Source organism: Granulicella sp. S156 (assembly GCF_009766105.1).
Taxonomy (GTDB): domain Bacteria; phylum Acidobacteriota; class Terriglobia; order Terriglobales; family Acidobacteriaceae; genus Granulicella.
This window is the reverse complement of sequence record NZ_LMUH01000022.1, coordinates 638082-694637: the sequence shown is the minus strand read 5'-3', so window position 1 is coordinate 694637 and position 56556 is coordinate 638082. Positions and strand designations below refer to the sequence as shown.

Genomic DNA, 56556 nt, shown 5'->3' with positions numbered 1-56556 from the left:
TCGATGCGCCACTCTGCATGCTGTGTGGGGACAGGTGGACTTGATTCTATTAAACCCTCCCTTCTCCTGTCGGGGGGGGACTCGGTTGGCTGTCGATACCGATCTTTTCAGGACTTCTTGTAGCGTGGCAATGTCTTTTGTCCTCCATGCGTTTGAGTATCTGAGCAAGACAGGCGAAATCGTTGCGATACTGCCTGCTGGTTGTTTGAGTGCGGATAAGGATCGCGAGGCCTGGGAACTGCTTCGTTTGCAGAGCACAGTCAAAGTTTTGAGCGATCATGACCACCGCACCTTCGACTCCTGCTCACCTAGAACGTTTGTGGTACGGATAAAGCGCGGTCGGGCTGAGAAAACACACCAGGTAAAGACTGGGGTGGGAGAGTCTGCAGGTAGGTATTTTCTCGCCAAGGTAAGCGTCATCATCCGTCGCGGAACCATCCAAATGCACTCGAGTAAAACAGGGAACACGCCGTTGGTTCACAGTACAGAACTCTTACTAAAGCGAGTAGATCTTAGTCGTAGAACCGCATTCGCAGGTTCGTCATCGGCCAAGAGTCCATTCGTAGCGATTTGCAGGGTTGGATCTCCACGGCAGGAGAAAGTCGCTCTACATCGTCGCGCGGGTTCCGTTATTGCGATTTCCGATTGCGTCATTGCTCTTGAGTGTGTAACCGCAGCGGACGCGCTATGGTTACACACTCAAATGCTCGATAGATGGGAAGCGTTTGAGGCGCTGTATCAGGGAACGGGTGCTAAATACACCACCGTAAGAAGAGTGGCGGATTTCCTTGCGGCACTCGGATGCGAAGTGGAGATCGGGAAGAATCGGCCTCCGTCGAAGAGACGCATTGAAAAGGAGTGATGAATGAGACTCGTTCTGCGGGCCTTAGGCATTCTTGAATGCTTCAGTGATGATCGCCTTCGGCGCCTTGCTGAGACCCCGAAGCCATTGCACTTTCTTTGTTGTCTGTAACGAAATGCGGGCTTATGGGATGTGATCTGTAACTCCCGAGTGACGAGCAATTCAAGCGTTGCCCCGAGCGCTTCTGTCGACTCGATCTTTGTAGGAATAAGCCTTGAAGCGGATGTAGGAAAGGATCACTCCAAGAGTGATGAGCTATGTCGATAGATAGGATTTCTTCACACTGCGGAGATACGTCCGGTGGTTAGGTTGTTTCGCCTCAGCCAAGGAAGGCAATTCAGTCGTTGCGGCTGCGCCTTCACTCCGGCCTGCGGCAGCGAGGTGTGGGGCTTTGGTTTGGGTGTTATTGGCAGGGTTGAAACCCTGCCCTTCCGGTTCTTGCCATGGCTGAATCGTTGCGTGGTGCGAGCGAGAGTTTGATGGTTTTATCGTCGTGCGGAGTGGCGAGAGCTACAGGCGTTCTTCGCGCACATGAGACATCGTGCAGGCGCGGAAAAAATGCAGGGATCTCTAGACGCTAAGCGCGCCACAAACATTTGCATCACGCTCTGCATCGAGGGATCTCTCCACTACGGCGCAAAAAGCGCGCCTCCGGTCGAGATGACAGTGTTGGGGTGGGGTGGATGAAAGACGAGGCCTGCGGCAGCGAGGTGTGGGGCTTTGGTTCGGTTGTTATTGGCAGGGTTGAAACGCCTGCCCTTCCGGTCCTTGCCATGGCGGAATAGTTGCCGGGGCTAGCGAGAGTTTGATGGCACGCCCTGAAGCCACGAATGTATGGGACGAAAAGGGGCAGGCTGTAGAGGTAGCGTAAGAATCTTCGGGGTGCTTCGACTGCGTAGCTCGCAAAGTGCGCGAGCTACTTCGCTCAGGATGACGAATTTGAGGTGCTGCTAAAGACGGACGGATTAGAGACTGGCTTCTCTAGCGAGGTGTGGGTCTTTGGTTCGGGTGTTATTGGCAGGGTTGAAACCTTACCCTTCTGGTCCTTGCCACAGCGGAGTGGTTGCACGGTGCGAGTGGGGATCTGATGACACGTCCTGGAGCCGACGATGTGAGGGCTAAGTGACGAGATGAGCGTTCTCAGTACTGACCGCTATTGGCAGCGCTCAGTTCAGAGCGAAGGCTGCTGACATATTGCCTGGGAGAGCGACCCCATTGCCGCCTGAAAGCTGCGCTGAAGGCGCTCTCTGATTGATATCCCACGGATGGCGCCAGGGAAGATATGGGTTCGCGTTTGTCCTGGAGGCGGTTCGCGGCCAGCGTCATTCGCCATCGCGTAATGTAGGCCATGGGAGACTCGCCTACAGTCCGCTTGAAAGTCTGTGCGAACGCCGTGCGAGACATGCCGGACGAGCGAGCGAGTTCTTCGATCGTCCAGGAGTGAGCGGGCCTTTCATGAATGCACGAGAGGGCCGTTCTCATGCGGGTGTCGGCAAGAGCAAAGAGCCAATTGGTGCCTCGTTGCGCGCCGTCGGCAATGTGCAGGCGAAGGGCCTCTACCAGCAAGGTATAGGCGACCTGTTGCGCGACCAGCGAACCTCCGGGCTGAAAGTCACGCATTTCGCGCAGTATGCGCTCGACGGCCCAGCGTACGGATTCGCGGTGAGCTTCATCACTCAGCATGACGATGGGCGGCAGGACGTCGAGCAGAAAACGAGCATCGCCTTCCAGAGAGAAGTGGCTTCCAAGCACGAAGAACTCGTCGCCCGGAGTGACCTGCAGCACCCCCTGATACCGTTCCAATGACGTGACAACCTCACGAGCGTCGAGAGGCGGAAGACTGAGATCGGTCGCGAGCACAAACGTGCGGCCATGCGGCAGAAGCAGGCAATCTCCGCCTCGCAATCGAACGGGTTCCTCAACGCCTTCTACGGACAGCCAGCACTCTCCCTTGACGACTGCGTAGCACTTGATGCCGCGGTGCGCTGGTATCTGAAACGACCACGCACCGCCGCCGGACAGCCCACCTGTCACGTAGCTGCGAGGTTTCAGGAGCGACAAAACATCAGAGAGCGGATCCATAGCCCGATTGTACGATCACGACGAAACTATGAACGAACCAGCATTGAGCGTGCATGTGCCGAACGTTAGAGTCGGTATTGAGATGGCCGAAGCATGGCTCTGGGGTGAAAAGAGATGAAGACGATTGTGATTGCTGGCGGTAACAGCGGGGTTGGACTGCAGGCGGCTCGCGAAATCCTTGCGGAGGGAAATCGCGTTATCCTCCTTGGCCGCGACAAGCGGAAAGGTGAGGACGCCATCGCATCCTTCGGCGCAGCGCGCGATCGGGCGACTTTCCTTTCGGTGGACTTATCTACTCATGATGGGGTGAGGGATGCGGCTCGAAGGGTCAACGCACTGACGGACCGGATCGACGGACTGGTACACTCAGCGGCTGTGTTCGCCACGAAAGACATTAGGACTGTAGACGGGCTCAACCTGTTCTTCGAATTGAGTTATCTGAGCCGCTATCACCTGACCCAGCTCCTGCTGCCGAAACTTCTTCTGTCCGACCGCCCCCGGGTCGTGATGCTCATCGCGACGTTCGAGGAAGTACCAAAGCTCGATCCGAAGCTGTTCCCACACTTCGAGGGGTTCACCTTCCTGACCGCGGTCCCCCAAGTCAACGGTGCAAGCATGTATTACGCGGACTACCTCATGAAGACCCACCCAAAGATTTTCGCTGGATGCGTCTCGCCGGGATTTGTTCGAACTGGTATCTTCCGCGAAGCCCCGTGGTTCTTTAAAGCATTCGTCGCGTTGACCGCTCCCTTTCGTGCCAATAGCGTCGAGACTGCGGCACATAACGTTGTGGAGGCGGTCCTCAGGGGCGAGGGAATGTCAGCCTTCAATTGGCCCAAACCGGGTGACTTTCAACACAAGTTCGCCATCAGCGTAGACTCGGCGATTCAGAACGCCGTCATCGGTTCATCACGCGACGTAACTGGAGCATGAATCCCACTTTTGATACCGAGCTGCATGTTTCTTTTCTGTATCGCCTCTTCTGATCTGGGCATATACATCTCCAGTCCAATTTCAACTGCATGTGCCTGAATCTCCTCTACGGTGGGACGGAAACTTTCGTCGTATTCCTGAAACGCTTTCCTGAAATCCCCGGGGTGCTTCTGGAGGGCATCGGCCAGGGCTGCAGCTCCAAGGATTGCCATGGAGCCTCCCATGCCTGCGGCAGGTGAGGGGCAGTAACCGGCATCGCCTACCAGGGCCACTCGACCCTTCGCCCACGATTCCATCCGAACCTGGCAAAGCTTATCGAAGTAGAAATCGTCGCAGTGGCTCATCTCGTCGAGGAGCTCGCGTGTTCTCCAGCCTTGCCCTTCGAAGTGCTCACAGATCATGCGCCTCTGCTCATCCTGCTTACGACGGTCGTAGTCTATTTCCTTTTCGGAGAAGAAACAGAACGCGATGTCCGTCTTGCCGTTGTAGGCGTTGAGCATCACTGTCTTGCCAGGCACGCTGAACATCTGCGAGGTGTCTTCTTCAAGTAGCAGCTTGTCGACGATGGTTAGCGAGAAGTAGTTCTGGAGAAATACCAAGCAGGAAGACTCTTCGCCGAAGCAGATTCTCCTTACGGCCGAGTGGGTGCCGTCGCAACCAAGCACGAGAGAAAAGGATCGCTTTCTTCCACTCGTGAAGGTGACGGCGATCTCTTCTGCGGATTCTTCCAAACCCGCGATGCTGTCTGCGAAGAGGAATTCCACGCTGTCCTTCACTTCATTGAAGAGCATGTCGAGAAGAACATCTCTTTCAATTTCATATTCCTCTTCCGGCTGCTCTTCTGCTTGCGCCGACACTAGCGACAACGGCGCTCCATCAGCATCAAGGAATGTCACAGGCCTGGGTGGCAAGCTTGCGGCAACGATGCGTTCTAGCAGGTTCATGCGCTTTACGACGTCGATGACGCTCTCCCCTATATTGACGGGGGTTCCACCCTTCCTCAAACCCGTGGCGATCTCGACGACCGTCACGGCGTAACCAAGCTTGTTCATCCACCAAGCCGTAGCAAGCCCGGCAAAACTTGCTCCTGAGATGAGAACACTCGAAACCTGCCCAGGTGCTACCGTCTCCGGCTCGTTCACGTTCTGCTGTGCTTCCAGACTCATGTGCTGACCTCTGGAAATTATACTAAGTATAAATATGGACGATGTAAACTATTTAGGGAGTGGCGAACATAGCGCAAAATCGACAGACACGGAAGCGCCTTGCCACGCGGCAGAAAATCTCCGATGTGGCCACACGTCTCTTCATCGAGCGCGGGTTCAATGAAGTAACGATGGACGAGATCGCCGAAGCAGCTGATGTCTCACGGATGACAGTTTTCAATCATTTCTCCCGTAAGGAGGACCTGTTCTTCGACCTCGACGAGGAAGGGCGCGAAGACGTGCTCGCTGCCCTGCGGGAGAGAAAACCTGGCACGCCCCCCGTGGAAGCCTTGCGGCTGTTTGCCCATTGGGCTGTCGCCAATCAGCGTCCTTACGTCCGCTTCCATGAAGCAGGCACCAACAAGTTCTTGGCTACGATTCAGGCAAGCGAAGCGCTCAAAGCCCGTGCCCGAGCCATCCGGGACGAGTTGACCGATACGTTGACGGTCGCACTGGCGAAATCTGTAGATCGCAGTCTGCCCGATCCAGTCGCGAGCCTTGCCGCGTCGCTGTTGGTCGCAACGTGGACCGTAGCCCTTATCGAAGCGCATCGAGCTTTTCAGCTAGATCAGGACCTTGGAAAAGCGAACGCTGCTCTTCTTGGACTCATCGATCGGGGAACGAAAGGAGTGCAGTCTGCCTTGGAAGGAACACCGTACATATAGAGCCCACTACGGCGCAAAATGCGCGCGTCGCACACCATCGAACAAAGAACGTTCGCCGGGGACCCCACACTCCGGCCGAGTACTCTGATAGGAAAGAAGAATGAGTACAGAAACCTCTTTCCAGGATTCCAGTATCAGCAGGCAACGGCCACATTTTGCCGTACTCGACGGCATGCGCGGCATAGCCGCAATCTGTGTGGTGATCTTTCACTTCTCAGAGATGGTGATCTGGGACTATAGCAAGCTCTGGATCGGTCACGGCTTTCTTGCTGTGGACTTCTTCTTTTGCCTCTCTGGTTTTGTGCTCGGCTACGCGTATGACGACCGTATAGCCAAGATGGGTCTCTGGAGCTTTCTGAAGGCACGCATTGTCAGGCTGCAGCCCATGGTGGTCTTCGGGAGCGTGCTTGGTCTTATAGCCTTTTACGCCAATCCTTTCGGGATCACGCCTGGCTACGGGCCAGCCAGGATGGTACTCATCTTCGCGGCTTCGGTTCTCTTGATTCCCTATGGTGCCATGCAAGAACGCGGCCGCAACCTGTTCAGCCTGAACGCACCTTCGTGGTCTTTGTTCTGGGAGTACGTCGCGAATCTTGTCTTCGGCGTAGTCCTCTACCGAGCCGGGCGAAAAGTGCTTGTGGCGCTCACACTCTTGTCGGCAGCATGGCTTTGCGGGACAGCTCACCGTGCAGGCAGTCTGTCGGGCGGTTGGAGCGCGCGCAATTTCTGGGACGGCGGGGCTCGCGTGGCGTTCTCGTTCTGCGCCGGATTGCTTGTCTATCGATCGAAGTGGCGCCCACGCACGGGTCTCGGATTCGTGGGCCTGGGTCTTTTGCTTTTTCTTGCGCTGGTGATGCCCTATGCCCGAGGCGCATGGGTTAGAGAAGCCGCTGTAGTGATCCTCTACTTTCCGCTGCTTGTGGCCATGGGCGCTGGCGCAGTGGTCGGACCGAAGATGGAACGGCTTTGCCGCTTCTCCGGCGAGCTTTCTTATCCGTTGTATATGACCCACTACGCTGTGATCTGGATCTGGGGCGATTTCGCTGGCAAGCACAACCTTGCCTCTCGCGGGTTCGGGACTGCAGTCGCTTTCGGTGTTCTCAGTATGATTGCTGTCGCCTGGACAACCTTGAAGCTGTATGACGAACCGCTTCGTTCCTACTTGCGGACTAGAGTTTGATGCGTGGGCGAGGACTGGAGGAGTCCAGACACACCAAGGGCCACCCTGGGGGCGGCCCGTCTGCGCGAACAACGGTAGGTTGACCTGGTTTGTTTAGTTGTTTTTGTGCCAGTCAGCATTGGTGCGATCGCGCAGGCCGATGAGTGAAGGAACGAGAACGGTGAGAGCAAGAACGGCAACTTCAGCGGCGAGATACATGATGAGTCTCCTTATTCGGTGAGGGTTTGGAGTTGGGGTGTTGTATTCCGGTTGCGATTACAGCGAGTGCCAGTTGGCATTGCTTCTTGCGCGAAGTCCGATGAAGGACGGAACGAATACGGTGAGGGCGAGGACGGTTGTGGTGATAGCGAAGTACATGGGTAGATCTCCTTTGTCGCGCACGGGGGCAGCGACCGCTTGTGGAAAAGCATTCAACTTTTCGGTGGTGGGTTAGTTAGCTTGATCGCTTGGCGTTGTTTGCCGCTTAGCGATCTCATCTCTGCTTACATAGACTCATACGAAGAGAGCTTTTCTATGGTTCCCTGAATTTGCAAAAAAACTTGCCGACTTCGTGGGCACGCGCACCGGCTCGCTCGCGGAGACGCAGATACGCTAGGGAGGACCTTCTTCATGCCGATATCTATCCAACCAGACGACGACCTCCAAGACCTCATGAAGGAGACATGGGCTGTACGCCGGAAGGTCGTTACGATTGGTGGAGAGATGAACACAGCGGGTTGGGAACTGGATTTCCATTCGCATGCGAAAGCACAGCTTTTGCTGTCGCTGTCAGGCATCGTGACCTGTGAGGTGGAGGGCGGGATTTGGATTGTCCCTCCGCAATCCGCAATCTTTATTCCCGGCGGGATGATGCACCGCCTTGCGATAGCAGGGAAGGTTCAATGCTACGTCACGCTTATCGAAGCCAAGGCGAGTCGGACACTGCCTTCCACGTGCAGCACGATCACCGTGAGTCCGCTCCTCCGCGCCTTGATTCTTCGATGCGCCGAGTTTCCAATGAACTACAAGCGGGGCGGTGTGGAATCCCGTGTCGCCGATCTGCTGCTGGATGAGATCGCCATTGCGCCGAGTGGCAATCTGCACCTGCCTATGCCGTCCGACTTCCGGCTGCGCACGATCTTTCAAAATATGATGGCGAATCCGGCTGACCGCGGAACCATTGAGTCGTGGGCCAGGCGTGTCGGCCTCAGTGAACGTACGCTCGCGCGGGTGATCACTGCAGAAACAGGGATGAGCTTCGGCCGTTGGAGGCAACAGCTGAGTATCCTTCTAGCACTGCAATGGATGGCAGGCGGAGCCACAGTGCAGCAGACGGCCTTCGATCTGGGCTATGAGAGCGTGGGCAGCTTTGTGACCATGTTCCGCAAAGCACTCGGGACCTCTCCCGCACACTATATGTCAGAGCATTCGGTTAAGCGTTGAGAGGCTTGTAGGCCGACTGACCACGTGGTTCCATGAACGCCTTTGAACCGCTCTCTTATTGGCAGGATTTGCGAACTATTTGTCTGGATTTCGCATTGTTGCTGAGCGCGATAGATCCTATCGTCGATTCATGACAGCAAATGAATGTAGCCCGAAGCAAAACCAAGAGACCAAAGTTGCCATCGTCGGAGGCGGCGTCGCTGGTCTGACATTGGCGATCTTTTTACAACGGTCTGGCGTAGCCTGCGTACTCTTAGAGCGACGCAATCGCGCTCACGTTGAAGCGCGGCAGCGCGCCGGCTTTATCGAGGCAGACGCGGTGGCGATGTACGAACGCTGGGGCGTGGCAGATAAGCTTCCCGAAGGACCGGTTGCCCGCGGATTCGAAATTCGCATCAATGGCTCAGGCCGCGTCTTCGAACGACCGGGCGAGGAGGGAAGCCAGGGCAGGTTTTGCACGCAGCAGCAGCTTGTCACCAATCTGTTGCGGGAACTGATCGACGAGATGCGCGGCGATGTCCGCTTCGAGGTCACGGATATAGCGATCCAGAATGACGAGGACGGTCGCCCGCGGGTCAGCTATTGCGATGCGAGCGGTCCGCGAGAGCTTGTCTGCGACTACATTGCTGGGTGCGACGGCGGCCACAGTGTCAGCCGTTCGTCGATCCCACACGGTGTTCTGACCAAGTACAACTATGAGTTCGGCTATGCGTGGTTGGCTGCGCTGGTCGAGGCACCGGTGACGGGATTGTCGGTCATGGGTGTCAGCGATCATGGCTTTGCAGCGCAGATACCACGCGGCCCAAGCAGGAGCCGGATTTATCTGCAATGCGCGGTCAGCGACGGGCTCGAGGATTGGCCTGAGGAGCGGATCTGGGATGAGATGAGGCTGCGGCTCTGCGATGACACGATCCAGAACGCTGTGATCCTTGACAAGGACGTTATTCCTCTGCGGTCCGTGGTGTATACGCCGGTGCAATACCGCAATCTGTTTCTTGCCGGCGATGCTGCGCACCTTGTGCCGCCCACCGGGGCCAAGGGGATGAATCTTGCGCTTCGTGACGTGGACGTTCTGGCCAAGGCTCTGGTGAGCGCGGCTCGCGACGGCGACAGGAACGCGCTGGAGAACTATTCCGATACGGTCCTGCCGCACATCTGGAAGGAACAGGAGTTCAGTGCTTCCATGACCGATACCTTTCACGATGCGGGCGATCCCAGTCAGCGCGGCACGTTTCGCCAGGGGATAGCCCGTGCGCGTCTTGATGCTTTCTTCGCTTCTTAGACTGTTTAGCCGTTTGGATCGGGGAATGATGTGCTGCGGCTGGCCTGGGGGACGAGAAGCATGGACATTGACCCGATTCTTCAGGACATGCTAGCGTCAGAGTATGGCGTTTCACGTGCTTTATTGTTGTCGCTGCGACCTCCCCTCCCTCGGGTGAGCCGCGACATTTTCAGATACTCCTGAAACGTCCCCTCCAGCGTTCATCCAACACTTCCATCGTTACCCCTGGATCCGTCAACAAGCTGCCATTCGTACATGGGTTTGTGGCTTGTTGCGACGGTTAAGCTCTGGAGAGATCTATGCAACTCGCAATCGAGGAACGCCTCGTGTCTGAGGCCAGCAGCACATTCATACCATCCGGCGCGGACTGGAAGACACCTGAGGAACTCGCCGGCATTGTCGCTCAGTTCGTGGCGTCGGATGGATGGATGGATCGGGTGCGGCTGCGCACCGAACAGCGCTGGTATGAGCGGCTGTATCACGGTCCCGACTGTGACATATGGGTGATCAGCTGGTTGCCAGGACAATCAACCGGCTTCCACGACCACGGTGAGTCTGCAGGAGCGTTTGTCCTGGCTTCCGGGACTCTTGAGGAGCATCGTGTGGGTGAGCGGACTCGCGTGATACGTCCTGGCGAGACGCGCGCCTTCGGTTCGGATTACGCGCACGACGTGCGTAACGTCTCCAACGCTCCGGCCATCAGTATTCATGCCTACTCGCCTCCGCTCGATGAGATGAACGAGTATGAGCTGGATGGGACTCGCCTGGTCCCGCGCGAACACGCGTCTGAGCGGGCTGAGACGCTTGATCAGGAGCGGCACGTGCAGACGCGGAAACCTGCAAACCGGGCCGGCGCCCTGAGCATTGAGCAGGTGCTTTCAGCGGCACGCGCCCGGCTGCGACGTCTATCTCCGGATGAGGCTCATGAGGCGGCGGCCAATACTGAAGCGGTACTGGTTGATATCCGTCCCGAAGGCCAGCGCGCGATCGAGGGAAGTATTCCGGGCGCGTTGGTTGTCGAACGTAACGTGCTCGAGTGGCGGTTCGACCCGGCATCGGACTCGCGGCTGCCGGTCGCGACCGATCATGACCTCCAGGTGATCGTGTTCTGCTCGGAAGGCTATACCTCAAGTCTCGCGGGCGCAGCGCTGCAGGATCTCGGGCTCTGGCGGGCGACGGACATTGTTGGTGGATTTCATGCGTGGCGTGCAGCGGGTTTGCCCGTTGTGCCGCCGAGCAACGCTTCGTAGGACCGGGCTGGGACAGGTCGGTCGTAATGGGCTTGACGGCCAAACTCTACATATGTAGAGTTTGGGGTATGCAGCTACGCCGAACGCCCCAGACCGTTCAAGTGCTTCGCGAGTTTCTGGACACTCCACTGGAGTGGCGGCATGGCTATGATCTCAGCCGTAGTTCCGGCCTCAAGTCCGGAACTCTCTACCCCATCCTGATCCGGCTTACCGAAAGGCACTTGCTTGAGACGAGATGGGAAGCTTCCGAAAGTGGGAAGCCGCCGCGGCATATGTACCGGCTTACACAGGCAGGCAAGCGTTTTGCCCGTGAGTGCGTGGCGGAAGTGCGAAACATAGCTATCCGAGAACCCGTCTTTGGGAGCCCGTCTTAGGAGTGTGAAACACCATGAGCCTTGTTCGGAGATCGGCAGGCAGGATCGCAGGCTTGGTCGTTCGATACGCTTCTCCTGGCTCGAAGGAGTGGGCGCAAGCGATCGAAAGCGAACTCCTCTATATCGAGAGTGACTGGCGAGCACTGGGATGGGCCCTCAGTGGAGTGCGAGTGCTGTTTGATATTCAGCCAGCTCCCTTGCGCACGATTGCGGATCTTGATGCTGAAGTCCAGAAGTATGCCGAGCGGCGGCGCCATGCTGTGAATAACGGTTGGCTTGGAACGAACGTGTATTTGTTCCCGCTTTTGATCGCTGTCCTGGAATCACTCATTGACGTTGCTCTTGGACTCCACCTCTTCAGCAATGCGGTTCAGTTGTTGGGCTCGTTCCTTCTGGCTCCAATGATGTACCGGCTTACCCGCGAGCCTAACGTCCCGGACAGGGATGATCCCACCGGACTGATCCGGTTCTATGTTGACGAGCTCTCCGCCTTCTCCAGCGCTTCTCTGACATTCTGCATGTTCGCTGTTGGCGACTTGCTGATGATTGTCGGTTTTGAGCTGAAGATAAGATCTGGATGGGGAAGAGTGGCGCCACTGCTCTGGCTTCCGGTGCTGGTGTTATTCCTTGCGAAGCGCCGTAGCAACCGCAGGCGGCTTGCTCAGGTGGAAGCGTTGCTCGACGCGAGGACTGATTAGTCCTCCTCAGTCGGCCTATGGGAAGCTCCTTAGGAGGACCAAGCACTCATGAAGTGTGCTTTCCCATCATCTTGATGAAGTAGAACGTCATACGCGTCTCGCCCGTATTCCTCACGCCATGCAGCACATTGGCTTCAGCAAACACCATGTCACCCGTCTTTACTTGGGTGGCGACGCCGTCGATGGAAAACTCTCCAGTCCCTTCGCCCACAATCATGATCTCTTCCTCAGGATGGCGATGCGGTGGATGGGGCTGCGCTCCCGGCTCCAGCGTCACTAACCCGGAGGCAAGCGCAGCGAGCTGCTCCGTCGGACCGTTGAAGTGCACGTAGGCTTTTGCTCCGGGCGCGGCTCCCTCCGGCTGTATGCCTTCAGCCTTCACTACACCGCTCCGCAGCAGAGCGCCACCGGTCCTGGTGTCCACATGAGTAATCTGTTGCACGGACTGCGCCAGGACTTCCGGAAACATAGTGGCTCCCGGCAACGCGACTGCTGAGATCAGAAATCCTCGTCTGTTCATCGTCCCTCTCTGCAGCAAGTTTATATCCCTACGCGATCCATCTTCCGTGATGACGGGAACAAGGATTTTGCTTCAAATTGGATGTGCGAAAGCCTGGCAGGACACTCTTTCGAAAGAAGCGGCAATCGGGCATTTGCGATTGGACTCCCTGCGGGTCAACTTCCGAGAAATGCGTTTTATCGGGTCTCCGTGGGAGGCCGTATGCCGGGACCATCCTTTGTCATGACGATGGGTTCGATGTTGCCGTTCTTGTCGAAAGCCATCTTGTCGATGGCCATGACGCGCTTGCTGATACCTGTGCTATCCAGCGGGTGGCGATGGTAGACGATGTACCAGTCATCGGTGTTCGGAATGCGCAGCACGGAGTGGTGGCCGGGGCCCTTGGCGATGGCGGGATCGGTTTGCAGAATCTTTCCTGCGCGGGTGAAGGGGCCGATGGGGCTGTTGCTTTTTGCGTAGGCAACGCCGTAATCAGATCCACCCCAGTCGCCCTCCGACCACATGAAGTAGTACGTGCCGTTGCGCTTGATCATGAAGGGGCCTTCGACGTAGTGCTCGGGCGTGATCTCTTTGTAGAGCTCTCCATCCGGCATGGGGATCACATGCTTCAGATCCTTCGACAGCCTGGCGACCACGCAATGGCCCTGACCACCGTAGTAGAGATAGATCGAGCCATCGTCATCCTGGTAGACCATGGGGTCGATGGGCTGCGCACCATGTTGAAAGTTGCCGATGAGGGGCTTGCCAATCGCATCGACGAAAGGTCCCCCGGGCTTGTCACTAATAGCAACGCCGATGCCCCCATCGAACGTGTCAGTCTTTTGAATATCGTTGGCCGCGAAGAAGAGATAGTACTTACCGTTGAGATAAATCGCAGACGGCGCCCAGATGGCATACGCAGCCCACGCGACATTCTTAACGCTGAGCACGGAGTTGTGCTTCGTCCAGTGAACGAGATCGGGAGATGAGAAGGCATCGAGGCCTGTCTGCAGCAGGTAGTCCTTATGGATGACATGCTGCTTACGCAGTTCGGTCTGCGGCGCGTTGAAGGTAGGCTGTCCGATCGCTGGATCATCGGCAGATACGCTGCTCGTGGGATAGATCCAGTATTGATGGTCGAAGACGCGTATCTCGGGATCGGCATAGTAACCCTGTGATGAGAGATTCGCTGTTGCCTGCGCATGCAGCGTCACTGTCGTGCATGAGATACCAACCGAGACTAAGAAGGCTAGAGCGCGAGAACGAAACATAACTAGATCCTATCGTTCGATGTCGAGGTCGATGTGGCGGATCGAATTCTTCTCATCAAAAGCGGATTTTGTTTTCGGCCGCGAAACGCGCTGCGTTGATGACGATTTGGTTCATTGGCTGAGGGTAGCAGAGCGATTTGCCTGGATCAGTACCGGCAAGTGGTCTTGTGGTCAGTGATCGGTCGGTGACGGGATGCGCGTTTGTCAGGAGTCACGGATCAACCGGCGCTTCCGAATAACTCGCACTGTTCGAGTTGTGGCGACCGCTGCAGCGGTTCTGAGGTTTGGCGAAGCGCGCGAGATGATATTCCTAGGGTGTGAAATCTCATCAGCTTCTGATCCATGCCCAACGATTACAGGCTCTCGCGCAAGCGGGGCTCGCGTACACAACCAGTCTGTACGACCGGGAACGATACGAGGAGATACGAGCGATCAGTGTCAGGCTGCTGGAAGAGCTTACGGAAGAACCACTGGAGAAGATCGTCCGCGTCTTCGCCTCCGAGGACGGGTACCAGACGCCCAAGGTTGACATCAGGGCTGTGATCGTTCGGGAAGGCCCGGAGATCCTGCTGGTCAGAGAGAAGCTGGATCACGGAAGATGGACTTTGCCGGGCGGGTGGGCTGATGTCGGCTACACGCCGTACGAGGTTGCCGCGAAAGAAGCGTATGAAGAAACCGGACTGATCGTTCAACCCTCGCGCCTGCTCGCTCTCTTCGATAAGCGGAAGCATCCGCATCCTCCTCAACCCTGGTACATCTACAAAGCTTTCATTCAATGTGAGGTCGTGGGTGGATCACTCATGCAGGATACGCAGGAAACGATAGGAGCACGCTGGTTTCGGAGGGACGAACTGCCGTCCATTGAGCTGTCGACCGATCGGACGACGGCATCGCAATTGGAGACCATCTTCAGACTCGTTTCCGGTCCTGGTTTACCAACGCTTTGCGACTGACCTCTTAACGCATTGATTCAAGAAACACGGTTTTTCCAGCATCCTCTTGAGGCCGGTTCTTCTTTCGGCTGCCAGCTAAAGCCCGATTCTTGCCTGCCTCTATTCCGCAGCCTAAAGGCGATTGCCTCCCTTACCCTCCGTCCCCTGACGCTAAAGCGTCAGGGGTGCGCTTCGCGCTGTGTTTATGGGGTCAGGGTAGATCGGGAAGACGAATTTGAGGCGGCAGGAAGCCCCGCTCACTTTATCAGTCGCGCTCCCAGAAGGGCGGGGGAGCGATTCCGAGCGAGCGCAAGTATACGTATCCCTGTCCTCGATGGTGAATCTCGTTGTCGATGGCATATTGGATGGTCGCGATTCCCGGGTTCTTCCATTGACCAAATGCAATGTCCTCTTCGTTGAAACGGTGCGGTGGAATCTTCGGGAACTTCTCATTTAGCTCCGTTGTCTGCTTATCCCAGAGGCTAAGAAGCTCGCTTTTCGTGGTGGGTTTCGTTCCCTTGAACTCATTCCACTCCTTCCACTCTCCCGTCGCTACGCCCTCCACAATCGGGACTGCCATGCGAATGAACTCCCATGCCATCTCTGCGAAAGGCCGCATGCCGCCTAGCGAAAACGCAAAGAGCTTGTCTTCGGGGAATGCCTCGATGACCCTGCGTGTCAGCCGTCTGTGACCTTGCCAGTTGCTGATAAGTGCGTCCGCTGTGAGTACGTTCACTTCAAGTATCTCGGTTGCCATCTCTATCCTCCATGTGGCCCTCTTGTGGGCTCAGATGGAGAATACGAGCCATTCCCGACAGAACTTGTCGTAAATTCAAAGAAGAATTGGAGTCTATATGTATGACCCCATCATGCGCGTTCTTACGATGCTCGAGATTCTGCAGGCGCGCGACCATGTAAGCGGAGCAGATCTGGCTGAGCGCCTGCAGGTTGACCTGCGCACGGTGCAGCGCTACATCGTGCGCCTGAAAGACCTGCATATCCCCATCGATGCTTCGCGGGGTGTAGGTGGGGCGTACCGGTTACGTTCAGGCTTTCGCCTGCCTCCACTGCTACTGACCAATGAGGAGGCGTTTGCCCTTTCGCTTGGTCTGCGGGCGCTGCGCCAGATCGGTCTTTCGGCCTTTGCTCCCGCCACGGACGGCGCGCTTGCCAAGCTGGAGCGCGTGTTGCCCGATGCACTGCGCGAGAGCATCCGCACTGTAGAGGACGTGGTGAGCATAGAGTCTGGCCCATGGGTGGTCTCGACGTCGGTGGAAAGCCTGATCCGAGCGGCGTCGGCCATTCGTACCGGTAAGCGAATTAGTTTCGACTATGAGTCGCATGACGGTACACCCTCCAGACGTCAGATCGAGCCCTACGGCGTGATGCATACCGACGGACGCTGGTACCTGATCGGTCATTGCTTGTCCCGCAAGGACATGCGCACGTTTCGTCTCGACCGCGTCAGCGAGCTTCGGATTTCCAGCGTCGGCTTCCGGCGGCCCGCGAGTTTCGACGCCCGCCGTTATCTGCAGGAGCGCATGCCTTTTGTGCAGTCGGCCTATCAGATCGATGCGTGGATCGACATGCCGCTCAAAGAGGCTGCAAATACGTTCGCTCCATGGAGAGTGGCTATCGAAGAAGATCAAGGAGGAACACGCCTGCGTTGCGGACGAGACCGGCTGGAATTGTTCGCAGCAATGCTGCTTAGCGCTGGGCGCAGGATTGTTGTGCACAGCCCGAGAGAGTTGCGTGAAACATTCCGGCAACTGTCTCAGCGAGCGGCGGAGGCTGCCGCAGAAGTATCGCTACGGCATGTGGGCGCGACAAAGCGGAGTAGAACTCCGAAGCGATCGCGTTCCTCCTGACGTGTATCCGGCGCGTATCAAGAAGCTGATCCATCGAAGTTTCCGATGCGACTTATCATAAGAATTCATTGGACGTGATCGCTCGCGCGAGCGAGTCTTGTTCTATGGGTCCTGAAGAAAGAGACGCCCCAAAGGGCGCAGGGAAGAATATGTCCAGCTCGACAATTACTCAGCAAGCCCCCCAGGCACAGCGCTCGGGCCGCGGCTATCGGATCGAATCGATTGATGTTCTTCGCGGTCTCTTGATGCTGCTGATGGCAATCGATCACACACGCGACTTTTTTTCGAGCGCGGCCATTGATCCCTCGGACCCGATCCATTCCTGGCCCGCGCTGTTTTTTACCCGGTGGATCACCCATCTTTGCGCGCCTGGGTTCATTCTGCTTGCCGGAGCCAGTGTTTATCTCCAGCGCCAGCGCAAGAGCGCTGCGACGCTCACCCGTGCTCTGATCCTGCGTGGACTGTGGTTGATCGTTTTTGAGATTGTAGTTGTGAGTTTTGGCTGGTCATTCGGTTTCGGGCTGCCGATTCTTCAGGTCATCTGGGTCATCGGTGTCAGTATGATCGTGCTGGCCGGGTTGCAATGGCTGCCTCTACCCGCTGTGGGCGCGTTTGGCGCGATCGTGATCTTTGGCCATGATCTTCTTGACCGCATTCATGCCAGGAATCTGGGGCATTGGTCAGACGCCTGGTACATTCTTCACGAGCGCGGAGTGTTGACCTTCCACGCGCATCCTGTCGCCGTGTATGGATACCCTGTGATTCCCTGGGTGGGAGTTATGGCGCTTGGGTACTGTTTTGGCTGGATCGTTGCGAAGAATCCAGAAGCAAGGCAGCGTATTTCAGTCATAACCGGAGCAATGAGCCTTGGACTCTTCGCACTCCTTCGCTTGACTCACGGGTATGGTGACCCCGGTCCAGGTTTCGAGCACCTCGGAACGCCGAGCCATACCGTGATGTCGTTCCTTTACGTACAGAAGTATCCACCCTCACTCCACTATCTATTGGCCACACTGGGAGTGGTGCTGCTGCTTTTCGCTCTGTTCGACAAAGTGGTTCTTGCTGGCCGGCTGGGCCGATTCCGTGCGTTCCTGGATGTCTACGGCCGGGTTCCGTTTTTCTTTTACATCACCCATATCTTTGTCATTCATGCTCTCGCACTCGGTGTGGCACGCGCCGCCAACCCGAACTGGCGTTTCTGGATTACACCCGATGTTGTCTTTACGCGTCACTTCAATGGTTGGGGCTACGGTTTGCCAATCGTCTATCTGATCTGGGTTTTGGTGGTGCTGGGGCTTTATCCCTTGTGCGCGTGGTTTAGCGATCTTAAGAATCGTCGCCGCGATTGGTGGCTTGCTTACCTTTAGGTACTTCGATAGATCAACGCTCTACTGCGATGATGACGATGTTGTCGAGGGTTTTGCGTCAGGGGGTACGGTGGCGATGGCGTCGAGCATGTCGCCGCTCAGGAGAATGGGTAACTCGGTATCGCCGTATGCCTGAAGGACGCGCTCTTTGTCCGGCTGCGGAAAGAGAGACGCATTGTGTGGAGGCGTGGCGGGCACCCATACCGAATCGCGCGCATTTGAAACTTTGAGAATGTAGTCACCCTCGGGGACGAATTCGAAGTGGAAGAGGCCGTCTTCGCGTGAGATGTCAGAGGAGGCGAGTTCCTTGTTGTCGTCGCGGGTGACGAGCGAGAGCGAAGCGGCGTTGACGACGTGGCCATCGCGTCCGGCGATAACGCGTCCGTTGAGTTTGTGCAGCTTGGAGAGGGGGATGGTCATGTCGGCGCCGGGAAGTTCCTGCCCAGCGCGGACTTTGATTGCAGCGGCATCGGCGATGCGTGCTGTGCCGGAGCCATAGAACGGAAGCGAAAAGCGGAACGTTTGCGTATTGAACACCATCGTTTCTCCGCCCGGCATTTGGGTCGAAGTGATCTTGCTATCCGTGAGCGAGAGGGTGGCATCGATCATGTACTCCCCGGAGAGCAACGAAGCCATGCGGAAGAAGCCGCGATCGTCGGTGGTGGTTTCATAACCAGGTGTAAAGTTGCCGCTACTAGTTAGCGCAACCCACTTGCCGTTGGCATCCTTATGCAATAGCTGAACAGAGAGTTCTGCTGCGGGGCTGCCATCGTCGTAGAGGATGGTGCCGCTGATTGCGGCGCCGCGGTCGAGGCGGACCTCGGCGTGCTCGGTCTGGTTGGCCTCGACGCGCACGCGGGGAAGAGCCTGCTCCACGAGAGCGCGCATGGCGGGTGTAGGGTCGTCGATCTCTTTCTGCGTGAACATGTCGCGCGGTTTTACGTAGCCTTGTTTTTGGACGACGACGTAATAGTCTCCTGGCTTTATTTTGGTGAGCGTGAAGCTGCCGTCCAGCGTGGTCTCCACAGTGCCTGACCCACCTGCGGGTGGTTTGAAGGCAGGCTTAGGTGAGGAGGCAGAGCCGGGGCTCGCCGCAGGTGTAGATGATGGTGGATCGGCGATGGGTTCCAGTGAGACTTTGGCGAAGCGCGCAGGCTGGTTCGTGTCCGCACAGAAGACGTGGCCGGTGACGCTGCCGGTCTGTTCAGGCGTGGTGGCGCTGTGGGTTTGGGCAGTTGCTGCTGTTGCCAGTAAGAGTGCCGTTACGCAAAGACCTTGACCCATGGGTTTCTCCTGCGAAGCCAGCGTGAGCTTGTGGAGATTGGACGCGGAGGTCGAGGATGGTGTCAACGGGAAAGGTGGAAATGCCTGGAGTTGGCTCGCGGTTGAGGACGGCGTTGTCGCTGTTGTTTTCCGAAGCAAGGTCCAGCGAGAAAGGGCTTTAGTCCGCAGCCGCTTGCTTATGCAAGCAAAGAACCCAAGGCTAAAGCCCAGTAAATATATTGCTCTGTAGCAGCGGCCTAAAGGCGGCTGCTACAGAGCAATGCAAGAACAAAAACAACTCAGGATCGCTGGAGTCGGTGTCCCTAGTAGGATTTTGTATCTTTGGTGGTCTGCATTTTTTTGCTATTGCCGTGCTCATCGAGACCGAACTCCAGCGCCATCTCGGCATAGGACCTTGATGTTGGGTAGGGACGTGCCTCGAGCTTCGAGGCACCTTCTTTTTTCGCCAGAATTTTTTCCAGAAGTCTTTGCTCAGCGATCCCGCCACCGACCGACACAACATTCACCCTCATCTCAGGGACCTCCTGCTCCTCGTGTTCGGGAATACCCAGAAGTTTGTGGATGTGCTGAACGTAGCGCAGCCGGGTGTCGAAGTCGACCATGGCCTCTACCGTTGGCTCTTTGCCACGGCTACCGGGGACTACGAGGGGACGGACTGCGTCCAGCCCTTCGCGGATTCTCTGGGCCGTAATATCCAGGGTGATCTCTGCGTTCTCCAGCGTCTTGCGTATCAGTTCTTTGGTCAGGCGGCCTTCGATAGTACGTCCTGGATTGCGCACCTTGCTTTCGGGAAAGCCGGCGTCCCGCGCAGCCTGCATCTTTCTCTTGCCGTCCAGCAGGCCTTCCACATAGAGCTCGTAGCGGCTTTTCTGCGGTGTTCCTGCGGGCTTCGGCGTCAGTGCTCTGTTCATCAACTCCTGAGTGAGGCGGCCTTCGATACGCTTCGCCGGATTGGTCGCGTCGCCCTTGGAGAATCCGGCGTCCAGTGCGGCCCGGAATCTCGACTTGCCATTCATCAGGCCGTCTACATAGAGCTCGTAACGGCTCTTGCTGGGTTGTTCGTCTTGCTTTACGTCTATTCCAGATTCGTCCCTCATGTGACGTCTTCCTCTGGGACTTACTTTATGTTCGATATTTAATCGTAAGCAAGCTTTTAAGGGTTAGAAAAGTAATCGTTCTTTGTGGCATGTGGGTGTGAGACCCAAATGTAGCCTCGGGTGTAGACCCAAAGCGCATCACATTGTGCAGCCGCGATATATCGCCCTTTCAGGGCTTGTACCTGTGGCCGTTTTAGCGCTTACGCTCCATTTAGCCTCTGTGCTCTATTGAGCTCCTGCGCTCCATTTTGTGTTGATGGCGTCGTCCATCAGAAGGCAGGCGGAATAGTCGCGGGGGGATTTGTCGGCTACGAGCGTCGCGCGAGTGCGACTTAGGGTTTTGTGGCGTCGGCCTGGATGTCGGTCATGTACTGGTCGAGGTTGCGGGTGGGGCCGAAGACGTGGGCCATGACAAAGCGGTAGATCGGGGGATGGATGAAGCCGGTTTCGGTGATTTTGAGAGTGGTTTCGTCGGGTGTCGCACCGGGACTGAGCTCATAGGTCCAGGTGCCGCCGTAGGTGTCCCCGGGCACTGTGAGCAGAACGTCGCGGCGGGTGAGAAAGTCGGTGCGTGTGGCGAGGAACGTCATGGTCTGGCCGTGGCCGAGATTTTCTATCCAATGGTCGCGGCCGGCGTCGGGTGGGAGGACTTTGACGGATTTGACGGAGTGCCGCCAGTGCGCGCCGTCGGCGACGTCTGTGATGAGCGCGAAGACCTTCTGGGGCGGCGCAGGCACCGCGCCGGTGACGGAGACGGTGTGGTCGATGGGCAAGCTGTTTCCGTCGACATACGCGATGACTCCGGCCAGGACGATCAACCCAATGAGCAGGAACAGGATGCGGCGAAGCGCTTTCATGAAGGCTCCTTAGGTGCGGTACGGATTGAGTGTTTTCCACCCTATCCTACGGCAACCGGGGATGCAAAGCCTTCAGAAATTGTTTCGTGGATCCGTCTCGGAATTCCTATTAAACCTACTCGATAGCTGGGACGTGCTCTCAGTGGGTGCAGGTGGATGGCTGAAACCATACGCGTTTTTCCTGGTGATCGTAGATCAACTTAAATCCGCCCATCACATCTGCTCCGAGCGTCATCGCGGGTGCATCCGCCATACCGAAGGTTTCGTAACTGGAGAGATCCATCACCCTGCCGCGAACGTTCCGAACTTCAAGTCCGGCGAAGGCTATCGTGCCAAGTGGACCTACTTTCGAAGGCATTGCCTTTGAGGTCGATCCATAGATCACGTCTGCAACCTTGAAATCCGCAGACGTGGGATCGATGCCCGCTGCGGCCGCAAACTTCGAGTTGATGCGCGTATCTCTGGAACCGGTATCCAACACCGCTAGCCCTTTCACGCCGTTTATCGTGACAGGCAATGTCAACTCTGTTCCTTCTTTCACCGGCCCTGCCTGTACGGGGAGTATGTTGCCACCCAGCAACTTGCGCATGTCGAGGGGTTTCGGAATCAACTGAACGGTGTGGCAGGGGAAATCAAAGATGGCAATGGCTCCATCCATGATGTCGTTGCCGGCGATGCCGGCCTGCTTGCCCTCGTCGTGTCTATTCGAAAGCTCGTCCGCGACGACATCGCGAAGGCTTCGGCCATCCAGGGTGATCGACTTCAATTTGTACGTTGACACAAGAGAATTTCCGGTCTGCCCTACCAACTCTTCCGATTTGCCGGGAGGGAAGTGCTGCTGCTCGGCAAACCAGTGATACACCGCGGTCCCATCCGCTCCGGTATCGAGTATGAAGGGGAATGCGCCGGATCCATTGACTGCAACAGGAACGGTAAGGTGGCCATCGCCAGCGGGAGAGAGCGGCACTTGTGCAGCCATCCTTGCACAGAAAAGCGCGCCGAGGATCAGTACGAACGTGGAACTTCTCATGGGTATCTCCTACTGATTGGAATGATAGCCAAGACCTGACACCTTTAGCGCGTGTGAGGCTCGCCCATTCCAGGCAATAGGTGGGCAGAGGATTACTTCGTGGCGCTGGGGTCTGATGCCCAGTAACTGCTGCGAGCGGATACCTGCAGGCCGGCTTGACTGGCGATGCGAAGCTGCAGGGAATGAAAGCCGGGCTGCTTCGAACTCGGACGGAAGCTGAGCGTGTAGCTACTGGCAAAGTGATTTGCGAGCAGTGTGAATTGTTGTTCTAGTTCTGCTTTTGAGGTGAATGGCAGGGATTCGCCACCGGAGAGTGTGGCGATCGTGGCAGAGGTGTCTGTGCGCATGGCCTTGATCGCCATACTAAGAGGCCCGCTGAGATTGATGGTATGGAGGAGCCACGGACCATTGGGACCCAGTTGGTAGAGCGGGTTTTCGTTGAGCGGTTTCGTGAACTGGTCTTTTAGCCAGGCCTTCTCCGGAAAAAAGGTAAGGCACTCGATGGTGATGTTGTTTTCGCCGAGACTGCGGATGATGTCTTCGGCGCGGGCGCGACTGCCGTCGTCGTGGGTCTGGCTGACGAGGATAAGAATGCGGCGCGTTTCAGGGGGTTGCTGCCGGAGAAGGTCGATGCCCTTGTTGACAGCGTCGAGGATAGCGGCGCCACTGTCTCCTGAATCGGGATGAGCGAACCCATCTTCGAGGTCGGCGATGTTTTTGGTGAAGTCCCAGAGGTATTCGGGCTGGCTGTCGAAGCTGACCATCGCGATATGGTGTGGGACGTCGCCCATCATGTAGGAGAGCATCGTGCCCAGTTTGGCGTAACTGGGGAACTGCCGTGCAGCCGCTCCGCCGGTCTGCAGGAGAACGACGACGGAGAGCGGCTGGTGTTCGGTGTCCTCGAGAGAGATATGCTGTGCAACGCCGTTGTCGGTGAGCTGGAAGTCAGAGGCGTGGAGGGTGTGGAGAAGCTGGCCTGATGCATCACGGACAAGCGCAGGCACGATGACCAGCGTTGAAGTGGTGGTGATGGAGGGCGAGGTTGGGGCGTTCGCGGGAGCTGGGTTTTGGGACAGGGCTGCGATGGGCAACGTGAGTGCCAGCAGGAGAACGCATGCTTCTCGGGCGGGAGGACGACGGGTGCTGAGATCGGTAGCGTTCTGCATGGCCTTCCATCGTAGGACGAATGGAAGCATGAAACGACTACCTGCTCTAATAACAAAGACGCGGCGAAGTTTGTACGGGTGGGAGTGGTCGGGCAGAGGATTACTTCGTGGCGCTGGGGTCTGTCGCCCAGTAACTGCTGCGAGCCGAGATCTTCAGGCCGGGTTGGCCGGCGATGCGAAGCTGCAGGGAATGAAAGCCGGGCTGCTTCGAACTCGGGCGGAAGCTGAGCGTGTAGCTACTCGCAAAGTGATTTGCGAGCAGAGCGAATTGCTGTTCGAGTTCGGCTTTTGATCCGAACGGCAGGGCTTCGCCACCCGAGAGTTTAGCGACGTTGGCAGAGGTGTCTGCGCGCATGGCCTTGAGTGCGATGCTAAGAGGTGCACCGAGATCGAAGGTTCCCATGATCGGCGGATGATCGGGCGACATTTGGTAGGGCGCGTTTTCGTGACGTGGCTGAGTGAACTGGTCTTTCAGCCAGGCTTTCTCCGGGGAGAAGGTGAGGCACTCGATGGTGATGTTGTTCTCGCCGAGGCTGCGGACGATGTCTTCAGCGCGGGCGCGGCTACCCTCGTCGTGGGTCTGGCTGACGAGGATGAGAATGCGGCGCGTTTCAGGAGGCTGCTGCTTTAGGAGATCTATGCCCTGGCTGACGGCGTCGAGGATCGCTGCACCATCGTCGCCGGGATCGGGCTGGGTGAAACCATCGTCGAGGTCAGCGACGTTTTTGGTGAAGTCCCAGAGGTATTCGGGCTGGCTGTCGAAGGTAACCATCGCGATGTGGTGTGGGGAGTCGTTCATCATGTAGGAGAGCATCGTGCCCAGTTTGGCGTAACTGGGGAACTGCCGTGCGGCAGCCCCGCCGGTCTGCAGGAGGACGACGACGGAGAGTGGCTGGTGCTCGGTTTCTTCGAGAGAGACGTGCTGCGCAACGCCGTTATCGGTGAGCAGGAAGTCGGAGGCGTGGAGGGTGTGGAGGAGCTGGCCGGATGAATCGCGGACAAGCGCAGGCACGATGACCAGGGTTGAGGTTGTGGTGATGGAGGGTGCGGTTGGGGCGTTGCTGGGAGTTGGGTTTTGGGACAGGGCTGCGGCGGGCAAGGCGAGTGCGAGCAGAACGCATGCTTCTCGGGCGAGAGGGAGACGGTCACGGAGCTCGGGAATGTTTTGCATGGCCTTCCATCGTAGGACGAATGGAAGTGCGAAACGACTGCCTGGCCTTTGATAAAGAGACGTTGCGGGACTTGCAGGGGCAGGAGCGGTCGCGCTACCGCTCCTGCCCACCTTAGGCGCAAAAAACGCGCCGAAGATGGGGCACCCAGTTGTGTTTCCCACCCGGTTGGGGGAGGGATTAGGCGATGGCGGCGCTGACTAAGGCTTTGGCTTCGGCTTGAATTTCTTTCAGGTGATCTGCTCCGTTGAAGCTTTCGGCGTAGATCTTGTAGACGTCTTCTGTGCCGGAGGGGCGGGCGGCGAACCAGCCGTTTTCGGTGGTGACCTTCAGGCCTCCGATGCTGGCTTTGTTGCCGGGGGCTTCGGTGAGGATCGCGGTGATGGGTTCGCCTGCCAGTGAGGTTGCCGTGACCTGGGAGGGAGAGAGCTTGCCCAGCTTGGCTTTTTCTTCCTTGGTGGCTGGCGCGTCGATGCGCTGGTAGACCGGCGCGCCGTACTTGGCGGTGAGTTCGTTGTAGTGCTGACCGGGATCTTTACCGGTGCGGGCGGTCATCTCGGCGGCCAGCAGGCCGAGGATGAGGCCATCTTTGTCGGTGGTCCAGACGGTGCCGTCGCGGCGCAAGAAGGTTGCGCCGGCGGATTCTTCGCCGACGAAGCCGAGCTGGCCTCCGATGAGGCCGTCGACGAACCACTTGAAGCCTACGGGGACTTCGAGCATCGGGCGGTTGAGGCCCTTGGCCACGCGGTCGATGATGCTCGACGAGACGAGTGTCTTGCCGATGCCGACCTGCGCCGACCACTGTGGCCGGTGCGTGAAGAGATATTGAATGCAGACGGCCAGATAGTGGTTGGGATTGAGCAGGCCTGAGGACCGCGTGACAATACCGTGGCGGTCGTGGTCGGTGTCGCAGGCCCACGCAAGGTCGAGCTTGTCATTGTCCGCGAGCAAATGGATTACGCTGGCCATCGCGTTGGGTGACGAGCAGTCCATGCGAATGCGACCGTCCCAGTCGAGTGTCATGAAGCGGAAGGTTGGATCGACGTAGGGGTTAAGAATTTCGAGAGGCAATTTATATTGCTCTGCGATGCGCGGCCAATAGTGGACGCCTGCGCCGCCGAGCGGGTCGACCGCTAGTTTGAGGGCTGTGCCATTCAGCGCTTCGAAGTCGATGACGTTGGCGAGGTCGTTGACGTAGGCGGTAATGAAGTCGTGGCGATGTGTCGTCTCTGCGGCGAGAGCCTTTGCCAACGAGAGGCGCCTGACGCCCTGCAGTTTGGCTGCGATGAGTTCATTGGCACGGTTCTCAATCCACTTGGTTGCGCTCGTGTCGGCGGGGCCGCCGTTGGGTGGGTTGTACTTGAAGCCGCCGTCCTCGGGTGGATTGTGGCTGGGCGTGATGACGATGCCGTCGGCGCGTTCTTTTGCTCCGCTGCCGTTGTATTCAAGGATCGCGTGCGAGAGCACGGGGGTTGGTGTGTAGCCGAGGTCCTTGTCGATCATCACGGTCACGCCGTTGGCGGCGAGCACCTCCAGCGCGGTTGTGAAGGCGGGCTCGGAGAGAGCGTGAGTGTCCTGTGCGAGGAAGAGCGGGCCGTTAGTTTTCTGCTCAGCGCGGAACTCGCAGATGGCCTGGGTGATGGCGAGGATGTGTCCGTAGTTGAAGCTGGAGTTCAGCGACGATCCGCGATGCCCACTGGTGCCGAAGCTGACGCGCTGTGCCGGGTTCTCTGGATCGGGATGGTTGGCGTAGAACGCTGTTACGAGGCGGGGCAGGTTGACGAGCTTATCGGGAGAGGAGAGGTGGCCTGGGGTGTTAAGCGGTGCTTCGGTGGACATGAGCAAAGGATAGAGGCAGCAAACAGGAAACAGCAAACAGGAAACAGAATGGACAGGAAAAGCCGGCTAATGCCGGCCTGTTTGCTGTTTCCTGTTAACTGTTTCCTGTCTATTGTGGTCCGTGGTATTCCTGCACGGGGTCGGCGCTGTGGACCCAGGCGGAGTAGATCAGGTCGCGGAGTTCGATGGCTCCGGCGGCGATGCGCTCTTCGGTGAAGGCTTTTGCTTCCGGTGTGCCGGCGTCGGTGAAGCCACCGGCCTTTTCGAGCTGGTAGGTCTTTTCTACGAGCGAGTTGGTGTGGCGCAGGTAGTCGAGATAGTTGGTCCACTCATCGTCGATCGTTTTGGGCTGCGTGGCGGCGACCAGCGGTGCGACGTCGGCGGGCTTGATGTTAGCGCTGACGTAGACGCTCTCGAAGAGCGAGTGAATCTTGTGGTCGGTGGTGTAGCCGTTGGGGTTGGGGCCGGTCCAGCCGTTGTACTGGATGGTGGTGTGCAGCGGCTGTGAGCCGTCGCCGACGTAGTGGCCGAGCCAGGCTGCGTTGAAGAGGATTGCAGTCTGCACCGGAGCGGTGTCTTTGTTTGCAGCGACCAGCTTGCGGTACTCGCGGAAGTCGACCTTCAGGCGCTGCCAGACCTCTTCGACCTGCCAGGGCTGCATGCCGACCTTCTCGGGTGTGAGTGGAAGATCGGGGTGCTTGAGCTGTGCGGCCGCGAGAACGCGGATGAAGTCGTAACGCGCCTTGGGGAAGGTGCCGACGAGATCGGCGTACTCCATGTCGATGAAGTGATCGGGTGCCTGGGTGGCGACGAGTTCAGGTTCGGCGTCGCGCTGACGCCAGCGATCAGGCTCGGGGCCGAGGTAGTCCATGGTGTCGAGAGCATTGCCGTTATGCAGGAAGGCAGGTACGTCGGCAGGCAGATATTGTGCGGCCAGACGATTGATCATGCGATGTCCATCCGAACCCCACGCCCACGCGGGTTGTGAGGCGAGGACGCTGATGAGGGCTGACGCGACGGCGGCGCGGGTGAAGGTGGAGAGCTTTTGCATAATGGGCAGTATACGGATTGAAGGTAGGTAGATGGAGTTGCGTTGCCTACTGACGGACCCGCGGCAACACGAAATGCGGGGGTCCTTCAGCTACGCTTCAGGATGACGACGAAAAACAGACAACAGCGAAAACAAACAACAGCGAAAACAGACAACGACGAAAACAGACAAAGGCAAGAACAAAAGCTAGACCAGTACCGGCTCCTTGGCTAGGACGGGGCTGCCGAAGACGCGGCGGTAGCGGGCGATCTCTTCGATGGGGCCGGTGGCCTTGCTGGCGTTGTCGGAGAGCTTGACCGTGGGGCGGCCGTCGGCGCTGGTGACTTTGCAGACCAGGCTGATGGGCTCGAAGGTGTCTTCGCCGCGGGGGTGGCAGTTGCGAAAATCGTTGGTCAGCAGCGTGCCCCAGCCGGCGCTGAAGCGAATGCGGCCATTGAAGTAGTTGTGCAGGCCGATGATGGTGTCGACGTCAAGACCGTCGCTGGCGATGAAACGTTTGGTGCGCGGGTCCTGGCCGCGTTGCACCAGCCATGCGATGTACTCGTCGCCGGCGATAAAGGGGTCCTTGGAATCGGCGCGTTCACCGGTCCAGCGAGTCGCCCAATCGGGTGCGCCCTGGAGAAACTGCGTTGTGCCGAAGGTGTCGGGCAACGTGATGAGCAACTCGCCGCCATAGCTGCGCTGCCAGAGTTCGAGCACCTTGTACTGCGAGAGGCGCAGGTCTTCGTCGGAACCGCGCGAGGCGATAGCGGCCATGGCCATTGGAAGTTCATGCGCGTTGGTGCCGATGGCTTCGAGGTTGTGCTTGTAGGCGAGCGCTGTGTTCGAGGTGCCGCTAAGCCGGCTGCCCAGCGCGGAGGAGAGCGCTTCGACGGCGTACTCCTGCCAGAGAAAGCTGTGGCGGCGGCGGGTGCCGAAGTCGGAGAGACGCAGGCCTGCGACGGCGCGCAGTTTTTCGATCTTGTTCCAGAGGCGCGTCTTGGCGCGCGCGTAGAGCACATCGAGTTCCAGTTCGGAGAGATCCGCCAGGGCGGCGCGTGTCTTCATCTCGCTGACGATGGCGAGCGAGTAGACCTCCCACATGGTGACTTCGGTCCACAGGCCGGAGAAGCGGATGACAAGTTGGCCGTCCTGCTCGTGGATTTCGTAATCGCTGAGGCGGAAGTCGTTCTCGAGCCATTCGAGAAAGTCTGGCTGGAAGATCTGACGTACGCCGTAGAAGGTGTTGCCGGCCAGCCATACGAGTTCCGACCGGCGATAGCGGAGGCCGCGTACGTGCTCCAGTTGCTCGCGCAGAGCGACTGCGGAGATGCGGTCGGCCAGCCGGACTTTTACGGTGCGGTTGTAGATCTCGCTGGTCACGGGGATTGTGGGGAAGTTCTTCCAGATGAACTGCAGCATCAGCAGTTTGTAGAAGTCTGTATCGAGCAGCGAACGCACGATGGGATCGAGTTTCCAGTTGTGGTTGTGAGCGCGCTCGGCGAAGTTGACGTTCATGTCACCTCTAAGCGTAATCAGGTGTGAGCGGGAAACCAAATCGTCTTGAAGATTTATAAGCCGGCAATCTTGAGGGAGAGCCGCGCATTCTGTTGGGCTTTGCCGTAAAAGATGATTTTTCGCAAAAGAGGCTTGACGTGACAAGGAGACTTGTCGTAAAGTTTGCTTGTCATAAAGGAAAGGAAGCAAGACATGAAGAGTCCTGCAGCACGGAAGTACATGAGGCGGAATTTGATCGTGATGAGTGGTTACCTTGTTTTGTTTTCCGTCGTCGATTTTGTTGCCTATCGGATCCATCCCACAGGCATCGTGCTATGGGTGCTGGCGGCCCTCCCGGTGCTCCCGTTCCTCGGCGCTATATCCCTGACGGGCCAATATTTGCGGAACGAAAAGGATGAATACAAGCGTGATCTCGTTGTTCGCTGTCTTCTGTGGGGTACCGCAGGCATGGTGATCGCGAACCTGTTCTCTGGCTTTCTGCACATCTTCGGTTGGAAGGGCCAGTTCTTTCCGTTCAGCGAGCTCTTTGCGCTCTACGTTTTCGCGCTTGCCGCGAAGCTCTCGTATCGTGTTGCGAACCGGGTACCTGCCGATGAATAACCGTCTGCGCGTGCTGCGGGCCGAGCGCGCATGGTCGCAGGCAGATCTGGCGGACAAGCTGGAGGTCTCACGGCAGAGTGTGAACGCGATTGAGACGGGGAAGTATGATCCGTCGCTGCCGCTGGCGTTCAAATTGGCGCGGCTGTTTGGGCAGCGGATTGAAGAGATCTTCCAGGACGATGTGTGACAAATGTCAGGTTGCTTTGCTGACACGTTCCACTAACGATCAGGTTGTGAATCTATCACGCTAAGGAGTAGGGAAATGATGAGTCTCGATCGCAAGTGGTCGTCTGAGTTGCGCGTGGCCTATGCCGCTATTTTGTTCTTCATGATGGCCCAGTATGTGGTGAATGAAAGACCGTGGGACCATATCTTGCGTATCGCAGGAATACTCGCGTATATGGCGTCGATGTTCTTAGCTGCACACAAGCAACGCCGCGGTTTATAGCGAACTTTTTCCATCCTAGAAGGAAACCAATTTATGAAAATCCTCCGTCTTCTCGTTACGCTCGCCTTTGTTCTGGGTGGTATCGCTCTGCTGTGTGCGCCGTCTCATGGGCAGGCAACGAAACCGTTCACGCCAACACGCTTCACCATTACGGATGCCGGTACGGTGGGCAAGCCGGATGTTGTGCTGATCCCAGGGCTCGCAAGCTCAAAGGCTGTTTGGGATGGGGAGGCCAAGCTGCTGGCTCCTAACTACCGGCTGCACGTTGTGCAGATCGATGGCTTTGCCGGTGCTCCTGCCGGGCCGAATGCGACGGGTGCGTTCCTTGTACCGGTGGTTGAGGAGCTGCACGCTTATATTGTCGCGACGAAGATTCACCCGGCGGTGATGGGACATTCGTTGGGTGGGCTGCTGACGTTGATGCTGGCCGACAAGCATCCTGAGGATGTGAGCAAGCTGATTATTGTGGACTCGTTGCCCTTCTATGCGGTGGTATTCAACCCTGCGGCTACGGTAGAGACGGTTAAACCGCAGGCGGATGCGATACGGCAGCAGTTGATTGCCGCGCCGGCCGATCAGTTTGCGGCGATGCAGCCGACCATGGCGGCGGCGATGGTAAAGAATGCGGACGGACAGAAACTGGTTGTGGCAAGTTCGATCGCGAGCGACCGTACGGTGTTTGCCAACGCAATGTATGAGGATCTGCAGACCGACCTGCGCGGCGATATGGCGACGATCAAGACGCCGACGCTCATGCTCTATCCGTACGATGCCACGGCGCAGGGACCCGACCCGGCGAAGGTGGATACGATCTATACGACGGCGTATGCCCCGAAGCCGAATACGAAGCTGGTGCGGATCGACGACTCGCGGCACTTCATTATGTATGACCAGCCGGAGAAGCTGGATACGGCGGTGGAGGGGTTTCTGAAGTAGTGAAAGACCCGTGTCCCTTGGCTTCTTCGGTAGTACAAGCAGCCGTGAAATACAGGGGTTTCTTGATGCAGAGCGCGCCACAAACATTTGCATCACGCTCTGCATCGAGGGGTTTCTCCGCTCCCGTTGGTCGGTCGAAATGACAAGCTTTTGGGGGCTACGCCTCAGGATGACGGCGAAAAACGGGATCCGGACCTCGCCGGAAATTTACAGAATTGCCGCATTCTCACTGGCCGAAACACGATATTCTAATAGACGATATGTCTACGAAAAAAGAACTCCTCAATCAGCAGATCCAGCACATCGACATCAAGCAGCACAACGTTGTCGCGCTGGTCGATGCCATGGCGCACATGGCTTTCAGTTCGCGCGATCTGGCGCGTGCGGCGAACATCTATGAGATGATGCTGCGCGATACCGAGTGCGGCGTCATTCTTTGCCTCGCCGGTTCGATGGTCTCGGCGGGCCTGCAGAAGGTCATCGTCGATCTGGTGCGTCACAATATGGTCGATGCCATTGTCTCGACCGGTGCGAACATCGTCGACCAGGACTTCTTCGAGGCGCTCGGCTACAAGCACTACATTGCGGGCGATGAGTACAAGTACGGCGGGGGCGATGCCGAGTTGCGCGAGTTGATGATCGATCGCATCTACGACACGTTCATCGACGAAGAAGAGCTTCGTCTTTGCGACGAAGTCACCGAGAAGATTACCAACTCTTTGGAGACGCGTCCTTATTCCTCGCGTGAGTTCATCGCCGAGATGGGCCGCTACCTGAAGGAGAATGGCCGCACCCCGGAGAACGGCAATAACGATTCCGTCGTGCTGGCGGCGTATGAGAAGGACGTGCCGATCTTCTGTCCGGCGTTCTCGGATTGCTCGGCGGGCTTCGGGCTGGTGGCGCATCAGCATGCGCGCCGCGGCAAGCCGGTGGTTTCGATCGACTCGGCTAAGGACTTCTACGAGTTGACGCAGTTGAAGATCGCCAACCCGACGACGGGCCTGTTGATGCTCGGCGGCGGCGTACCGAAGAACTTTGCGCAGGACATTGTGGTGGCAGCGGACATTCTTGGCGTCGAGGCTTCGATGCACAAGTACGCGATCCAGATCACAGTGGCCGATGCGCGCGACGGTGCGCTCTCGGGTTCGACGCTGAAGGAAGCCAGCTCGTGGGGTAAGGTCGACCTGACCTATGAGCAGATGGTGTTCTCCGAGGCGACGATTGCGGTTCCGCTGATCACTGGTTATGCGTTCCACAAGAATGCGGCTGCTGCTCGTACGGGTAAGCGGTTCTCGCAGGTGCTGGAGCCGGTTACGGCGTAAGACAGAGGGCTCAGCGTTTAGAAGACGGCAGGGCCTTTGGGCTCTGCCGTTTTTGATTTTGTAAATGTATGGTGCTTGGTTTATTACCAGATGGGATTCGGGTTTATGTCTGTTTGGCTTTGATGCCGCTGCTGAATCGGGTTCTCCAAATAGATCCAGCAACTTTAAACCAGAACGGCAGGTTCACTACAAGAAAGGGGCACACAACAAAGGCGGATATTCCGATCAGCGTTCCCGTGGAGTGTTTCACCGCAAGATAAATTAGAAGGCCTACGAGCAAGAACGGAGTGGAGGATAAGATGCCCAGCCACAGCGTTTCTCTGGAGCGTCTCCTTCTTTCCCATTCTCCCAGGTGATCCCACTCCGTAGCGCCGGTGAGACATCTCTGGCCACAGAGGCATTCGTAGCGATTTGGCCCCATATCTCTCCAAACGTGGGCCCGACCGGAATGAAGGTGCTTTGTAATATCTCTTCCACAGTTATCACAAACGTAAATATCTGCCGAGTTCGGAAAAGCACTCGCAGGAAGTGTGGTGAGGGTTTTACCAGCCAGGTTCAGGGTCGTCATCATTTCCCAGTAGAGGCTAACAAACAGATTGTATGCCTAGAGCATTTCCCCTATTACTGTGAAATATATACGTGGAAACGGAAAGATGGGCAGGAGCGGTCGGGCGTTCGCCCGATGCCCACCTTAGCCGCGCAAAAGACGCGCGTCGAAGATGGGGCACCCGGATTGTTACCTCTTTGAAGGGACACCGGATTGTTACCTTTTTGCTACTTCAACAGCCCACGGTTGCGGAGTTCGCGGAGGACTTGTTCGATGGACCAGTCGAGGTTGTCGGTGCCTTCGACGATGAGGTTGGCGTGGGTTTGTGAGGGCAGGACGTAAAGCTCGGCCATCGGGCGGGCGGTGGCCTCGAACTGAGCTCGTACCGATTCTTCTGTACGGCCGCGCTCGCGCATGTCGCGGTAGATGCGGCGGTTGAGGCAGATCTCGTTTGGCGCATTGACGTAGACGCTGAAGTCGTAGAGAGGGATGAGATCCGGATAGTGCAACGCGAGAATGCCTTCGACGATAACAAACCGCGAGGGCGCGACGGAATCAAAAGTTCCTACAACGCGCGTGTGATGCGAGAAGTCGTAGATGGGCCGCTGGATGGTATGGCCTTCGGCCAGTCGGCGGAGATGCTCGATGAAGAGCTTGCTCTCCAGGGAGTCCGGGTGGTCGAAGTTTTGTTCGCTGCGCGACTCGGGAGGGAGATGCGAGAGGTCGCAGTAGTAGAGGTCGAGTGGGAAGATCGTTGCTTCGAGCTGGGAGGCGAGTTCGCGTGCGAGGGTGGTCTTGCCGGAGCCGGAGCAGCCGGCGATGCCGAGGATGATCGGTTTCTGGGGGAGGCTGAGCTGTCGGTGGGGTTCCTGTATGGTCATGCGATCTGTGCGGCGACCTGTGGGATCAGTGCCTTTACGAGTGCCGTGAACTGCTTTTCGACGCGTTTACCGATCTCCATGACCTCTTCGTGGTTGATGGCTTCGTCCAGGACACCTGCCGCCATGTTGGTGACCAGCGAGAGGCCGAGGACTTCGAGGCCCATGTGGCGGGCGACGATGACCTCATGCACGGTGCTCATACCGACAAGGTCTGCGCCGAGGGTGCGGAAGGCGCGAATCTCGGCGGGGGTCTCGTAGCTGGGGCCAAGCACTGCGAGGTAGACGCCCTCGGGCAGAGGGGTGTTCTGTTTGGCGGCTTCGGTGTGTGCGAGCTGGCGGAGCGCCGGCGAGTAGGCCGTGCTCATGTCGAAGAAGCGCTGGCCGGCGGAGGGGACGCGGGCGAAACGGGCATCGTTGGGGCCGAGTGCGGCGTTGGTGCCGGTGAGGTTGATGTGGTCGGAGATGCAGACGAGGCCGCCCTGGCCATAGCTCTTGTTGATGCCGCCTGCCGCGTTGGTGACGATGAGGCCGGTGCAGCCGAGCAGTCCAAGCACGCGGGTGGGGAAGGTGACTTCGGCCATCGAGTAGCCCTCATAGGCGTGGACGCGGCCCTGCATCACGGCGACGTTGACGCCGCCGATCGTTCCGAGAACGAGCTTGCCGGAGTGGCCCGCTACAGTGGAGAGCGGCCAGCCAGGGATGTCGGCGTAGGGGATGGTCGTTGCGCCTTCTACCTGGGAGGCGAAGTTGCCGAGGCCCGAGCCGAGGATGATGCCGAGGGTTGGCTTGGCCGCGTGCAGCGAGCGGATGTGGTCGGCAGCGGTGGAGCAACGGGTGTATTGGTCTATCAAGGTCATAAGCGTTCTAAACGAGGAGCAAGTATAGAGGTTGCGTCGCGAGAACCGTGAAGGACGCACACGATGAGGATGGGAGATCGGTTTCCAAAGTATCCGATCAGATAATCTGTGTTCGACCAGAACCTGAGTTCAGGTTCCTCTATCAGGTCTTCTCGTCGATGCCCCGCTGATGGCCATTGAGCAAGAAAGAGGAAGGTCTGTTCGAGTTCGTCGGCTAGTCTCAGCGCTGCGGGAGGATTCTCGGCGGCCAGATAACCGACCGCTTCTTCCAAATCGTAAACAGCGTCTTCGGTCAGGTCGAAGGGAAGAGCCATCTACCTTGACTTTCCGGCAGCAGCCTTACGGATTCGTTTCATCGCGGTTTCTCCGTCCACAACTCTGCCCGCAGCTACATCTTCAAGACCTTTGGCGATTTTGGCGCGCGCGTATTCCTTCCAGCGTTCTTCTTCCTGAAAGATACGCAGACTTGCCCGGACTACCTCAGAGGCTGAGCTGAAGCGACCGGTGGCGACGGTGTCGCCAACAAATTGTTCCAACTCGGGGGTTAGAGAGACGTTCATAGGTAGGGTCCTCCTAGCGATCAGGATAACAAAAAATGTCAAAGATTGACATTCACTTGATGAGCATGGAGACGATGCTGGCGGACATGAGATTTGCCATGGTTCCGGCGAGCATGGCGCGCAGGCCGAGTTTGGCGAGGTCGTTGCGGCGGTTGGGAACCAGGGCTCCGATGCCGCCGATCTGCATGCCGATGGAGCCGACGTTGGCGAAGCCGCAGAGCGCGAAGGTGGCGATGGAAAAGGTGCGGGGGGAGAGCGTGGCCTTGATCTTGCCCAGTTCGTTGAAGGCGAGAAACTCGTTGATGATGGTGCGGGTGCCGAGGAGGTTGCCGATGACGGGGGCCTCGTGCCAGGGGATGCCGATGAGCCAGGCTACGGGTGCTCCTACGACTCCGAGAACATTGTTGAGCGAGTGCGGGAAGGGGATGCCGTGGTTCGTACCCGGCAGATGCACCGTCCATGCAGCGTTCGATATGCCCAGCATGATGGCGTTGAAGAGGCCGACGAGGGCGACGAAGCTGATCAGCATGATGGCGACGTTGAAGGCCAGCTGGCCACCGTCGATGGTGCCACGGGCGATGGCGCCGATGAAGTTTTCGTCCTTGTGCTCCTCGCTGGGCGGCATGCTGACGGTGCCCCGGGTTGCGGGAACTTCGGTCTCCGGCACGAGCATCTTGGCGACGAGGATGGTGCCCGGGGCGGTCATGATGACGGCGGAGAGTAGATCCTTTGCATTGATTCCAAAAAGGATATAGGCGGCCATGATTCCGCCGGAGACGTGGGCCATGCCGGAGGTCATGATGGTCATGAGCTCGGAGCGCGTGGCGCCGCTGAGGAAGGGGCGAATGGTCAGTGGAGCTTCGGTCTGGCCCATGAAGATGCTGGCGGCGACGTTGGTGGACTCGGCGCCGGAGGTGCCCATGGTGAACTGCATGACCCAGGCGACGACCTTAATGATCTGCTGCATGAGGCCGATGTGGTAGAGGATGGCGAAGAAGGCGCTGACGAAGATGATGGTGGGGAGCACGGCGAAGGCGAAGACGCTGAGCGCGTTCTTGGGGGCGCCGAGAAAGCCGAAGACAAGCGAAGAGCCGTCGGCCGAGTGGCCGAGGAGGCCGGTGATGACGCCGGAGACGGAGCTGAGGATGTGTTGTCCGTAGGTCCACTTGATGACCAGGAAGGCGAAGATGATCTGGAGCCCAAGGCCCCAGCCTACCGTCCGCCAGCGGATGGCGCGGCGGTTGGTGGAGAAGGCATAGGCGAGTCCGAGAAAAACGATAAGTCCGAGAAGTCCGGTGAAACGACCCAAAGCGTGCTCCGATGATCAAACAGAATCTGTTGGATTGTGGAAGTGTAACGGGTCGGGCTGCACGGGGGCTATTTATTTTGGCGGCAGGCAGTGCCTCAGGTTGAAATTGCTTCGGTTGCTACCTTATCGAAGAAGACACAATGAGAGCGCCAGCAGTCCGTCATCTTAGTCGCCACATAAGCCCCACATCCATTGCACTGCAAGTTCGGGCCATCGCAGCCGTCCAGACCGCAGCAGCCGCTTAAACGCTTGTAGTCATCGGTTAGGTGAGTTTGGATTACATCTTCGGTGTTGGCGATATATTCGCCGCTCCGTTTGTGAAACCACGCACCATCATCCTGCATCAGTGTTCCGCGCAGAAGTAAATCTTCGCCCACGTTTTCATTGCGCTGAGAAAGGCTAACGAGCTTGAGTTCATTTGAAAGTCGGGTTGAACAGTGCCGACAAATCAAGTGCATGCCGTCATGCTACTACTCCAAACTGAGGCACTACCCGGCTGCAGGATTACAGCGCTGGCTCCTCACGCATTTCGTTTTCGAGCGCAGAGTTGGGTTTGCGTCGCGTGGCTCGGTCGCGCAGGCGAAGGAACGGACGCTCGACGGCGACGTGCAGCAGCAATGCCGCTAAGAGACATGTGACGGCATAGAGCAGCCATGACACTGGACCTTGCGGTGCTGTGATCCGAGGGAAGTGCTGCATCACGAGATTCCCGACGGCCTTGTGGGTGAGGTAGAGGCTGAAGGCGAGCGTGGCTATAGTTTCTGCGCCGGGAACTCTTACGCGAGCGAGGATGCCGTTCCTGCTGACGCTGGAAGCGGTGATGAGTCCGAGGCCAAGCGCGAGCAGCGGGAAGCCGAAGATCACGCCCCACATGGCGGAGCCGGTGTCGTTGCCAAGGTCATCGTTGCGAAACATCCAGATGACACTGCCGACGCAGACAATACCGGTGAGAAATAGTGTGTGTCCCCGCTGCATAAGGGTTTGCCACCAGGCTGGGCGGAAGGTGCGAACGATGGCGAGCGCGACTCCGGTGAGGAGGCCGTCGAGACGCGTATAGGTGGGGTAGTAGATGCCGGTCCAGACCTTGTCGGGATAGTGCGTGATGAGAAAGGCGCGGAGACCGATGCCGAAGAGGACGACGGAGGCGAGTACCGCTACGGTCTTGCGGGCCGAGGGACGACGCATCAACAGCGCGACGAGCAGCGGTAACACGAGGTAGAAATATTCTTCCACGCAGAGCGACCAGGCGTGCGAGAAGGCTCGCCGGTTAAAGCTAAAGCCGATGTTCATGGTGAACGTCAGGAACTTCCAGAGCGGCGCGAGGCGTGGAGCCTCTCGCCATCCGGGCACGAGAAAGTAAAGTGCAAGCACCACGAGATAGGCGGGCAGGATGCGGTAGGCGCGCCGACGGTAGAACTCCGGGATGGAGAACCGCTGCCGGGTTAAGTAGGGTTTGAGCGCCTGCTGGCCAATGAGAAATCCGCTGAGGACGAAGAAGAGGTCAACGCCCATCCAGCCGAAGGAAGTGACGATGCGGAGGCGCGAGGGCAGCTCGCCGAAGATCGTAAGGTGGTAGAGCATGACGATGGTGACGGCGAACGCACGGAGGGTGTCGAGGCCGAAGAGCCGGGTGGGAGCGGCGGTGAGTTTCATTTTGTGGGGAGTCGCGGAGTGCCGAGCAAGCTCAGATTACTACCCCGTGGCGGACAGATGATGCCTGTGAATATTTATTTTATTGTGGATTCCGCTCCGACAGATTGGGATTGGCGGAGACAGCGTATTACTGGATTACCATTTCGGCATGGCAGATAAATCGCCGCCGCCTGGTTCACCCAATCGTCTACCTTCTCGGACTTCTATCCTCGTGGCTGCGGCTCGTGCTTTCGGATCCCGCGACCCCGACGCGGGCGTAAGGAACCCAGACTTTCTTGCGGACACGTTGATAGGGCCAGATGAGTTAGCGCTCATCAACGACCACCCGCTCAGTACGGGATTGGCCCAGGACTACGCAGAAGCGAGCCAAAATCCGGCAATAGCCATCTTGGTGAGTTTGATGATTTTCCGAACTCGTTTCATCGATGAGGCCTTGAAGCGGGCAGTCGAAAGCGGGGCTGCCCAGATCGTGATTCTAGGGGCTGGATTCGATAGCCGCGCCTATCGCTTTCGGGATCTACTCCAACACTGCCGCGTCATGGAAGTGGATGCCGAACCCACCCAGGATTACAAGAAGCGCCGCATTCAGGCTGTCTTGGGCGAGGTTCTACCAAATTTGACCTACGTGAGCCTCGATTTCGCGAAAGATGGCATTCGTGACGCCCTGAAGGCGGGAGGCTTCCGTGAAGGAGAGAGGTCCTTTTATATCTGGGAGGGTGTGAGCATGTACCTGCCTGAGAAGAGTGTCCGGAAGATGCTGCAAATGGTCGCGTCGCATTCGGCTCCAGGCAGTTCGATCGTCCTCGATTATGCGAATAGCCTGGGAATCGAGATCATAAAGCAGAATTCGCAAGGATCTATGACCATGCCAGCCTCCTGGGGAGAACCATGGATTTTTGGAGTTCCGGGTTCCAACGGGGATGAGTTCTTTCAGGGACTGGGATTCGATCCTGTTGTGCCCCTTTCGATGAACAACCCAGAGGTCTTTAAGCGCTACGCGATCCGCAGCGATGGCACTACCTATGCTGCGCATGTTGTGGAAAAGATGAGGATCGAGGCGCTGGCACGAGCCCGGGCTGGCACCGCGTTGCCGCTATCCGCCGGCGTTTTGGAGGCCCAAAAGGCCATCGCAATTGCGGGTGGGATCTACTGGCTGGCTGAATTGACGGTCTCAGCCAGCCCGAATGATGGGCAATCCCAGAGAATGACCGATTAGGGAAAAAGCGGTCAGGCTTCCCCATTGGGGTGGGGATGATACACTGAAATGGATCGTAGAATCCGATCTGGTCTACTTGCTTGTTCTGGCCGTACTGCTTTACAGCAAACAACTCCAAATTGCGTTCAGCGGTACATCGTTTTACAAGGAACAAACCAAATGGAACAGGGAACAGTTAAATGGTTCAACGACGCTAAGGGTTTCGGCTTTCTGAGCCGCGCCAATGGCGACGACGTTTTCGTACATCACACCGCCATCCAGAGCAACGGCTTCCGTTCGCTTCAGGAAGGCCAGAGCGTTCAGTTCAATGTCGTGAAGGGCCCCAAGGGCTGGCAGGCAGAGAACGTTCAGGTTGTGTAAGAGTTTCGACGGAATAAGGCTAAGGGCGGTTCTTTAGGAACCGCCTTTTGCTTTTGGTCGTAGAGCGCGGCATAGCTATGTCACGTTGTTCAAACGCGGCATCTTATGTTGTGGCGGCAAGAGATATACAAACAATACCGATTCTCCCTGACGATCCTGTAGGGCTGCCTCTTTTACTCCAACCAGAAGTCTGCGGAGGGCGCATGGCAAATATCGTCGAAAACAAGTACTACCTTAAAACCGTTCATGAAGAGATTGACCTCTTCGACCGCAAGCTGGCGCACCTTTTGAACTTTGAGAGCTTCGACAACGAAGCCGACCGTGCTGCCGCAACGCGCAAGCTCACCCTGAAGCGCGATGCCCTGGTTCTGACTGCCAAGCGTCTTGCCGGTGACGGGATCGAGTTCAATCAGAACGATCTGCCCCGCTCCTTCCGTCCGAAAGACGCGCCTGTCGTCGAGGCTGAGGTGGTTGCGGAAACGGCACCGAAGAGTGCGGAACCCTTCGTTCCTGCTGGCGCTAACCGCAGCGCACGCCGGCAGAACTCGCCGTATGCCGGAACGTCGCTGGATTGGCAGTCGAGCGTGCAGCACTACATGCAGAAAAAAGCCAAGGCGTAGCTGACGTCAGCGTTGTGGTTCTAGCGGTACCCTCATTTTGTCATCTCGACTAAAGAGATGCGTTTGCATCCAGAGACCCCTGTGTTTTGCCTGCGCTTGGCAACCGTGCCAGCGTGGACAAAATACAGGGGTCTCTCCACTGCGCATGACGATAAAGCCATCATGCTTCGGTCGAGATGACAGCATTTAGAGGGATGCGCGGCAAAAGGCTACAACTATAAAACTGCTTTTGTGATGATCTCGCGGATGAGCGGCTGCTTTTGAGGCGGCTCGTCGGCGATTTCTACGGTTGCTTCCAACATGCGATAGGGCTCGTCGAGCAGGGCGGATTCTTCGCTGAAGAGCGTAAAAATCGGCTGACCCTCTTCTAGTTTGTCGCCCAGTTTTGCGTGTGATTCGATGCCGGCGTGGGCGCTGACGGGGTCGCCGGGTTTGGCGCGACCTGCGCCGAGGCGTTGCACGGCCCAGCCGACTTCCTTGCAGTCCATGCCAGCGAGATAGCCTGCGCGTGAGGCTTTGAGGACGCGTGTCGCCTTTGGCTGATGAAAGGCCGCCGGGTCGTTAAAGATGCTCGTGTCGCCCTTGTGGGCGGCGACGATCTGCAGCCACGACTTGTAGGCCGCGCCGGAGCGCAGGATGTCGTCGGCGAGTTTGGCTCCGGCCTCGGGTGTGGCCGACTTGCCGGCGAGGTAGAGCATCCAGCCGGAGAGGATGTTGGAGAGTTCGATGAGGTCGGAGGACATCGGATGGCGTTTGCCCTGCAGGATGTCGACGCACTCCCAGACCTCGACCCAGTTGCCGGAGAAGCGGCCTAGAGGCTCGTCCATGGTGGTGAGCAGCGCGGCGGTGCGGGTGCCAGCGAGTTCGCCGGTGGAAACCATCAGCTCGGCGAGGAACTTCGACTTCTCGTAGGTCGGCATGAAGGCGCCGGAGCCGACCTTGACATCGAGGACCAGGGCGTTCAGGCTCTCGGCGAGTTTTTTGCTCATGATGCTGGCGGTGATGAGGAAGGGCGACTCGACGGTGCCGGTGTGGTCGCGCATGGCGTAGAGGATGCGGTCGGCGGGAACGAGGCGCGGTGTCTGGCCGACGAGCGAGGCGTGGCACTCGCGCAGGACCTCGGCGAAACGTGTGAGCGGGAGCTGGGTGTCGAAGTTGGGGATGGTTTCGAGTTTGTCGAGGGTGCCTCCGGTGTGGCCGAGCGAGCGGCCGGAGATCATCGGGACGGAGATGCTTGGCGACAACTCTAGCCCTGCTGCTGCGATGGTCGGCGCGATGAGCAGGGAGCTTTTGTCTCCGACGCCTCCGGTGGAGTGCTTATCGACGGTGAAGGTGTGGAGCGGAGCGGCGTCGAAGGTCTCGCCGGAGAAGCGCATGGCTGTGGTGAGGTTGGCGAGTTCCGCGGGCGAGAGTCCGCGCTGGAAGACGGCCATGAGGAACGCGGCGATCTGGGCGTCGGTGACCTTGTCGGTGGCGGAGAGTGTGGCGGGTTTTTCGCCGCGGACTTCGGCCAGCTTCTGCTCGCCGTTGAGAACGATTGCGCGGACGAAGTGTTCGATCTCGGCTTTTGTAAGCTCAGCGCCGTCGCGCTTTTTGATGAGGATGTCGAGGGGGTAGAGTGCGTGTTCAGACATGGGTGAAGCTCTCTTGTAGCGGGATATTCAGTCGTGGAGATATTGGATGGGTGCTGGTGCTGAAGAGGTTTCTATTCAGCTATGAGCCACGAGGTAATGAGCTTCGAGGTTATTGGGGTTCGAGATATTCGTGGCGAAAGGCGTGGGGCAATAGCTCGCCAAGTGTTGTCGCTTTCTGCTCGTTGTCTTCGCCGGGGTAGAGGATGAGCGTCGAGTCGTCGCCGAACTCGGTAAGGGTCTGGCGGCAGGCGCCGCAGGGCATGGAGGCTGCGTGGTTGAGATTGGCGACGGCGACGGCACGCAGGCGGATCTCAGGGCCGTGTTCGGCGACGGCGCGGGCGATGGCACCCTGTTCAGCGCAGCTGGTCAGGCGATAGGAACAGTTTTCGACGTTGCAGCCGGTGACGATGCTGCCGTCGGTAAGCAGCAGTGCTGCACCTACGCGGAAGTGACTGTAGGGCGAGTAGGAGTGCTCGGCTGCGGCTGTTGCGAGCGCGCGAAGCTGCTCCTGCTCTGCGCTGGTGAGGGTGGCGGATTGGAAGGCTGTCTGCGGCATGGTGAGTCGTTTAGGGTAGTCGCTTGCCTGCGCGATGGCAAGCGCACGATGACCGGACGGCTACACCGGATGATTCAGATGGGAGCGCAGCTCTTCGGGGTGGTAGCAGTGAGCCAGGGCTGTCTCTCGGGAGATGCGTCCTGTGCGAACCAACTCGGCCAGCGATTGGTCCATGGTGGTCATGCCGTCGCTGCGTCCTGTCGATATGTGAGAACGAATCTGGTGATCCTGCCCTGTCCGGATGAGATTGCGGATAGCAGGTGTGCCGATCATGACTTCCACCGCAGGATAGCGCCCCACGGAGCCGATCCCGGGGATAAGCTGTTGCGCGATGACTGCCAGCAGCGCGAGCGATAGCTGCTGGCGAATCTGAGACTGATTGCTGGCGGGAAAGCTGTCCAGGATGCGTGACATTGTTTGAGCCGCGTCGTTGGTGTGCAAAGAGGACAGGACCAGGTGTCCGGTCTCGGCTGCTGTGAGCGCGGCGGCCATGGTCTCGCTGTCGCGCATCTCGCCGATGAGGATCACATCGGGATTCTGGCGCAGGACAGAGCGAACGGCCTGGGCGAAGTCCGGCGTGTCGTGGCCGACTTCGATCTGCTCCACGATGGAGTTGCGGTTTGCGTGCTGGTACTCGACAGGGTCTTCGATGGTAATGATGTGGTCTCGCCTGCGGGCGTTGATCAAGTCGATGAGCGCCGCCATGGTCGAGGTCTTGCCGGATCCGGTTGGTCCGGTGAGGAGGATCAGGCCTTGTCGACGTTCCGTTAATCGCGCTAGCACAGGAGGCAGATGCAGGGACTCGACGGTGGGAACCTGAGAGGGCAACAGCCGGATGCTGGCTGCGAGCGTGCCGCGCTGATAGTGAAAGTTGGCTCGGAACCTCCCGGTCGATCCACGAACGAAGCAGAAGTCGAGGGCTCGCTTGCTCTCGAGCTCCTTTGCCTGCTCATTCGTCAGGAGTGGGACCAACATGCCGCGAATGTCTTCCGGTGTTTGAATTTTGCCGGCGCCGGCTGCCAGGGATCCGTTAATGCGCAGTGTGATGGCAGATCCAGCTACAAGGAGAATGTCGGAGGCGCCTTGCTCGGCGGCTTGTGCGAGGAGGGAATCGAGCGAGGCCGTTTTGCCGGTCTTTGCGCCGGGCACGGTGCTGTTCAATTCATAGACAAGCTGGGACAAATCGTTTTCGTACGCAGGCATCGAATCTCCAGGTGCTTTGAGGGGCAATGGGGACTGTAGGGCGTCCCACACGTTATTTATGCTTAGACGGGCAGGATCGAATGATGGCTTCTAATTGTTGCGATTCCTGCCATGTCAGTGATTCCTAAGCTGTTTTTTCCAGCAATGACCGGCAGAATTGCATCTCATCCCCAGCAGCCGCGATGATGGTTGCGGAAAGCTGACGGAGAAGACGCACGTGGTTGAACGCAAGCGCGGCGAGGCTGTGAAGTCGAGCAAAACAAAGCGTTCCGTGCGAGCGGTGGGTGGCTCTGCGGATACGACAGGGCTTGAGCTGTTCCATCCTGTGACGGCGGAGTGGTTTCGTGAGGCGTTCAAAGATGTGACTCCGCCGCAGCGCGAGGGCTGGCCTGCGATTGCGCGTGGAGAGTCGACGCTGATTCTTGCTCCGACAGGCACGGGCAAGACGCTGACCGCGTTCCTCTGGTGTCTCGACAAGCTGATGTTGCGCGAGCCCGCAACGCAGCCTGGGTGCAGGGTGCTGTATGTCTCTCCGTTGAAAGCCTTGGCGGTGGATGTCGAGCGCAATCTGCGTGTGCCGATGGCGGGCATCGCGAGCGTGGCACAGCAGCAGGGCGTGGCGGTGCATCTGCCGGAGATCAGCGTGCGTACGGGCGACACTTCGCCGAAGGAGCGCGCGCGGTTCAAGCGGCATCCGGGCGAGATTCTCATCACGACGCCGGAGTCGTTGTATCTGCTGTTGACGTCGGATGCGGGCGAGGCGCTGCGTTCGGTCGAGACGATCATCATCGACGAGATTCATGCGCTTGTGCCGACAAAGCGCGGGGCGCATATGATGCTGTCGCTGGAGCGCCTGGAGGCCTTGTGCGGACGGACCCTTCAGCGCATTGGCCTGAGCGCGACACAGAGGCCGCTGGAAGAGGTTGCGCGTTTTCTGGGAGGAGCGGAAGGAAGAGCGAGTCAGCAGGTCAGCGAGTCAGCAAGTCAGCGAGTTAGAGAGTCAGCGGATCAGGTGGAGGGGTTGGGTAGGGAAGAACGTGAGCCTTTGGGCGTGCGGTATCGTCCTGTCACGATTGTGAATGCCGGGGCGAGGAAGAGGCTTGAGCTGACTGTCGAAGTGCCGGTTGAGGATATGGCGCGGCTGGGTGAGTCTTCTGATGGAACGACGGAGCAGGGACCGAAGCGTACGAGTATCTGGCAGTCGATTCAGCCACGGTTGTTGGAGATTGTGCGCGAGCGAACTTCGACGCTGATCTTTGTGAATGCGCGGCGTATCGCTGAGCGAATGGCGGGTGCGCTGAATGAGCTTGCGGGCGAGCCGATCGCGCGTGCGCATCATGGATCGCTTGCGGCGGCGCAGCGCAGCGAGATTGAAGAGTTGTTGAAGGCCGGGAAGATTAAGGCGCTGGTTTGCACCTCGTCGCTGGAGCTCGGTATCGACATGGGTGCGGTCGATCTGGTGGTGCAGATTGAATCGCCGCCAAGTGTGTCGAGCGGCATGCAGCGTATCGGACGCGCAGGACATCAGGTGGGTGCGCCGTCAGTGGGGATTATCTTTCCGAAGTATCGCGCGGACCTTGTGGCCTGCGCTGCGGTGACGCAGGCGATGCACGAAGGGCATGTGGAGTCGACGCGTTTCCTGCGCAATCCGCTCGATGTGCTGGCGCAACAGATGGTTGCGATCGTTGCCCATCCTCCGCTGCCGGTCGAGGAAGCGGAGTTGCGGCGAAGGCGCGAGAGGAGTGAAGAGGAGGAGGCTCCGGGCATCTCTTATGGCGCTCTGCTGGAGCTTGTTCGCAGCGCAGCGCCGTTCGCGGGGTTGAGCACGGCCGCCTTTGAGGGCGTGCTCGATATGCTGGCGGGCTTTTATCCTTCGGATGAGTTTGCAGAGCTGCGTCCACGCATCACGTGGGATCGCACGCGTAACTGGCTGACACCACGGCAGGGTGTGAAACGCATCGCGATCCTGAACGGCGGCACGATTCCGGATCGTGGATTGTATGGCGTGTTTCTGAGCGGCAATCATACGAAGCCCGTACGTGTGGGTGAACTGGATGAAGAGATGGTCTATGAGGCGCGGACGGGAGAGACGTTTCTGCTTGGCGCGTCGACGTGGCGTATCGACGAGATCACGCATGACCGCGTGCTGGTGAGTCCTGCGCCGGGCGAGCCGGGCAAGATGCCGTTCTGGCATGGCGATAAGGCAGGAAGGCCGATTGAGTTTGGCCGCCGCATTGGCGCGCTGATGCGCGAGTTGCGTGAGCTTCCGCGCGGTGCGGCGGTTACGAAGCTGACACGCGAGCACGATCTCGACCCGCAGGCCGCGGAGAATGTGCTGCGCTATCTTACCGATCAGGAGCTCGCGACGAAGGAGGTTCCTGACGATCGCATGCTGGTGATCGAACGGGTGCGGGATGAAGCTGGGGTGTGGCGTGTGTGTTGTCTGACGCCACTGGGTAGCAGAGTCCATGCGCCCTGGGCGATGGCAGCGACGGCGAAGCTCAAGGCCTCGGGACGCGATGTAGAAGCGATGTGGAGTGAGGACGGATTTGTACTGCGCTTTCCCGAGACGGATGAGCCGCCGGATATCGAGGCTCTCTTGCTGGGGCCGGAGGAGGCGGCCCAGTTGGTGATGCAGCAGCTTGGATCAACGGCGCTGTTCGCGGCGAAGTTTCGTGAGGCGGCATCGCGTGCCCTGTTGTTGCCGCGTCGCCGTGCGGATGGAAGGACGCCGCTCTGGCAGCAGCGAAAGCGTGCGTATGACCTGCTGGCTGTGGCGTCGCGTTATCCAGGTTTTCCGATATTGCTGGAGGCCTATCGCGAGTGCCTGCGTGATGTCTTCGACATGCCTGCGCTGATGGAGACGCTGCGGGCTGTCGAGAGTCGAGCCCTGCGTGTGCATGTGGTTGACTCGCAGACGCCGTCGCCGTTTGCGAAGGCGCTGCTGTTCAACTACATCATCACGTATATCTACGATGGCGATGCGCCGCTGGCCGAGCGCAGGGCGCAGGCGTTGAGTATCGACCAGGACCAATTGCGCGAGTTGATGGGAGATGCCGACCTGCGTGAGTTGCTCGACGTGAGCGCGATCGAAGAGACCGAAGAGCAGTTGCAGTGCGTCGTCGATCCTTACAAAGCGAGGTCGATGGATGGTGTGCACGATCTGCTGTTGCGGTTAGGTGACAGAACGCGTGCGGAGATCGCTGCGCGTTGTGTGAGCGAGGAGGTTGCAGACAGCGTCGACCGTTTGATTCAGTCGCAGCGTGTGCTGGAGCTGAAGATTGCGGGTGAGAAGCGCGTGATTGCTGTAGAAGATGCTGCACGCTTTCGCGATGCGCTGGGTGTGACTCTGCCTGCGGGATTGCCGCAGGCGTTTCTTTCGCCTGTGCCGGATGCGCTGCTGGATATCGTACGACGTTATGCGCGAACGCATGGGCCATTCACTACGGCTGATGTGGCGCAGCGATACAAGTTGTCCAACGAGAGTATTGAAGTAGTCCTGCAGCGGCTAGTCAATTTGGGCCGTGTGGCTGAAGGTGGATTCCGGCCCGGTGGTGTGCATCGTGAGTGGATCGATGTAGAGGTGCTGCGTGCTGTACGGCGCAAGTCGCTGGCGCGCCTGCGGAAAGAGATTGAACCGGTGGAGCAGCGCACGCTGGCGCGTTTGTTTACCCGTTGGCAGGGAGTGGTGCAACCGCGACGCGGGCTTGATGCACTGCTGGATACGATCGAAACTCTGCAAGGTGCGCCGCTGCCCGCAAGCCTGTTGGAGACTGAAATTCTGCCTGCGCGCATTGCAGGATACAAACCTGCCGATCTCGACACGCTGATTGCGGCGGGAGAGGTGGTGTGGGCCGGCTTCGAGCCGCTGGGGGAACGCGATGGGCGCGTGGGGCTGTATCTTGCGGAGAAGCTGCCGCTGTTGTGGCCTCCGAAGGCAGGAAACAGCAAACAGGAAAGAGGAAACAGCGAGACGGAACAGAAGATTGTGGCGTATCTGCAAGCGAATGGGGCGTCGTTTTTTCAGCCGCTGCATGAGGCTATAGGCGGTGGCTATCCGGGTGAGACGATTGAGGCGCTGTGGGCGCTGGTGTGGAAAGGGCTGCTGACCAATGACGCGGTTCATGCGCTGCGTGCTTATTGCGAGAAGCCTGCAGGCAGCGGGCGTGGTGCAAAGCCGTCGCGGCGGGTGCATCAGCAGACGGGGTTTCGCAGCCGGCGTACTACGCCTCCTACGGCGCAGGGACGTTGGAGTCTGAACGAAGTGGCGTTTGACGGCGACGCGCCTGCGCGTGCGACCGCATGGAGCCATGCGATGGCGCAGCAGTTGCTCGCACGCTATGGCGTGGTGTTTCGTGAGACGGCCCATGCGGAGAATCTTCCAGGGGGATTTTCCGCGGTGTACGACGTGCTGAAGGCGCTGGAGGAGAGTGGACGTGTGCGTCGTGGATACTTTGCAGCCGACCTCGGCGCGACGCAGTTCGCGATGCCCGCTGCGGTGGATCTGCTGCGGAGTCTTCGAACCAACGTGCAGGAGCAGGCGAGCGAGGTGGTGATGCTCGCCGCAACCGATCCTGCGAATCCGTATGGTGCGTTATTGCGCTGGCCTGCTGCTCCGGAAGAAGGTTCCTCGCTGACGCGGAGTGTGGGGGCGCGTGTGGTGCTGGTCGATGGTGCGCTGACTGCGTATCTGCGCCGCGGTAATACGAATGTGCAGGTGATGCTGCCGGAGGATGAACCTGCGTGTTCGCAGACGGCTCGTGCTCTCGCGGAGTTTTTTGTGGCGAATGCGCAACGCGAAGAGGGTGAGGATGAGGGGCACAGGCTTAAGGGGATGCTGATTACGGCAATCAATGGTGTGCCGGTGGCGGAGCATCCGTTGGCAAGGTTTTTGCTGGAGGCTGGGTTTCAGGCTGCGCCGGCGGGGTTCAATGTGCGACGGAGGCCGATAAGTGTGCAAGTGCCGTGATCGGGTGAAAAGTAAAAGCTGCGACAACCGCAACCGCTCTTCTACTCGATTTAGAGCATTTCCCGTGCAGGTTTAGAGCAGCGGGAGAAAGTGTTGTGTCGGTTGGAACATTGGAGATGTGGCATACATGGGCAGGAGCAGTCGGGCGTTCGCCCGATGCCCACCTAGGCGCAAAAAACGCGCCGAAGATGGGGCACCCGGATCGGTGGCTCTCTCTGTAAGAAGAAATGCTCTAGGTAACTGCTCTAAGCTGGGGAAAGCGCCTTCAGCTGGGGATAGCGCTTGTAGATTCGGCGCTGGTCGTCTGCGCTGAGTTGTTGCAGGGGGATGGGTTTGTCCTGCGGCCGCGTGCCTTTCTGATTGAGCACATTCATCAGGCTCCACTCGCGCTGCAGACCGTGCGGCTCTTCAGCCTTCAGGTCATATCGTGTGAAGTCGATAGCGAGCGGTGGGCTGTTCTTTGTCCAGTCATGCAGGAGCGCCAGGCGGAAGTTGCGGTTCATGAACCATTCGATCTCCAGGTTCTTCTCGGAGCCGGGTGCACCGGTTCCTTTGGCGTCGAAACGGTAGTTGAGCGATGCATTGTTGGGGGTGTGCTTGCGCCACTCCATACCGAATGCGCCTTCGGTGATGACCTGGGTGTCGGGCCATCTGTCGCGTACGTTCTGTAGCCAGTAGGTAAGGTCTTCGTCGTGGCCGATGGAGACCTCCCAGATCGCCGTGACCCATCCAAAGTTGTTGAGAGCGTGGCCGCGGTCGAAGTGCATCGCGGTGGTATCCATCATCTCTCTACGTCCGACATCCTTGCCGAGATTACCCACCGCTTCAATCGGCCCCACACCTAGACGGCTATTGAAGCCGCCTTGAAATCCGTCCCGCCGCGCGGAGAGAAAGTCGCAGGTCCAGCCATCGAGGCACACGCAGTCGATAAAATCCGCTGGGCCCTGGGCGGGCTTCAGGTAGTGTTCGCGGCTGGGGTAGTAGGGATAGCAGATGCCTCCGTCGCCATCGCCGTGATCGATTCCGTGCTGGCTCCAGATCTGTCCCTGGCAGACATGGATGCCTTCTTCTGTGGCGAGGAGGCGCTGATTCTCTGAATCCATGAAACCGGCGATGATGCACTCCGGGCGATAGCCGCCGCCAACCATGTTGGAGATCATTCCCAGCGCTTTGTGAATCGTCTGCTGGATGTGTTCGCGCGTGTCGTACATGGGCGCGAAGTAGCCACCTGGAATAAAGGTGATCTCGTCTCCGTAGCGATCATGGTACGAAGCCAGCAAACGCCGCGCTTCCTGGTACTCCTTACGGCTGTCGTTGAGAGCCAGCCAGCTAATCGCCCAGGTCATCTTGCCGTCCGGACACCCTCTTGCAAAGGCTTCGCGCCGTGAGCGGATGTGGTCTGGGCTATTGTCTCCGGACTCATCTTCACCAATGGATTGATTGGGTGTCACCTCAATTTGATTCACTCGTACGAGAGAGACGTGCGTTACAAATCTTCCGCGCAAGGGAGAAGAAGCCTCGGCAAGGGCCGGGGAGCTTACTCCCGATAGGGGCAGAGCGAAAGCTGCTGCCGCGCCCGCTGCCCCGCCAAGAAAATGCCGTCTGGTCCAATTTCTACTCATACACCTTCGTTCCTCTTCGCTTGGTTTTCATCCACGACTCTGGTGATTGTCCTTTTTCTCGGCAGGCGGATGTTCGCAGGGAGGAGGATCTCTAGTTGTGTCTCAACAACTGTCGCAAGAATCGACGGATACTGCAACGTCTCGTGACTATCATGAAGGCGTGAGGGTTCGATGGATATCAAACAACTGAGGTCATTTGTTGCAGTCGCGAACGTTTTGAATTTCAGCCGTGCCGCACGACAGCTCCACCTGTCGCAACCGGCGTTGAGCACTCAGATTCAGGCTCTCGAAAACCACCTCGGTGCCCGGCTATTGGAGCGGAACAGGCGGACGGTTCGGCTCACTGCAGCAGGTGCATCCTTGTTAGCCGATGCCGAATATCTCTTTCAGCAAATCGCTGATATCGAGTTGCGGGTTGCGCGAATCTCTTCCGGAGAGATTGGTCATCTGCGGATTGGCTTTGTGGCTTCAGCTACGCTCGAATTGATTCCCGCCATCGCCACGGCTTTCCAGAAGCAGTATCCAGGGGTAACTCTGGAGCTCCGTAATATTCCGACTGTTCAACAGGTAGACGCTCTTCGGGCAGGAGTCATCGATGCGGGCTTTGTTCGTATGCCGCTGAAGGAGGAGGGGCTTTCCCTCGATTTGGTTTATCGCGAACCGTTTGCAATCGTGGTCTCCAAAAGCCATCCGCTTGCGCGTCAAAAAAACCTGTCGGCTAAACAACTCTCTGATATGCCGTTTATTGCGTATGGACGACGGTGGGCGCCTTCCTTTTTTGACTACTGGACCGGACTCTGCCGTGACGCGGGTTTTTCACCAAACATCGTTCAGGAGACCGCAGAGATGGAAACGGCCCTTATGTTGGTGGCCGCTGGAATGGGAGTTGCGATTCTGCCCGAAGGAATCACCCGGCGAAACCGAAAGATTGTCGCAGTTACGGTTCTGAATCGGGAGAAGATTCGCTCGGAGATCGGCATTGCTACAGCCCAGAATAAACAGACACCGCTTCTCCAGCATCTGATCGCGACGGCGAAGAAGGTTGGGCAGCCATAGAGTAGTTCCCGAAGTGGTATGGAGATATGTTGTTTTGTTTTGCGGATTGTCATTCCGACCTTGTACGAGCAAAGAACGGGAGAAAGCAGGTTCCTCCCCTTCGGCTACGCTCAGGGCGGAATGACAACCAGAAAACAAAAGCAACGGCAATTACTTTTCTACACCATTCGGGATTTACCTTAAGCCACTGTAGTGAGCTGCTGCACCAGTTATTCGTTTTATCTATAAGAGCGTTCCAAACATACAGTAAGCACGTCTTCTCCTTCGGCAGTCTAATGGTTGTGTAAAGCTTTTGGGCCACATGATCCGACTAAAGGAGACGTCCGATGAAAACGATAGACGAAGTAGAAGAGCAGACGACTGGGGAAGGGGTTCCCTCCCACGAGCAGAAGACGCTGTCACGCCGCATGTTTGTCGAAGCGGCGGCCCTGGCTGGTGCAGGACTGGTGACGGCGACTGCGATGGCACAATCGCGGCAAGAGTCGCAGGCTGGAAGGCAAGGGGATAGCCCAAGCGATCCTGGCCCGGAGAACACTGTGTTGCTGCGGGAAAATCCCAGCGCGAACACGCCACCGTTCACGGATCATGGGAACCCAGCTCCTATCTGGTACTCCTTCGATCTGACGGCAAAGCGGATGCAAGGCGGCGGCTGGACGCATCAGGTCACGGAACGTGAGTTGCCGCAATCGAAAGAGATCGCCGGCGTCAACATGCGGCTGACCGCAGGGTCCTTCCGCGAGTTGCACTGGCACCTTGCCGATGAGTGGGCGATCATGCTGTCCGGTAAAGCACGTATCAGCATCATGCAGCCCGATGGCAAGATGTTCATCGACGACATTGGTGTAGGGGATCTGTGGTACTTCCCAGCGGGGTTCCCGCATTCGATTCAGGGTCTAGAAGGAGATGGCTGCGAGTTCCTGCTGGTCTTCAATCAAGGAAACTTTTCGGAGGACGATACCTTCCTGCTTTCAGAGTTCCTGGCTCACACGCCGCCAGAGGTCGTCCAGAAGAATATGGGATGGTCGAGGCAGGAGTGGGATCAGCTGCCTCCCACCGAGTTGTACATCTTCGCCTCTCAGCTTCCGGGGCCCCTCGAAGACGACAGGCGCTTTCTGGGCAAGTACCTTGAAACGAATAACAAGTACACCTTCAAGGCGTCGTCCATGGCACCGACGACGAAGACTGCTGGTGGCGAAGTTCGTATTATCGACTCCACTAATTTTCTCGTCGCGCAGAATATCGCTTCCGCCATCGTCACGATCAAGCCGGGTGGAATGCGGGAGATGCATTGGCACCCGAATGTGAGCGAGTGGCAATACTGGATCAAGGGCAAGGGCCGGATGACCGTGGTGCTGACCGGAGGCAAAGCCCGCACCATGGACTTCAACGCGAACGATGTTGGGTACGTGCCCGCCATGGCAGGTCATTACGTCGAGAACACCGGAACGGAAGACATCGTCTTCCTGGAGATGTTCAAGACCTCGCATTACCAGGACGTCTCGCTGAATCAATGGATCGCTCGGATGCCGGACAAGATGGCTCAGGCTCACCTGAAGCTTCCAGTCTCGACGATCCGTCGCGCACCGCAGGATAAGGAAATCCTGCTGCCTGAATAGCTGCAGGCAACTTCTGCACGGGTAGCCTATGCAGGCGCATAGGCTACCGTACCCCTCACAATAGTGACTCGGCCACAGTGACGTATGGACCGATGGTCAACAGGTTGAAATTCGAACACGACCCGCAGACCCGCCTGGCGATATTGTTTGGCCGGTACTCATTCCCCCTCCGCACGCCACCAAGTACTATGGAATCTCACTAAGACGGTTTACCTTCGCGCCGGGAAATACGACGTGTGTGAGGGGGCCTGGGTTTCCGATAACTGACGGTAATGTTTGGGAGCGAGGATATGGCAAAGTGGCTATTGGGCGGTGTCGCTGCAACCGTGGTTGCTCTTATGTTGATGGCGCTGCCAATTCGGGCGCAGTTGCCGACGATCTCGGACGTGAACCGAGGCGGCGACGCTCCGGCGGCAGGCCCGCTGCCGGACTGGGACGTGGCGGTGCTGAAACCGCATCCTGCCGAGGATCCCGGGATGTCCTGGCGGATGACCGCGGATGGTCTGAGTTTGGTGAACCTGCCGCTGGAGCAGATGATCTGCAGCGCGTGGGATCTGAAGCCGTATCAGGTATCCGGGTTAAACGGATGGATGAAAAGTAGCACGTTCGACCTGACCGCAAAGGTCAGCGGCAACGACGTAGCCGCCTACAAGAAGCTGAACGTCGCGCAGCGCCGGGAGATGCTGCAGAAGCTTCTGACCGAGCGCTTTCAATTGAAGGTCCACATGGAGACGAAGACGCTGCCGGTGTATGACCTGGTGGTCGATAAGAGCGGGTCAAAGCTGAAGGTGTCGACGGCCATCGAAGCGCCTTCGGCCGAAGAGTGGAAGGCGAATCCTGACAAGTACAAGAAGGGCTCCATGTCGATGGGCCCCGGGATGTTCGAGGGCTCGGGCGTGCCGGTACGGTCGTTGACGAGCCAATTGGGGAACGCGCTGGGCAAACCGGTGCACGACGCAACAGGGCTGACGGGTGTGTATGACATCACGCTCCACTTCCGCCCGGAAGAGGCAGCGGCCGGCAGCGACGACAACGCCGATGTGCCGTCGGTCTTCTCTGCGGTGCAGGAGCAGTTGGGGCTGAAGTTGGTTCCAGGCAAAGGGCCGGTGCAGACGCTAGTCGTGGATGCGGCGCAGAAACCGGAAGCGGACTAAGCGTGCAAAACTAACGGCAGGTCTTGGGCTGATGGTGCGGTTGACTGGCGAGCCCAAGCGACGCGGCGACGCTCCGGATACCGCTAAGAGAGCGATCTGAGATCTGGGCCACCCGTCTAGTTAGCCTACGTATTCTTTTCTGGAGACCGAGTCATGTCATGGTTGCGCAGAGATGTTCTGCTATCGCTCCCCTTGTCTGTTCTTGCATTCCCGCTTGAATCCGCGAAACTGCACGCCGAATCCTCTGGGGCATGGAGATTGACCGAGGATTCAGAGCCGTTGGTTCCCGATGCGAAACTGCGTCGACAGATTTTTCGCGCACTCGATGCGGCGCAAGACGCGGGCACCGGCGCAACGATTTCGCATTTCAAAGTTCGCGCAGCAACGGTGCTGGAAATAGCTGGTCAGGAGCAGGTTGTACTGGGAGGCAACACGGAATATGACCTGCCAGAGGCGATTCACGGCGAGACATCGCTACTCAACCATGTAACGGCGGATTACGGCGCAGAAGTTACGCGTCACGCGGTGCGTTTTATTGCCTTCTACGGCGACCACAGCGGCGGTGCTGGGAGTTGCGGAGATTGCCGAGACTTTCAAATGGCCTCAACTGATTGGGAACACCTGCTGATCGTGTCCGGCCAGTCGTTGGATCACACCGTGAAGGTTACGCGATTTTCGGATCAGATTGTGGGTGAACGAAGCTTTCCGGAGGTCAAGGCGGAGGAGATAGCGCTGGCGCCTGGGGCCCTCGAGAAACTTGTAAAGTCGGCACAGGAGGCCCGACTCGGCGGAGTTACATTGTTTACGACGTTTCGGCACACGGGGGCCGCTGGTCTTGCATATTCCGAAAAGATCTACCGCGCAGCGGGATGCGATGATGCGGCGTTCCATTATCGCTATCCGATTGGCGGGCTTCTGCAGCAGGCGCAAACTGAGCGCGACTATTTCCTGCGTGCGATTGTGGTGAGCGGCGAGCAAGGTCAATGGCCCGTGATCAATTATCGCGACCGACAATATGGATATGAGGCGAGCAGCTTTAATCATGAGGTGGGCCTGCCGCCAGTCAAGCTAATCCTGACAAATGGACAAGGCCAATACCGAATGACGACGTTTGAGGCGTCTCTGCCGCGTGCGTTCAGCACGGTGAACTTCAGACCGGAAGCTGTAAAAGAGTTTCTCCAGACTCATCGGGTAGACAGGTAGGAAGCAAACTCATTCGAGCATTTTTACCGTTGCTGTGATCCAGCAAAGATTGTGCAGTGTGGTTTTCCCTGGGAGAAAACCACGTAAAAGCCATTCACTCCGGCTTATAACCACAGCGAAAATGCTCTATTTCACTGGAGGCCCATCGAAGTGGAATACCTCGCGCAGAGGCGACCACTTCTCTCCTGGCAAAGCATCGGGCATCTGGGCCTGCATGGGGTCCATGATCTTCCACCAACGCTGGGTCTCGGGGTCCGCTGCCATCTTGCGCATGTCGGCTGCGTAGTCTGTGCCGTGGTACTCGAAGTAGGCGAACAGGACACCGTTGCGCAGAAAGATGCTGTAGTTGCGGATGCCGCAGTCGGCAATTCTTTCAAGGACACCTGGCCACACATCGGCGTGGTAACGGATGTACTCTGCTTCGTCTTCGGCGCGGAGTTGAATGACTTGAGCGTAACGCTGCAATGAAGGATCCCCCTGAGACATCGTGTGTCGAGCCAATATAACCCGGCAGCAAAGGCAGCCAGATAGCTAATCTATTTCAACCGTAGAGAATTACGGTCAATCGGCGTGGGCCGTGGACTCCACGAATGCGCGTCATCTCAATGTCGGATGTTGCAGATGGCCCGGAGATCGTGGTGATGGGTTTGGTGGTGCTGCCTGCGATGGCTGCGAGGGCTTCGGGTACAAGCTCGAAGACCTGGTTGCGACGTACGAGGCAGATGTGGTGGTCGGGAAGCAGCGTGATCACGCGGCGTCCCTGGGCGCCGCCATGGACGAGGAGGATGGTGCCGGTTGAGGCGACTGCGGCCTCGCAGGTTGTCACTACGGCCTCGACGCCTTCGATCTCGGTGGTTGGCAGATCGTTGTCTGCCTTGAAGCCGAAGCCTTCGGGGAGCCATGCAGAGGGAAAGGCGGGAGCGACGAGAGCACGGTGTTCGTCCGCGTGCTGCAGGGCCTGTGCAATGGCTTCTGGGATCTCGGCTTCAGAGTCGATCTGGATGATCTCGCTGTCGTAGTCGACGAGCCGGTCGATGAAGAGGTGGAGGCAGGCTTCGCGATCGAGGCGGCCCACGCGGTTGTAGGTGTGTGAGATGCGCGCGTGCGCGGCCACTGGATCGGATGGCGCCGTGTGCAGCGCAGAACGGATGCGCGCAAGGATCTCTTCGCGGGCGGTCATTGCGGCTCCTTGTCTTTCTGCGACGAGCGGGTCTTCCACCAGTCACGGAAGCTCTGTTTGGGAATGGGGCGGAGATCGCGCGAGCGTGTCCAGCCGCCAGCCATGCCGGGCAGGTTGGTCAGCTGGCCGTCGCGTTTGAAGATCGTCTGGCCTACGCGTGCCAGTCGCTGTGCG

52 protein-coding genes (1 of these 52 cut by a window edge) are annotated in these 56556 nt (G+C 58.1%); 25 read left to right on the top strand and 27 right to left on the bottom strand.

What is annotated here, in order from left to right; translation table 11 throughout:
- On the top strand, nt 1-862 hold the 3' portion of the coding sequence (locus GSQ91_RS26290; RefSeq protein WP_371417123.1) for a methyltransferase. Its footprint begins 290 nt before the window's first position; only the last 862 of its 1152 coding nucleotides appear in the window; its start codon lies off the left edge, out of view; the stop codon is at nt 860-862.
- A gap of 1140 nt (nt 863-2002) precedes the next feature.
- Here GSQ91_RS26290 and GSQ91_RS18615 read toward each other — a convergent pair.
- Nucleotides 2003-2944: an AraC family transcriptional regulator gene (locus GSQ91_RS18615; protein ID WP_158823235.1), complete on the bottom strand. Its 942-nt coding sequence runs from the start codon at nt 2942-2944 to the stop codon at nt 2003-2005.
- 114 nt (nt 2945-3058) lie between these two features.
- Here GSQ91_RS18615 and GSQ91_RS18610 point away from each other — a divergent pair, with 114 nt between their 5' ends.
- The gene (locus GSQ91_RS18610; RefSeq protein ID WP_158823234.1) at nt 3059-3877 is read left to right on the top strand and encodes an SDR family NAD(P)-dependent oxidoreductase; all 819 of its coding nucleotides are present in this window, start codon (nt 3059-3061) and stop codon (nt 3875-3877) included.
- On the opposite strand, the gene GSQ91_RS18605 is transcribed toward GSQ91_RS18610, so the two are convergent.
- A complete protein-coding gene (locus GSQ91_RS18605; protein ID WP_158823233.1) occupies nt 3832-5043 on the bottom strand; it encodes an FAD-dependent monooxygenase in 1212 nt (403 codons plus the stop codon). The two genes, GSQ91_RS18610 and GSQ91_RS18605, sit on opposite strands and share 46 nt — an antisense overlap.
- A 170-nt stretch (nt 5044-5213) precedes the next feature.
- Between GSQ91_RS18605 and GSQ91_RS18600 the strand changes: the two genes are divergently transcribed.
- From GSQ91_RS18600 to GSQ91_RS18570, 7 genes are all read left to right on the top strand, one after another.
- Nucleotides 5214-5747 carry a TetR family transcriptional regulator gene (locus tag GSQ91_RS18600; RefSeq protein ID WP_254064693.1) on the top strand — a complete coding sequence of 178 codons (534 nt, stop codon included), beginning with the start codon at nt 5214-5216 and terminating at the stop codon, nt 5745-5747.
- Between the two features lie 100 nt (nt 5748-5847).
- Nucleotides 5848-6927 (top strand): acyltransferase, encoded by a 1080-nt coding sequence (locus GSQ91_RS18595; protein ID WP_158823231.1) that lies wholly within the window; start codon nt 5848-5850, stop codon nt 6925-6927.
- A 609-nt stretch (nt 6928-7536) separates the two neighbouring features.
- The gene (locus GSQ91_RS18590; protein WP_174240704.1) at nt 7537-8349 is read left to right on the top strand and encodes a helix-turn-helix domain-containing protein; all 813 of its coding nucleotides are present in this window, start codon (nt 7537-7539) and stop codon (nt 8347-8349) included.
- A gap of 130 nt (nt 8350-8479) precedes the next feature.
- Complete coding sequence (locus GSQ91_RS18585; protein WP_158823230.1) at nt 8480-9631, top strand: 4-hydroxybenzoate 3-monooxygenase; 1152 nt, start codon at nt 8480-8482, stop codon at nt 9629-9631.
- A 299-nt stretch (nt 9632-9930) separates the two neighbouring features.
- Nucleotides 9931-10881: a rhodanese-like domain-containing protein gene (locus tag GSQ91_RS18580; RefSeq protein ID WP_158823229.1), complete on the top strand. Its 951-nt coding sequence runs from the start codon at nt 9931-9933 to the stop codon at nt 10879-10881.
- A gap of 26 nt (nt 10882-10907) precedes the next feature.
- A complete protein-coding gene (locus GSQ91_RS18575) occupies nt 10908-11255 on the top strand; it encodes a PadR family transcriptional regulator (RefSeq protein WP_371417122.1) in 348 nt (115 codons plus the stop codon).
- A gap of 14 nt (nt 11256-11269) precedes the next feature.
- On the top strand, nt 11270-11953 hold the full coding sequence (locus tag GSQ91_RS18570) for a hypothetical protein (RefSeq protein ID WP_158823227.1): 684 nt from the start codon (nt 11270-11272) through the stop codon (nt 11951-11953).
- Nucleotides 11954-11999: 46 nt separating this feature from the next.
- On the opposite strand, the gene GSQ91_RS18565 is transcribed toward GSQ91_RS18570, so the two are convergent.
- Together GSQ91_RS18565 and GSQ91_RS18560 are read right to left on the bottom strand one after the other, a co-directional pair.
- Complete coding sequence (locus tag GSQ91_RS18565) at nt 12000-12473, bottom strand: cupin domain-containing protein (protein ID WP_158823226.1); 474 nt, start codon at nt 12471-12473, stop codon at nt 12000-12002.
- Nucleotides 12474-12649: 176 nt separating this feature from the next.
- A complete protein-coding gene (locus GSQ91_RS18560) occupies nt 12650-13723 on the bottom strand; it encodes a glycoside hydrolase family 43 protein (protein WP_158823225.1) in 1074 nt (357 codons plus the stop codon).
- A 317-nt stretch (nt 13724-14040) separates the two neighbouring features.
- Here GSQ91_RS18560 and GSQ91_RS18555 point away from each other — a divergent pair, with 317 nt between their 5' ends.
- Nucleotides 14041-14676: an NUDIX hydrolase N-terminal domain-containing protein gene (locus GSQ91_RS18555; protein ID WP_174240703.1), complete on the top strand. Its 636-nt coding sequence runs from the start codon at nt 14041-14043 to the stop codon at nt 14674-14676.
- Between the two features lie 244 nt (nt 14677-14920).
- Here the strand turns inward: GSQ91_RS18555 and GSQ91_RS18550 are convergent, their stop codons facing one another.
- Entirely contained in the window at nt 14921-15412 is a 492-nt protein-coding gene (locus GSQ91_RS18550; protein WP_158823224.1) for a DinB family protein, read from the bottom strand.
- Nucleotides 15413-15509: 97 nt separating this feature from the next.
- On the opposite strand from GSQ91_RS18550, the gene GSQ91_RS18545 reads away from it, so the two are divergent.
- Together GSQ91_RS18545 and GSQ91_RS18540 are read left to right on the top strand one after the other, a co-directional pair.
- Entirely contained in the window at nt 15510-16523 is a 1014-nt protein-coding gene (locus tag GSQ91_RS18545; RefSeq protein WP_158823223.1) for a YafY family protein, read from the top strand.
- A 149-nt stretch (nt 16524-16672) separates the two neighbouring features.
- Entirely contained in the window at nt 16673-17890 is a 1218-nt protein-coding gene (locus GSQ91_RS18540; protein ID WP_158823222.1) for a DUF1624 domain-containing protein, read from the top strand.
- Nucleotides 17891-17911: 21 nt separating this feature from the next.
- Here the strand turns inward: GSQ91_RS18540 and GSQ91_RS18535 are convergent, their stop codons facing one another.
- The 9 genes from GSQ91_RS18535 to pncB all read right to left on the bottom strand — a co-directional run bounded on the left by GSQ91_RS18535 (nt 17912) and on the right by pncB (nt 28880).
- Complete coding sequence (locus GSQ91_RS18535; RefSeq protein WP_158823221.1) at nt 17912-19174, bottom strand: collagen binding domain-containing protein; 1263 nt, start codon at nt 19172-19174, stop codon at nt 17912-17914.
- A 302-nt stretch (nt 19175-19476) separates the two neighbouring features.
- Complete coding sequence (locus GSQ91_RS18530) at nt 19477-20271, bottom strand: hypothetical protein (protein ID WP_158823220.1); 795 nt, start codon at nt 20269-20271, stop codon at nt 19477-19479.
- Nucleotides 20272-20603: 332 nt separating this feature from the next.
- On the bottom strand, nt 20604-21128 hold the full coding sequence (locus GSQ91_RS18525; RefSeq protein WP_158823219.1) for an SRPBCC family protein: 525 nt from the start codon (nt 21126-21128) through the stop codon (nt 20604-20606).
- 139 nt (nt 21129-21267) lie between these two features.
- Nucleotides 21268-22158: a retroviral-like aspartic protease family protein gene (locus tag GSQ91_RS18520; protein ID WP_158823218.1), complete on the bottom strand. Its 891-nt coding sequence runs from the start codon at nt 22156-22158 to the stop codon at nt 21268-21270.
- A gap of 92 nt (nt 22159-22250) precedes the next feature.
- Nucleotides 22251-23324 carry a hypothetical protein gene (locus GSQ91_RS18515; RefSeq protein WP_158823217.1) on the bottom strand — a complete coding sequence of 358 codons (1074 nt, stop codon included), beginning with the start codon at nt 23322-23324 and terminating at the stop codon, nt 22251-22253.
- Nucleotides 23325-23424: 100 nt separating this feature from the next.
- The gene (locus GSQ91_RS18510; RefSeq protein ID WP_158823216.1) at nt 23425-24495 is read right to left on the bottom strand and encodes a VWA domain-containing protein; all 1071 of its coding nucleotides are present in this window, start codon (nt 24493-24495) and stop codon (nt 23425-23427) included.
- Between the two features lie 178 nt (nt 24496-24673).
- Nucleotides 24674-26332: a phosphoglucomutase (alpha-D-glucose-1,6-bisphosphate-dependent) gene (pgm, locus tag GSQ91_RS18505; protein ID WP_158823215.1), complete on the bottom strand. Its 1659-nt coding sequence runs from the start codon at nt 26330-26332 to the stop codon at nt 24674-24676.
- Between the two features lie 109 nt (nt 26333-26441).
- On the bottom strand, nt 26442-27383 hold the full coding sequence (locus GSQ91_RS18500; protein WP_158823214.1) for a S1/P1 nuclease: 942 nt from the start codon (nt 27381-27383) through the stop codon (nt 26442-26444).
- 186 nt (nt 27384-27569) lie between these two features.
- A complete protein-coding gene (pncB, locus tag GSQ91_RS18495; protein ID WP_158823213.1) occupies nt 27570-28880 on the bottom strand; it encodes a nicotinate phosphoribosyltransferase in 1311 nt (436 codons plus the stop codon).
- Between the two features lie 192 nt (nt 28881-29072).
- Here pncB and GSQ91_RS18490 point away from each other — a divergent pair, with 192 nt between their 5' ends.
- From GSQ91_RS18490 to GSQ91_RS18470, 5 genes are all read left to right on the top strand, one after another.
- On the top strand, nt 29073-29480 hold the full coding sequence (locus tag GSQ91_RS18490; protein ID WP_158823212.1) for a hypothetical protein: 408 nt from the start codon (nt 29073-29075) through the stop codon (nt 29478-29480).
- Nucleotides 29473-29667: a helix-turn-helix transcriptional regulator gene (locus GSQ91_RS18485; RefSeq protein ID WP_158823211.1), complete on the top strand. Its 195-nt coding sequence runs from the start codon at nt 29473-29475 to the stop codon at nt 29665-29667. The genes GSQ91_RS18490 and GSQ91_RS18485 overlap by 8 nt, the downstream gene beginning before the upstream one ends.
- 75 nt (nt 29668-29742) lie before the next feature.
- Nucleotides 29743-29928, top strand: coding sequence for a hypothetical protein (locus tag GSQ91_RS18480; RefSeq protein ID WP_158823210.1), 186 nt, complete (start codon nt 29743-29745; stop codon nt 29926-29928).
- A 33-nt stretch (nt 29929-29961) separates the two neighbouring features.
- A complete protein-coding gene (locus GSQ91_RS18475; protein ID WP_158823209.1) occupies nt 29962-30864 on the top strand; it encodes an alpha/beta fold hydrolase in 903 nt (300 codons plus the stop codon).
- A 260-nt stretch (nt 30865-31124) separates the two neighbouring features.
- Nucleotides 31125-32186, top strand: coding sequence for a deoxyhypusine synthase (locus tag GSQ91_RS18470; protein WP_158823208.1), 1062 nt, complete (start codon nt 31125-31127; stop codon nt 32184-32186).
- Nucleotides 32187-32960: 774 nt separating this feature from the next.
- Here the strand turns inward: GSQ91_RS18470 and udk are convergent.
- From udk to GSQ91_RS18435, 7 genes are all read right to left on the bottom strand, one after another.
- Complete coding sequence (gene udk, locus GSQ91_RS18465; protein ID WP_158823207.1) at nt 32961-33614, bottom strand: uridine kinase; 654 nt, start codon at nt 33612-33614, stop codon at nt 32961-32963.
- Complete coding sequence (locus GSQ91_RS18460; protein WP_158823206.1) at nt 33611-34471, bottom strand: purine-nucleoside phosphorylase; 861 nt, start codon at nt 34469-34471, stop codon at nt 33611-33613. Before GSQ91_RS18460 ends, udk begins: the two co-directional genes overlap by 4 nt.
- Nucleotides 34468-34785: a type II toxin-antitoxin system RelE/ParE family toxin gene (locus tag GSQ91_RS26285; protein ID WP_158823205.1), complete on the bottom strand. Its 318-nt coding sequence runs from the start codon at nt 34783-34785 to the stop codon at nt 34468-34470. Before GSQ91_RS26285 ends, GSQ91_RS18460 begins: the two co-directional genes overlap by 4 nt.
- Complete coding sequence (locus tag GSQ91_RS18450; RefSeq protein WP_158823204.1) at nt 34786-35031, bottom strand: type II toxin-antitoxin system ParD family antitoxin; 246 nt, start codon at nt 35029-35031, stop codon at nt 34786-34788.
- A 52-nt stretch (nt 35032-35083) separates the two neighbouring features.
- Nucleotides 35084-36340: a NupC/NupG family nucleoside CNT transporter gene (locus GSQ91_RS18445; RefSeq protein ID WP_158823203.1), complete on the bottom strand. Its 1257-nt coding sequence runs from the start codon at nt 36338-36340 to the stop codon at nt 35084-35086.
- A 95-nt stretch (nt 36341-36435) separates the two neighbouring features.
- Entirely contained in the window at nt 36436-36798 is a 363-nt protein-coding gene (locus tag GSQ91_RS18440; protein ID WP_158823202.1) for a hypothetical protein, read from the bottom strand.
- A gap of 46 nt (nt 36799-36844) precedes the next feature.
- A complete protein-coding gene (locus tag GSQ91_RS18435; protein ID WP_158823201.1) occupies nt 36845-37993 on the bottom strand; it encodes an acyltransferase in 1149 nt (382 codons plus the stop codon).
- Nucleotides 37994-38141: 148 nt separating this feature from the next.
- Between GSQ91_RS18435 and GSQ91_RS18430 the strand changes: the two genes are divergently transcribed.
- The 3 genes from GSQ91_RS18430 (at nt 38142) to GSQ91_RS18420 (ending at nt 40189) form a co-directional block, all read left to right on the top strand.
- Nucleotides 38142-39209 carry an SAM-dependent methyltransferase gene (locus GSQ91_RS18430; RefSeq protein WP_158823200.1) on the top strand — a complete coding sequence of 356 codons (1068 nt, stop codon included), beginning with the start codon at nt 38142-38144 and terminating at the stop codon, nt 39207-39209.
- A 159-nt stretch (nt 39210-39368) separates the two neighbouring features.
- Entirely contained in the window at nt 39369-39569 is a 201-nt protein-coding gene (locus GSQ91_RS18425) for a cold-shock protein (protein WP_014264310.1), read from the top strand.
- A 203-nt stretch (nt 39570-39772) separates the two neighbouring features.
- Entirely contained in the window at nt 39773-40189 is a 417-nt protein-coding gene (locus GSQ91_RS18420) for a hypothetical protein (RefSeq protein ID WP_158823199.1), read from the top strand.
- A 215-nt stretch (nt 40190-40404) separates the two neighbouring features.
- Here GSQ91_RS18420 and GSQ91_RS18415 read toward each other — a convergent pair whose 3' ends face one another.
- The 3 genes from GSQ91_RS18415 to GSQ91_RS18405 all read right to left on the bottom strand — a co-directional run bounded on the left by GSQ91_RS18415 (nt 40405) and on the right by GSQ91_RS18405 (nt 43582).
- Nucleotides 40405-41823: a thymidine phosphorylase gene (locus GSQ91_RS18415; protein ID WP_158823198.1), complete on the bottom strand. Its 1419-nt coding sequence runs from the start codon at nt 41821-41823 to the stop codon at nt 40405-40407.
- A 109-nt stretch (nt 41824-41932) separates the two neighbouring features.
- Nucleotides 41933-42379, bottom strand: coding sequence for a cytidine deaminase (locus GSQ91_RS18410; RefSeq protein WP_158823197.1), 447 nt, complete (start codon nt 42377-42379; stop codon nt 41933-41935).
- Between the two features lie 60 nt (nt 42380-42439).
- Entirely contained in the window at nt 42440-43582 is a 1143-nt protein-coding gene (locus GSQ91_RS18405) for a type IV pilus twitching motility protein PilT (protein ID WP_158823196.1), read from the bottom strand.
- 271 nt (nt 43583-43853) lie between these two features.
- Here GSQ91_RS18405 and GSQ91_RS18400 point away from each other — a divergent pair, with 271 nt between their 5' ends.
- Nucleotides 43854-48551 (top strand): DEAD/DEAH box helicase, encoded by a 4698-nt coding sequence (locus GSQ91_RS18400; RefSeq protein WP_254064705.1) that lies wholly within the window; start codon nt 43854-43856, stop codon nt 48549-48551.
- 245 nt (nt 48552-48796) lie between these two features.
- Here GSQ91_RS18400 and GSQ91_RS18395 read toward each other — a convergent pair whose 3' ends face one another.
- A complete protein-coding gene (locus tag GSQ91_RS18395) occupies nt 48797-50173 on the bottom strand; it encodes a DUF3863 domain-containing protein (RefSeq protein WP_158823195.1) in 1377 nt (458 codons plus the stop codon).
- A gap of 171 nt (nt 50174-50344) precedes the next feature.
- Between GSQ91_RS18395 and GSQ91_RS18390 the strand changes: the two genes are divergently transcribed.
- The 4 genes from GSQ91_RS18390 to GSQ91_RS18375 all read left to right on the top strand — a co-directional run bounded on the left by GSQ91_RS18390 (nt 50345) and on the right by GSQ91_RS18375 (nt 55202).
- The gene (locus tag GSQ91_RS18390) at nt 50345-51229 is read left to right on the top strand and encodes a LysR family transcriptional regulator (RefSeq protein ID WP_158823194.1); all 885 of its coding nucleotides are present in this window, start codon (nt 50345-50347) and stop codon (nt 51227-51229) included.
- 326 nt (nt 51230-51555) lie between these two features.
- The gene (locus tag GSQ91_RS18385; RefSeq protein WP_158823193.1) at nt 51556-52845 is read left to right on the top strand and encodes a cupin domain-containing protein; all 1290 of its coding nucleotides are present in this window, start codon (nt 51556-51558) and stop codon (nt 52843-52845) included.
- A gap of 290 nt (nt 52846-53135) precedes the next feature.
- On the top strand, nt 53136-53999 hold the full coding sequence (locus GSQ91_RS18380) for a TIGR03435 family protein (RefSeq protein ID WP_158823192.1): 864 nt from the start codon (nt 53136-53138) through the stop codon (nt 53997-53999).
- A gap of 153 nt (nt 54000-54152) precedes the next feature.
- Complete coding sequence (locus tag GSQ91_RS18375; protein WP_158823191.1) at nt 54153-55202, top strand: hypothetical protein; 1050 nt, start codon at nt 54153-54155, stop codon at nt 55200-55202.
- Nucleotides 55203-55328: 126 nt separating this feature from the next.
- On the opposite strand, the gene GSQ91_RS18370 is transcribed toward GSQ91_RS18375, so the two are convergent.
- Together GSQ91_RS18370 and GSQ91_RS18365 are read right to left on the bottom strand one after the other, a co-directional pair.
- A complete protein-coding gene (locus GSQ91_RS18370; RefSeq protein ID WP_158823286.1) occupies nt 55329-55667 on the bottom strand; it encodes an L-rhamnose mutarotase in 339 nt (112 codons plus the stop codon).
- A 76-nt stretch (nt 55668-55743) separates the two neighbouring features.
- Complete coding sequence (locus GSQ91_RS18365) at nt 55744-56382, bottom strand: LUD domain-containing protein (RefSeq protein WP_158823190.1); 639 nt, start codon at nt 56380-56382, stop codon at nt 55744-55746.
- Nucleotides 56383-56556 lie beyond the last annotated feature (174 nt).

Coding starts and splice junctions, on each gene's coding strand:
- GSQ91_RS18595 (WP_158823231.1), top strand. CDS start 5,848: ATGAGTACAGAAACCTCTTTCCAGGATTCCAGTATCAGCAGGCAACGG.
- GSQ91_RS18525 (WP_158823219.1), bottom strand. CDS start 21,128: ATGAAAGCGCTTCGCCGCATCCTGTTCCTGCTCATTGGGTTGATCGTC.
- GSQ91_RS18610 (WP_158823234.1), top strand. CDS start 3,059: ATGAAGACGATTGTGATTGCTGGCGGTAACAGCGGGGTTGGACTGCAG.
- GSQ91_RS18440 (WP_158823202.1), bottom strand. CDS start 36,798: ATGCACTTGATTTGTCGGCACTGTTCAACCCGACTTTCAAATGAACTC.
- GSQ91_RS18460 (WP_158823206.1), bottom strand. CDS start 34,471: ATGACCTTGATAGACCAATACACCCGTTGCTCCACCGCTGCCGACCAC.
- GSQ91_RS18395 (WP_158823195.1), bottom strand. CDS start 50,173: ATGAGTAGAAATTGGACCAGACGGCATTTTCTTGGCGGGGCAGCGGGC.
- GSQ91_RS18545 (WP_158823223.1), top strand. CDS start 15,510: ATGTATGACCCCATCATGCGCGTTCTTACGATGCTCGAGATTCTGCAG.
- GSQ91_RS18365 (WP_158823190.1), bottom strand. CDS start 56,382: ATGACCGCCCGCGAAGAGATCCTTGCGCGCATCCGTTCTGCGCTGCAC.
- GSQ91_RS18540 (WP_158823222.1), top strand. CDS start 16,673: ATGTCCAGCTCGACAATTACTCAGCAAGCCCCCCAGGCACAGCGCTCG.
- GSQ91_RS18435 (WP_158823201.1), bottom strand. CDS start 37,993: ATGAAACTCACCGCCGCTCCCACCCGGCTCTTCGGCCTCGACACCCTC.
- udk (WP_158823207.1), bottom strand. CDS start 33,614: ATGACCATACAGGAACCCCACCGACAGCTCAGCCTCCCCCAGAAACCG.
- GSQ91_RS18470 (WP_158823208.1), top strand. CDS start 31,125: ATGTCTACGAAAAAAGAACTCCTCAATCAGCAGATCCAGCACATCGAC.
- GSQ91_RS18410 (WP_158823197.1), bottom strand. CDS start 42,379: ATGCCGCAGACAGCCTTCCAATCCGCCACCCTCACCAGCGCAGAGCAG.
- GSQ91_RS18380 (WP_158823192.1), top strand. CDS start 53,136: ATGGCAAAGTGGCTATTGGGCGGTGTCGCTGCAACCGTGGTTGCTCTT.
- GSQ91_RS18415 (WP_158823198.1), bottom strand. CDS start 41,823: ATGTCTGAACACGCACTCTACCCCCTCGACATCCTCATCAAAAAGCGC.
- GSQ91_RS18585 (WP_158823230.1), top strand. CDS start 8,480: ATGACAGCAAATGAATGTAGCCCGAAGCAAAACCAAGAGACCAAAGTT.
- GSQ91_RS18420 (WP_158823199.1), top strand. CDS start 39,773: ATGGCAAATATCGTCGAAAACAAGTACTACCTTAAAACCGTTCATGAA.
- GSQ91_RS18600 (WP_254064693.1), top strand. CDS start 5,214: ATGGACGAGATCGCCGAAGCAGCTGATGTCTCACGGATGACAGTTTTC.
- GSQ91_RS18385 (WP_158823193.1), top strand. CDS start 51,556: ATGAAAACGATAGACGAAGTAGAAGAGCAGACGACTGGGGAAGGGGTT.
- GSQ91_RS18450 (WP_158823204.1), bottom strand. CDS start 35,031: ATGAACGTCTCTCTAACCCCCGAGTTGGAACAATTTGTTGGCGACACC.
- GSQ91_RS18590 (WP_174240704.1), top strand. CDS start 7,537: ATGCCGATATCTATCCAACCAGACGACGACCTCCAAGACCTCATGAAG.
- pgm (WP_158823215.1), bottom strand. CDS start 26,332: ATGTCCACCGAAGCACCGCTTAACACCCCAGGCCACCTCTCCTCTCCC.
- pncB (WP_158823213.1), bottom strand. CDS start 28,880: ATGAACGTCAACTTCGCCGAGCGCGCTCACAACCACAACTGGAAACTC.
- GSQ91_RS18520 (WP_158823218.1), bottom strand. CDS start 22,158: ATGAGAAGTTCCACGTTCGTACTGATCCTCGGCGCGCTTTTCTGTGCA.
- GSQ91_RS26285 (WP_158823205.1), bottom strand. CDS start 34,785: ATGGCTCTTCCCTTCGACCTGACCGAAGACGCTGTTTACGATTTGGAA.
- GSQ91_RS18565 (WP_158823226.1), bottom strand. CDS start 12,473: ATGAACAGACGAGGATTTCTGATCTCAGCAGTCGCGTTGCCGGGAGCC.
- GSQ91_RS18510 (WP_158823216.1), bottom strand. CDS start 24,495: ATGCAAAACATTCCCGAGCTCCGTGACCGTCTCCCTCTCGCCCGAGAA.
- GSQ91_RS18515 (WP_158823217.1), bottom strand. CDS start 23,324: ATGCAGAACGCTACCGATCTCAGCACCCGTCGTCCTCCCGCCCGAGAA.
- GSQ91_RS18530 (WP_158823220.1), bottom strand. CDS start 20,271: ATGAGGGACGAATCTGGAATAGACGTAAAGCAAGACGAACAACCCAGC.
- GSQ91_RS18480 (WP_158823210.1), top strand. CDS start 29,743: ATGATGAGTCTCGATCGCAAGTGGTCGTCTGAGTTGCGCGTGGCCTAT.
- GSQ91_RS18550 (WP_158823224.1), bottom strand. CDS start 15,412: ATGGCAACCGAGATACTTGAAGTGAACGTACTCACAGCGGACGCACTT.
- GSQ91_RS18405 (WP_158823196.1), bottom strand. CDS start 43,582: ATGCCTGCGTACGAAAACGATTTGTCCCAGCTTGTCTATGAATTGAAC.
- GSQ91_RS18500 (WP_158823214.1), bottom strand. CDS start 27,383: ATGCAAAAGCTCTCCACCTTCACCCGCGCCGCCGTCGCGTCAGCCCTC.
- GSQ91_RS18375 (WP_158823191.1), top strand. CDS start 54,153: ATGTCATGGTTGCGCAGAGATGTTCTGCTATCGCTCCCCTTGTCTGTT.
- GSQ91_RS18615 (WP_158823235.1), bottom strand. CDS start 2,944: ATGGATCCGCTCTCTGATGTTTTGTCGCTCCTGAAACCTCGCAGCTAC.
- GSQ91_RS18605 (WP_158823233.1), bottom strand. CDS start 5,043: ATGAGTCTGGAAGCACAGCAGAACGTGAACGAGCCGGAGACGGTAGCA.
- GSQ91_RS18580 (WP_158823229.1), top strand. CDS start 9,931: ATGCAACTCGCAATCGAGGAACGCCTCGTGTCTGAGGCCAGCAGCACA.
- GSQ91_RS18490 (WP_158823212.1), top strand. CDS start 29,073: ATGAAGAGTCCTGCAGCACGGAAGTACATGAGGCGGAATTTGATCGTG.
- GSQ91_RS18570 (WP_158823227.1), top strand. CDS start 11,270: ATGAGCCTTGTTCGGAGATCGGCAGGCAGGATCGCAGGCTTGGTCGTT.
- GSQ91_RS18535 (WP_158823221.1), bottom strand. CDS start 19,174: ATGGGTCAAGGTCTTTGCGTAACGGCACTCTTACTGGCAACAGCAGCA.
- GSQ91_RS18425 (WP_014264310.1), top strand. CDS start 39,369: ATGGAACAGGGAACAGTTAAATGGTTCAACGACGCTAAGGGTTTCGGC.
- GSQ91_RS18475 (WP_158823209.1), top strand. CDS start 29,962: ATGAAAATCCTCCGTCTTCTCGTTACGCTCGCCTTTGTTCTGGGTGGT.
- GSQ91_RS18485 (WP_158823211.1), top strand. CDS start 29,473: ATGAATAACCGTCTGCGCGTGCTGCGGGCCGAGCGCGCATGGTCGCAG.
- GSQ91_RS18430 (WP_158823200.1), top strand. CDS start 38,142: ATGGCAGATAAATCGCCGCCGCCTGGTTCACCCAATCGTCTACCTTCT.
- GSQ91_RS18575 (WP_371417122.1), top strand. CDS start 10,908: ATGGGCTTGACGGCCAAACTCTACATATGTAGAGTTTGGGGTATGCAG.
- GSQ91_RS18390 (WP_158823194.1), top strand. CDS start 50,345: ATGGATATCAAACAACTGAGGTCATTTGTTGCAGTCGCGAACGTTTTG.
- GSQ91_RS18560 (WP_158823225.1), bottom strand. CDS start 13,723: ATGTTTCGTTCTCGCGCTCTAGCCTTCTTAGTCTCGGTTGGTATCTCA.